Below are 55,998 nucleotides of genomic sequence, written 5' to 3'. Positions count from 1 at the left end.
ATCCAAAAGGGCGCCTGGCCATCTGTGGTGCCATGGGTAACTGCATCAGTACTGCGTGACCCCTTCGTGCGGCGAGTGTGGGGTCTGATGTGAGTGAGTAGTGCGCTTTCCGAATTGGTGGCTCCTGCCAGCGCTTTGGCGGGCTATACAATCCTTCCATACATAAAGCGAACCGGGGACTTGCGTGAGATCGATCTATGCAAACAGGAATTCCAAGGGCGATTTTCTGCTGAACGAGTTGGAGCGATGGGCAGATCGCGGTCTCTCCGTCTGCATTGCTTCTGCATTTTTCACGGATGCTGAAGTTGTCGAGAGGTTGTTGTACAAGGGTTGCAGCGTCTATATGGTCGTTCGACTCGGATTTCCTACAAGTCCTGATGCGATAGAGCGTGTGCGAAAGCACCCGAACATGAACTTGCGAGTCTATACAAGCAGAACATTCCATCCAAAGCTCTACATCCTAGGGGATGAGGAGGCCTTGGTCGGATCTGCGAATCTGACTCGATCTGCTCTGATGACGAACCAGGAGGTTGTGGTCCACATCGATCAGCATGACGGCTGCCTTCAGGATCTTGTATCGATATTTGATGACTATTGGGCCGGCGCTTCGGTGCCGACTGACTCAGAGCTGTCGACTTACAGAGGCCTCTATCGACAATTTTCCAAGCTCGACCATGAGGTTGGAGTGCTGGAGCAGAAGGTCCTTGGAGAGCTTGGTGAGACGTCACCTGCAAACATCGATCGCAGTGAGGCCAGGCAGGATAAGCGCTCTGCCTTCGTCGATGGGTTCAGGCGTAGTTATCAGGAAACCACTTCAGCCTTCAATGTCATCAGGCGGGTCTATGAGGCTAGTGGATATAGAAAAGTCTCTGAGGAGGAAATTCCTCTGCGCATTGAGATCGACTCGTTCCTTAGCTATGTGCGCGAGACTGTGGCGAGTGGCGACTCTTGGGCGAGTGCGCCGTTACGTTCAGAGACTGAGCAGCGGTCGATGCTTGAGCCGCTGATTGAAGCTTGGAGCCGAACCCCTTGGCCGCATTTTGAGGGGAGGATTGTCGTCGATAACTATCCTCGCTTGAGGTCTGTCTTCTCAACCGAAGATTCGATTAGTCAGGCCGGCGACTCGGAGTTGTTCGATGCCTTGGCAACGCTGCACTCATTCCATGATCGATTCAGGTTCTTTGAGGGAGGGCTGCCAACCTGGAAGAAGCAGTTTCCAGCCCTCAATGACCCGGCCAAGACGAGGAAGACCCTCGCATACATCGTACATGGCCGAGGAGACATCGTGGAGAGGATGGCGAACGCCATCTACTCGCCGAAGTTCAAGTTGAATGAGTTTGGGCGGGCGAACGTACAAGAACTGGTTGGCTGGACCAACCGCGAGGAGCTGCCAATCATCAATGGTAGAACGACAAAGGTCTTGCGGTACTTCGGCGCGAGAGTAAGTCAAGTAGGATGAGGTGGCTGTTTGGGCATTGCGGCGACAACGCGGCGTGCGAAGGCACTTTGGTGCCGTTCAAGCGCGAAAGGATCTGCAGAAAGAGCTACCTCACAATGGGTGCGGCACGGGCGGGTGCGCTTGACTAGATCGAGCGAACCCATCACTTAAGAATGAGGCGAAGGGTTGCCAGGCAGAATCAGGAGGTCGCAGCTCCTTTAGAGCCGTCCGTGAAGGGGGTATCCCTCTTTTGTCTGCGATTGCGGTGAGTTATCATCTGAATTGGTGAGGCGGCATGGACATGTTGTTGGCCGATGCATTCGTCGGCATTGAACGGACCTGTTGGTCCAAGAGCGTCCCCGCTGTCCCAATGTGGACTTTGCGCACTTAACGTTACATTACGCGGTAAGTTGATGCCCATGTCAGCCTCACCACCTCCTATCAAGAAGACATCACTGCTCTCGCCCAACGCGATCGCGTTTAGGTCCATCAAAAGCAGGAGTGAGCTTGCCAACTGGATTGGCATCAAAGAGTCCACGCTGATTTACATACTGTACCGACTGCCCACCAGCAAGAAGTACACGGACTTCCTGATTCCAAAGAGGAATGGGGGAGCTCGAATGATATCGGCGCCGCGTAAAGCGCTGAAGTATGCTCAGAAGCGAATTTCGAGCGTGCTTTATGATATCTCGCCTCCGCGCAACTTGTCGAAAGGCTATATTCCAGGTCGCGGCATTTTTGATCACGCATACAGACATAGGCGGCGCTCTACCGTCGTTACAGCTGATATTAAGGGATTCTTTCCCAGCATCAATTTTGGCAGAGTGCGAGGCATGTTCGCGGCGGCACCTTTTGGCCTGCCTTTGGACGTAGCAACAATGCTCGCCCAACTTTGCTGCAAGGACGGTGAGCTGCCGCAGGGGTCTCCTTCCTCTCCCGCCATATCAAACATCATCTGTCGCTCTCTTGATCTAGATCTCGCTGGATTTTCGCGCAAGCATCGAATCACGGTCACACGTTATGCTGATGACGTGTGCTTCTCTACCAATATGCGAAAGAACCTGTTCCCCCTGGTCGAGCGAAATGACTTGCTGGGAGAGGTGCCGGGAGGAGAGGTATCCCGGATTTTTGAAAAGAATGGATTTGAGTTGAATCTGAAGAAGTTCAATTTATCTAAGTCCAACTCTCGTCAAATGATCACAGGCTTAATCGTCAATTCGCACGTGAATGTTCCGAGGCAATGGAAGCGGCAGCTCCGCACCCTTCTGCATCTTCGCAGCAGGATGGAAGATGCGCAGGCTACTGAGATCGTCAATACGTGGGCACGCCCTCAGGCATCAAGGAAGGGCGTGACAGAGTCTATAGACCACCTGATCCGCGGAAAGGCCAGTTTCGCGGCGTACATTGATTCCCGCTCCGGCACCAGACATATTGCTTCACTGCATCGGGGATACCCCAAGCTGCGGCAGATGCTTCCTAGGATGAATCCTAGCTTTCCAGTCCGAATTATGGCGGAGGGTCCAACAGACTTGCTACATCTAGAGGCAGCATTGCGCCACTGTTCCGATCGGATCGACTTCTCCAATGTGGCACTAAGACTCCACAACTACCAAGGGGATGTCGGTGATACAGACATGATTAAGACGCTCCATCGGATCAACAAGGTTGACGTCGAAGAGCTGACCATTGGGATATTTGACCACGACAACCCGAGCTTCCTTAAGGAAATTTCACTGAACGAGGGTTCGCACGTTCGACTCGGAAGAATGGTTTTTGCTGCGTGCCTTTCTAGGCCAAAGTTCGTAACTGGGAATTACTGTATCGAATCACTCTACAGGAGAATTGATTCCTCCAGGGTTACATCAGAGGGCAGGCGCCTGTACTTCTCGGACGAATTTGATGCTGAGGGTCTTCACTCGCAAGGGGTTTTGAGGCGGCAGTACCCGAAGAAGACTGCTCTTGTGCTATCTGAGCGAGTGTTCGATCCCAAGGATCCCAACATCTCGTTGACACTATCGAAGACCGATTTTGCTGCGATGGTCAATGCTGGCGCGGCTCCGTTTAACGACATGGACTTCTCAGGTTTTCTACCCACGCTGGCGCACTTGAGAAAAATGATTGACGAGGCAATGTACTTTTCCGGAAATTCCTAGGGTTGTTTTGAACAAATATCAAGCTGGTAGAGGCTTAGATGGCGCTTACGGCCGTTCGGGTCGCTTCTGGTCAGTTTCAGGAACTGCTTCTTGGCAGTTGGAACTCAGATCCCGCACAGTGTGCCATTGGCGACGGTCCTTGCCGGTCCGCTCTGCGCGAGTAGTGCTTATCCTGTCTGTTGCTAGCCGCTTTGTTTGCTCGCGTGACTTATCGGTCGGGTTCGTAATGCGTAGGTCGCAGGTTCGACTCCTGTTTCCGGCACCAGTTGCATGAAAAGCCCCGGCCTTGGTCGGGGCTTTTTGTTTGGGCTGTGCTGGAACCTATTGATTGGCCAAGGATTCGTTGCGAGCTGATCATTGGGGCGGGCATCCATGTCGCTCGTTGCGGGTGGTTCGTGTCCGCGCGAATAGGGCGCGTTGGTCCTGATCACTTGGCTTCATTCAAGCTTACATGGAAGCGCCTAACCGCCTCACTGATCGAGCGTCCCCCGGTAGCTCGGCGAATTCGCATGGTAGTAGCAAGGTAGTCATTGATGAGGTACGTTCCGCTTTGGCAGTGAAGCCAGCACAGGGGGGATAGGATGCGCGTATCTCAGCAGTACAAGCTAAAACGAAAACAGGCAGAGCTCGATTTCGTTGACGTTCCTTTGGATACAGATCTTCCAGTTTTTGTGGAGCCCACGGCAATTCGGGCAATGGACACTCCGTGGTCTAGTGAGTGCGTGGCACTCCTTCAGAACTTCTTTAGCAATGTTCTTACTGCGGTGCAAAAGGGGGACAAGGCTAGGGCTGTCTCGCTACTTGGGTCGTTGAACGAAAGAAATGATTTTCATCTTGGTTATTCATCTGGTAAGTCGCGTGGCCACGCATTCGGCAAGGGATCTGCAGGGTCAGTGTGGGAGTCACTCCTGACAAGCAAAGCCGCGAAGTCTGGGGTGCTATCTGACTTGGAAGATACTGCCCTTCTCATCGAAGGCGTGGGTGCTGACATGATCTCTGATGCGGTCTGCAACATAATCCGAGCGCCGCTAATTGAGTACACTCAAGACATGTGCCGATACTACGGTATTCCTATGGTCGCAAATGTTTCATCAGGCCCATGCTGGGACATGCAAGCGCAGAACTGGGTGGCGAGGCATATAGAGCTTCCCATGCCGAAGGGCGAGAGTCTCGTGTTGGTCCCAAAGTCGATTGTTCGACTCGCGGGTGCTTATGACGCTGGGACCTACTATCGGCACTACTTGTTGCCGGAACTACAGAAACAACACTTGGCCAGTGGATCTGGCCTGGTAGAAGTGCTGAAGAGTAAGAAGCGAAGGGTCACGAAGACCGCTTTGATGAAACACTATGGCAAAGACAAAAATGCTGTAGCAAAATTGACGGAGGACAATCCTGATATCCTCGCCAAGTATAAAAAGGCGAAATCGGCAGATCCTTCGCCTCCGATCAGTAATAGTACGTTTGCGGAGATTGAGAACGTCGCGAACGTTCAATTGTACGATCTCTATAAGAAGGCGGTAGCTGTCCCTCCTGGAAGAGCCCACGCCCACGACTATGAGCGAGCTGTCGAAGGCCTCCTTTCGGCCTTACTTTACCCGTCTCTCATACACCCCGTGCGCCAAGCCCCAATCAATCAGGGGCGTAAGATTGTCGATCTCCGGTTTTCTAACTCAGCCACAGCTGGCTTCTTCAGTTGGCTTTCAAAGCACTATACCGCGCCTTACGTCTTCGTTGAGTTCAAGAATTACACAGAGGATGTTAAGAATCCGGAGCTTGACCAATTGTCTGGGCGGTTCTCAAAATCCGGAGGGCAAGTTGGTATTCTGATTTGCCGCGCGGTTAGTGATCGCAAGAAGATTGATGCTATGTGCCGAGATGCCGCAAAAGATGGGCGCGGCTATATGATCGTGCTTGACGATGCGGACTTGGAGACCCTGGTCAAGTCAACGACGGCGATGCATTACGATGCCTCGAGAACCATTTTGAACGAACGGTTTGATCGCCTTGTCCTTTAGGGCGCGTGCCTTGCCTATCGGCTAATTGAGACGCTGCGGAAACCCGCCGCAGCGTCTGTTTGGCTTGCTTTTACTCCTCGGAGTTGAGCTTCTTGAGAGTCGTGCTTGCCTTCTGTCCGTCAAAATTCTTGCCGAGGACGCAGCCTGCACCGTGCTGCGACTGCACTTCAGGCACAAACGCAACCCCGTCCCAACCTTCCTCCACAGCCTTTTGAGAGAACCAAGTCCTGACTGCCTTGGAGATCCTCTTTGCTTCTTTTCCGGAATCTTGGTTGTAGAGCTTGAGTACGCGTTCGCTGGTGCAGAGCACCACCGGTTTTGCCTCGGAGCGCTCAGCTGCTTTAGGAAATTTAACGCGGCGCGGTGCAGTTTTGGTTGTTGCCATGGCTTCTTCCAGTGAGAGTGGGTGCGGGTGCGGGTGCGGGTGCGGGTGCGGGTGCTTAGGATTGAGTCCGCGTGGTGGATTCTGGTTCAGTGAATTTGATGAGTCAAATATGGATTGATCAATGTGCTTCGCTTTAGCGTCGTAGCGGCTGCTTGGCAGTCCACGTGGTTTCATGTCTCTCCATACATCAATCGCCGCCAACTCACTCAGCAGGGTGTTCGGTGCACAATCTCATCATTGTGATTGAATGAAGTAGGTGTTGATCGAATGGCGTGCCTGTCCGCAATCCTTGGAGATTTGAGGGTGGTCGCATTCTTGACTTTCCTGGTGGCCAATCCTTGATGCCCATGGGTGGCATCATCCTTGTTGATTCCGGGGCATGTCCCCATGAATCGACCTATCGGCAGAATCTCAATTAACTTTAGTGAAGATGGTCGAGGCACGTAAATTGCTTCAAAGCACGAGGTGTACACGCTGCGGACGATCCGCATCCAAACATGGCCTTGCATCCTGTCCTAAGTTGGCTCTACCGCCACTTACGGACAGTTTGCGCAATGTCATCCGCCATCACCAAACGCATCGTCCTCACGTCAGAACCCCGGGATCGCCCCTATGAGCTCAGAGACGCTCAAGTTCGCGGGCTCATTCTTCGCGTGCAGCCATCAGGGCACAAGGCTTGGATCGTGACCTGGGCGCACGGTAAGCGTCGTACCTTGGGTTCGGTCGAACATCTGACACTTGATCAGGCCCGCGACCAAGCCCGGCAAGCGGTCGCTGAGTACGTTCAGTCCGGATTGCCGGCGCTCGCAAAGTCCAAGCCCAAGAGTTGCACGTGGGACTTACACCATACAGTTCAATCACAATGGCGATTTTGGATATGACGAGAACAAGAGAATCATCAGCATTGATGTCACCTCTGGACTTCGCATCAAATCCTCCGGGGAGATCCAGTCTCCTGCTCTGGGGGGCGGTCACGAGGTGAGCCATGCTGCCCAGCACGATCGGGTCGGATTGTCCGCTTTCCAGGCTTCGCTTGTTGCGCCACAGTCCAACTCGGAGAGCAACGGCGTGATGCAGATCCGAGTCGGCGTATCTTCGGAAGAGGCGCGGGCTACGGGGGGGGAGACCCGAGCCGCGCGTGAGCTGGGGGAACCTGCCCGAAAGAGCTACAGCGACACGAACGGCACGGTTGATGTCTGCTCCCCCACCAGCAATCGGAGTGTTGAATGAACCGCGTTCTGATGCTTGCGTTGGCCTTGTCCAGTGCCTCGTGTCGCGCCGGTGAGGAGCTCCCTGGGCCTTGCCAGGCGGCAAGCAGTCCGGTGGAGTCCATTGCGCCGATCGTTCCCGTCGCGACTGAGATGCAGGTGCGTGGCTCTGTCGTGGCGACCGTCGTCGTTGAAGAGGATGGGCGGGTGACAAATCTCGTCATCACGCGGTCACAGTTTGAAGGGCTGGACCGGGGGAGGGTCGACAATGCTGCTTATGAGCGCGCAGCCCTGGTTGCCGTGGCGAAGTGGCGTTTCCCGCCGGTCCCATCCCGCTGCACCAGGAAGGTCACATTCGACTTCCAGCGTCTGGATTGATTGAGCCCGGTCAGGCCATGGAAGGCGTTGGCAATCCCGCCATGGTGGCGAGGGGCAACGCGAGTGGGGAGAAGATCTGCCTCAATAAGCAAGATCGAAGTAGTAGACCTCCTTTGCTCCATCTGCCATCAACATAGCTGCCGCAGCCATTGGCCTTGTCCCCATCGTGGGTGATGGTGCTGGCGCGATGGCACGAGGAGTAGCGTCGGAAGCAAGGGTTCTTGGCGCCATCGGTGAAGTCAAGAGCACGGAAAGAGCGCTGACCTCACATGGCCGACAATTCCTGATTTCAAGAATTCTCGGCAGGTCGGCGAAATTAAGGATATAAAGCGACTGTCTGATTCATCGCAACTCAGAGCGCAACGGGAACATGCTCAGGCGACTGGGCGAGAGCATGTCGTCGTAACGGGGACGAATATTAAGGTAAGCTCTACGGTGGAGCGGCAGTCGACAATTGTTCGCCGAGATGACCTGGGACCTAAAAGATGACGCCTAAAGAAGAGGTCGAGAGAATACTCGGAGATATGCTGCAGTTCGCCAGAAAGATGATTGTCGAGCATGGGGAGTTTTACCCATTTGGAGTTTACCTTGCCTCCACTGGAGATATAGTGCATACGGGCGTCCAGATGGATGGTGGAGGTGCCGCAGATCGGATGAGGCTGCTTCAGTTAGCGCTGCAGGGGCGGAAGGACTGGGCGGTCGCTTGCGGTATAGCTTCCAATGTATGGTTGCCGCGTAGTGATGATGCTGGTCTCGATGCGGTTAGAGTTTTTTTGGAGCATCGGGATGGATATTGTGCGGAAGTGTTCTGTCCGTATGATCTTTCCAAGAGTGATCCGCTAATAGTTGCGGAAATTTTCGCTCAAGAAGGCGATTCAGTCTTTTTCTCCTGATCGCCCGCTGACGACGAGAGGTGCTGAACTTAGTCGCTAAATGCCTGCTGCCGCCGTTCGATAGGCGAGCCATTGTGGCGTAGGTCGCAGGTTCGACTCCTGTTTCCGGCACCAGCTGTAATGAAAAGCCCCGGCCTTGGTCGGGGCATTTGCATTTGCAGTAATCACAGGTCAACGGCTCTTCCAATGAAGTCATGACCTCATCGGTGCCGCACGATCACCGCATTCCGCGCCAGCCACCACGCGAGCTGCCGGAGATAACCACCCGCTGCTCCAGCCGATGCACCGATCAGCAGGCGTGCAAGCACTCTGGTCCCGCGGCTGGCCCGCTCGCGTACCCATGGCAGCACCGCCACCACCTGCGCACCGAGCAACAGCATCAGTACGTCCAGTCCCAACGCATCCACCAGCGGCAACAACGGCAGCAGATCCGGATTGCAGGCCAGCACTATCACCAGCGTAGCCCCAAGCACGGCCATCAGCCGGCGCCCGGCGGGCAGGGTGGTCCAGCGCAGCAGTCGTTCGATCATGCGCATGACGTTCCTGGGGTCATGAGCGAGAACCCTCGTCAGGCCCAACCGCCCGCACCGGCTGCCGCAGCACGGTCTTCAATCTCGCCGCGTCGGTCTTTCGCGGATCACTCAGGTAGATCTCATGGTGGGGGCCGGCAAAGGTGTAGCCCAGCGAAGGCATCAGCTCGTCGTGCAGACGGGCCAGGGTCGGGCCTTCGTCATCGTAGGCGCCCACATGCAGGGTCTGCAGGCAGAGGCCTTCCTCAAGCACCCGATGGCGAAGGCCAACCGGTGTCTCGCCTAGCTTCTTCGTCGCCTTGGCGATGGCGGTCTCCAGTTGCCCTGGGCTGATCCCATCCGGCGTACGGATCATCACCGTCCACGCCCACTCGTCCTTGCGGCGTGCCACAAAGCTCGCCGGGTCGTCGGCGGTCCAGAGCGCTTCCAGCGGCGGCACTACGTAGTCCCGGCCCTCGGCTTTCAGCGCGAACTTCAGTGCATAGCTCACTGCATACAGCCACTGCACCGACTGCAGGTAAGCCGGGGCGGTATTCGGGTCGCCACGGCCGTCCATCATCAGGTAGGGCAGCGGCGGCACCTCCACCTGGACGAACCGGCCCGCCGGGGGCTGGTACAGCGCCCGGTCGCGCTTCTTGAAGTCGATCTTGTCCATGGCGGTCCTCCTGCCTGGAGCATCCCACGTTCCTGTCTGTCCGCGCACCTGAACCTGTTCAGGCGACCTTGCCGAGCGCGGCGGATCGCTGGCCGATGCCATCGCGCCTGCGCGGTGCGACAACGTGTCGCAGCCAGAAACGGGTCTTTCCTGCGCTCGATCATTGTCAATGCCTTTCTTAAATGCTCGGTGACGGCCTAAAATTGAAAGGCTGACTCGCCCCCACCTCCCCGCCTGCCTCCGGACCGGCGGGACCGGCTTTGGCCGGAGCAGGCAGGACGGGGAACGGCATTCCCTCGCAATTGGATCGACCGATGATTCCGTTGAAAACCCTTGGGCGCTGGTTGCGCCCGGGCCTGTTGCTCGCATTGCTGGTGATGCTCACCGGATGCGATGCCGTGGCCATTCTCAGTCCGAAGGGCCAGATCGGCCACGATGAGAAGACCCTGCTGATCACGGCAACCGTGCTCATGCTGCTGGTCGTCATCCCGGTCATCATCATGACCCTGACGTTCGCGTGGAAGTATCGCGCCTCCAACACCAAGGCCCGTTACGAGCCGAAGTGGTCCCACTCGACGGCGATCGAGGTGGTGGTGTGGTCGATCCCCTGCATGATCGTGCTGGTGCTGGCGGTCCTGACGTGGCGTTCGTCGCATGCGCTTGACCCCTACAAGCCGTTGGAGTCGGACGTCAAGCCGGTCACCATCGAGGCGATCTCGCTGGACTGGAAGTGGCTGTTCATCTATCCGGAAGAGAAGGTGGCGGTCGTCAACGAAATCAAGTTCCCGGTCAACACTCCGTTGAACTTCAAGATCACGTCCGACACGGTGATGAATGCCTTCTTCATCCCGCACCTGGGTAGCATGATCTACTCGATGGCGGCGATGGAGACCAAGCTCCACCTGATTGCCAACGAGACCGGTGAGTTCCCGGGCATGTCCTCGCACTACAGCGGCGCGGGCTTCGCCAAGATGCACTTCACCGCCTACTCGGTTACCGATGCCGAATATCGCCAGTGGCTGGACCAGGTCCGCGCCGGTGAACAGACCCTGGACAAGGCTTCGTTCAAGGCGCTGGGCGAAGCGCGCAACGCCGAGTGGTATCCGGTCACCTACTTTGGCAAGACCGAAGAAGGCCTGTTCGACTGGGTCATCGCCAAGCACATGGGCGACAACCAGCATTACGGCATGAAGCACGCGCATGCCGGTGCCGCCGCTGCCGATGCCGCCACCCATGAAGCGCACGAGGGCCATGCTCCCAGTGACGCGCATGATTCCAAGGAATCGGGTGAAAACCTGGATGCCAACGAACACGAACACGCAGGCCATGCCGGCCACGCGGGTTCGGGAGAATGAACATGTTGGGAAAACTCTCTCTTGAGTCGATCCCCCACGATCCGATCGTGCTGACCACCCTGGTCGGCGCGGTGCTGGGTGGCCTGGGCGTCGTCGCCCTGGTCACCAAGTTCAAGCTGTGGGGCTATCTGTGGAAAGAGTGGTTCACCTCGGTGGACCACAAGAAGATCGGCGTGATGTACCTCATCGTCGCCTTCGTCATGCTGCTGCGCGGTTTCTCCGACGCCATCATGATGCGTACCCAGCAGGCCATCGCCGTTGGTGGCTCCGAGGGCTACCTGCCGCCGCACCACTACGACCAGATCTTCACCGCCCACGGCGTGATCATGATCTTCTTCGTGGCGATGCCGCTGATCACCGGCCTGATGAACCTGGCCGTGCCGCTGCAGATCGGTGCGCGCGACGTCGCGTTCCCGTTCGTCAACTCGCTCAGCTTCTGGCTGTTCGTGGCCGGTGCGGTGCTGATCATGCTGTCGCTGTGGATCGGTGAGTTCGCTGCCACCGGCTGGCTGGCGTTCCCGCCGCTGTCGGGCATCGAATACAGTCCAAGCGTCGGCATGGACTACTACATCTGGGGTCTACAGGTGGCGGGCCTGGGTACCACGCTCAGTGGTATCAACTTCTTCATCACCATCCTCAAGATGCGCACCCCGAGCATGAAGCTGATGCAGATGCCGGTGTTCACCTGGACCGCCCTGGTGACCAACGTGCTGATCGTCGCGGCCTTCCCGGTGCTGACCATCACCCTGGTGCTGCTGACCCTGGACCGTTACCTGGGTACGCACTTCTTCACCAATGACGGCGGCGGCAACGCCATGCTGTACATCAACCTGATCTGGATCTGGGGCCACCCGGAGGTGTACATCCTGGTCCTGCCGGCGTTCGGTGTGTTCTCCGAAGTCATCGCGACCTTCTCGCGCAAGGCGCTGTTCGGTTACAAGGGCATGGTCTACGCCACCGCCTGCATCGGCGTGCTGTCGTTCATCGTGTGGCTGCACCACTTCTTCACCATGGGCTCGGGTGCCAACGTCAATGCCTTCTTCGGCATCACGACGATGATCATTTCGATTCCGACCGGCGTGAAGATCTTCAACTGGCTGTTCACCATGTTCCGCGGTCGCGTGCACTTCACCACCCCGGTGCTGTGGACGATCGGCTTCATGGTCACCTTCGTCATCGGCGGCATGACCGGCGTGATGCTGGCGATCCCGGCCATCGACTTCGTGCTGCACAACAGCCTGTTCCTGATCGCCCACTTCCACAACGTCATCATCGGCGGCGTAGTGTTCGGCATGTTCGCCGGCATTACCTACTGGTGGCCGAAGATGTTCGGCTTCCGCCTCAATGAGTTCTGGGGCAAGTGCGCGTTCTGGTGCTGGTTCATCGGCTTCTATGTGACCTTCATGCCGATGTACGTGCTGGGCTTCATGGGCATGACCCGTCGCCTGCAGAGCACCGTCAACCCGGCTTACGAGCCGCTGCTGCTGGTTGCCGCCTGCGGTGCCTTCATCGTCGGCGCCGGCATCCTGTGCCAGATCATCCAGGTGGCCGTGTCGATCCGCGACCGCAAGAAGACCGTCGACCTGACCGGCGACCCGTGGGATGCCCGTACGCTGGAGTGGGAAACCTCTTCGCCGCCGGCCTTCTACAACTTCGCGACGCTGCCGGACGTCACCGAGCTGGACGATTTCTGGGAGCGCAAGCAGCGTGGTGAAGCCTGGCCGAAGCCGGCCAGGTACACCGACATCCACATGCCGCGCAACACCGGCACGGGCGTTGTCATCGGCGCCTTCAGCCTGGTGTTCGGCTTCGCGATGATCTGGCACATCTGGTGGCTGGCCATCGTCGGCTTCGTCGGCATGATCGCCACGTTCATCTACCGCACCTTCGACCAGGACGTGGACTACTGGGTCCCGGCCGCCGAGGTGGAACGCATCGAGAACGAACACCGCAAGCACCTGGAAGCCCAGGGCCTGGTGAAGTCGGAGCTGAAGGCATGAGCACCAATACCTCGACCCTGAGCCACGGGCACGCCGCGCACGCGGCGGCCCATGGCCATGACGACCACGAGCACCACGACACCGGCGGCAATACCGTCTTCGGTTTCTGGGTGTACCTGATGAGCGACTGCCTCATCTTCGCCTCGCTGTTCGCCACCTACGTGGTGCTGGCCGGCGGTACCGATGGCGGTCCCACCGCGAAGGACCTGTTCGAGCTGCCGTTCGTGGCGTGGGAAACCGCGCTGCTGCTGACCTCGTCGCTGACCTTCGGCCTGGGCATGATTGCCATGCACCGCAGGCAGATGGGCCAGATGTACCTGTGGCTGGCCATCACCTGGCTGTTGGGCTTCGGCTTCATGTGCATGGAAGTGTGGGAGTTCCAGCACCTGATCCACCAGGGCTACGGTCCGGACCGCAGTGCCTTCCTGTCGGCGTTCTTCGCCCTGGTCGGTACCCACGGCCTGCACGTCAGCGCTGGCCTGCTGTGGTTGCTGGTGATGTTCGTGCAGCTGAAGAAGTACGGCCTGACCCCGACCAACAAGACCCGCATGGCGTGCCTGAGCCTGTTCTGGCACTTCCTGGACCTGATCTGGATCGGCGTGTTCTCCGTCGTCTACCTCAATGGAGCGCTGTAATGGCACATGACAACCATGCACACGACCACGGCACCGGCGGCGAAAGCCACGGCAGCGTGAAGTCGTACCTGATCGGCTTCGTGCTGGCGGTGGTGCTGACCGTCATCCCCTTCTGGATGGTGATGTCGGGCGACTTCTCGCGCACCGTCAACGGTGTGGTGATCGCGGTCACCGCGGTGCTGCAGATGCTGGTCCACCTGGTGTTCTTCCTGCACCTGGACCGCTCGTCGGAAAGCCGCTGGAACGTCAACGCTGCGGCCTTCACCGTCGTGGTGATCGGCATCATCGTGGTCGGTACCCTGTGGGTCATGCACAACATGAACGTGCACATGATGCACTGACGTCCGCGCGACGTTGCCACGCAGAAAGGCCGCCCCCGGGCGGCCTTTCTGTTGGCGGGTGGATGGGGGCCGGCCCCGGTAGATCCACGCCCTGCGTGGATGGGGGTCAGAGCCCTTGGATGCGGCAAGGGATCCGACCCCGGAACCGCGGCCTCACCCCACCCGTCGCAGGAACTCTTCGGCCTCCATCGGCCGGCCCAGGTGATAGCCCTGCAGCTGGTCGCAGCCCAGCTCACTGAGGTACTCGCGCTGCGCCTGTGTCTCCACGCCCTCGGCAACTACCTGCAGCTGCAGGGTACGGCCCAGCGCGATGATCGACGACACGATGGCCGTATCCTCGTCGTTGCGTTCCAGGTCGTGCACGAACGCACGGTCGATCTTCAGCTCGGTGGCCGGCATGCGCTTGAGGTACAGCAGGCTGGAATAGCCGGTCCCGAAGTCGTCGATGGCGATGTGCACCCCCATCGCCGCCAGGTCGTTCAGGATCGCCAGGCTCGCGTCCACGTCCTTCATCGCAGTGCTCTCGGTGATTTCCAGAGTGAGCCGCGCCGGCTCGATACCGTGCCGCTCCAACGCGCCGCGCACACCGTCCAGCAGGGCAGGCGAGGCGAACTGCAACGGTGACAGGTTCACCGCCATCGACCATTCGGCATGCCCCGCTTCGTGCCAGGCCCGCAGCTGCGCGCAGGCGCGGTCCAGCACCCAGTCACCGATCGGCAGGATCAGGCCGCTGCGCTCGGCGATGGCGATGAACACATCCGGCGCCAGCAGGCCCAGTTCGGGGTGCTGCCAGCGCAGCAGCGCCTCGGCGCCGCTGGCCGGAGCGCCCGCAGCCGGGAACTTGGGCTGATAGTGCAGCACCAGTTGGTCGCGGGCGATGGCCTTGCGCAGGTCCTGCAGCAGGCGCAGCTGGCGATTGGCGCTGAGCTGCATCGACGGGGTGAAGAAGGTGTAGCCGTTCCGGCCGGTTTCCTTGGTGTGGTACATCGCCGCGTCGGCATGCGCCATCAGTTCGCGCTCATTGCTGGCATCGTCCGGGTACAGCGCGATACCGAGGCTGGCGCTGACCTGCAGTTCGGCCGCGTCCAGGGTGAACGGCTCGCCGGCGGCGGCGATGATGCGTTCGGCCACCAGCATCGCGTCGTCCGGGGTGTCGATGGCCAGCACGATCACGAACTCGTCACCGCCCAGCCGCGCGAAGGTGTCCTGCGGGCGCAGCAGGCCGCCGATGCGCTCTGCCACCGCCACCAGCAGGCGGTCTCCCAACTGGTGGCCATACGCATCGTTGACCGCCTTGAAGCCATCCAGGTCGCAGAACATCACCGCCACCGCGCGGTTACGGCGGCGCGCCTTCTCGATGGCCTGCTCGATGCGATCCTGCAGCAGCATGCGGTTGGGCAGCTGTGTCAGTGGATCGTGCAGCGCGGCCTGGATCAGTTTGTCGTTGGCATGGGCCAGCGAATCGGCCAGCACGCCGGTGCGCAGATGCATCTGGCGGTCGAACAGCGAGGCGACCAGGGCGATGCCCAGCGTCGCCACGGTGGTGATGATCACCAGCACCGCCAGCCAGCGAGCGTCGATACCGCCGTTTCCGACCGCACCGCAGACGCTGCCTGCCGGGAAGCGCGCCGCGGCCATGCCGGTGTAATGCATGCCGACGATGGCCAGGCCCATCACCAGCGAGGCCAGCGCGCGCAGGCGGAGGGTGTTGCGCTGCTCGGTCCGCAGGCGGAATGCGATCCACAGCGCCGCGCCGGCCGCGCCGATGGCCACCATGATCGAAGCCGTCAACCAGCCAGGGTGGTAATCGATGCCCGGCTGCATGCGCATCGCGGCCATCCCGAGGTAATGCATGGCCGCGATGCCGAGCCCCATCAGTACCGCCCCGGCCAGCAACCGCCGCCATGGCAGGCTGGGGCGGGACACCAGCCACAATGCATAGGCCGAAGCGCCGACTGACACCGCCAACGAATACAGGGTGATACCCAGGTCGTAGCCGACCGGTATCGGCAGATCGAAGGCCAGCATGCCGATGAAGTGCATCGACCAGATGCCCAGCCCCATCGCCGCCGCGCCACCGGCCAGCCACCAGCGGGCAACACGGCCTTCGGCCGTGGCCAGGCGGCCGGCCATGTCCAGCGCCGTGTACGAAGCAAGGATGGCCACCAACAGGGAGATGATGACCAGGCTCTGACTGTAGCTGCCAGCCATGTTGAATCCAGTGGGAAAAAGGAGAGGGGGCAAGGCGCACGCCCGCGACCCCTATCGGCGCGGGGCGGTGGGACTTGAGCGGTCGCACCACCTGCGACCCGGCTCGGCTATCCTGCCACGCCTGTTCCCGCTGCTGGAAATCATCCGATGGCAAAAGCCCGCACCGCCTACGTCTGCAATGAATGCGGCGCCGAATTCAGCAAGTGGCAGGGCCAGTGCACCGAGTGCAACGCCTGGAATTCGCTGTCGGAAATCGTGCTGGAGAGCGCGGCGGCAAGCAAGGCGCCAGCCTCGCGCCGGGCCGGCTGGGCCGGCAAGATCGACCCACCGAAGATCACCGCGCTGAAGGACGTGGAGCAGACCGAGCACCGCCGGGTTTCAACCGGCATCGGCGAGTTCGACCGCGTGCTGGGTGGCGGCCTGGTCGAAGGCGCGGTGGTGCTGGTGGGCGGCGACCCGGGCATCGGCAAGTCGACCCTGCTGCTGCAGGCGGTGGCGAAGATGGCGGCCGAACTGCCGGTGCTGTACGTCACCGGCGAGGAATCGCTGGCGCAGGTGGCCGGTCGCGCGCACCGCCTGGAGCTGCCGCTGGATGGGGTCAATGCACTGGCCGAGACCGGGGTCGAGTCGATCCTGCAGCATGCCTCCAAGGCCGGCCCGCGCCTGATCGTGGCCGATTCGGTGCAGACCCTGTGGACCGAGAGCCTGACCGCCGCGCCGGGCTCGGTCAGCCAGGTGCGCGAGAGCGCCGCGCGGCTGGTACGTTTCGCCAAGGAAACCGGCACCGCCGTGTTCCTGGTCGGCCACGTGACCAAGGAAGGCGGCATCGCCGGCCCGCGCGTGCTCGAGCACATGGTCGATGCAGTGCTGTATTTCGAGGGCGAGAGCGGCAGCCGCTTCCGCCTGCTGCGTGCGTTCAAGAACCGCTTTGGGGCCGTCAATGAACTCGGCGTGTTCGCGATGGGCGACAAAGGCCTGAAGGAGGTCTCCAACCCGTCGGCGATCTTCCTGTCCGGTGGCAGCACCCATCAGCCGGGCAGCTGCGTGATGGTCACCCGCGAGGGCACCCGGCCGCTGCTGGTGGAAGTGCAGGCGCTGGTCGACGCGTCGCCGTTGTCAAACCCGCGCCGAGTCGCGGTCGGCCTGGAGCAGAACCGCCTGGCCATGCTGCTGGCGGTGCTGCATCGCCACGGAGGCGTGCTGGTCGGCGATCAGGACGTGTTCGTCAATGTGGTGGGGGGCATCCGCGTGCAGGAGACGGCCGCCGATCTGCCGGTACTGCTGGCGGTGCTGTCCTCGCTGCAGGACCGGCCGCTGGCGGAGAAGACGATTGCCTTCGGCGAGGTCGGCCTGTCCGGCGAGATCCGACCGGTGCCCAATGGCGAGGACCGCCTGCGCGAGGCCGCCACCCACGGGTTCAAGCGCGCCATCGTGCCCAGGGCCAACGCGCCCAAGGGTGGTTCGGTGAAGGGCATGGAAGTGATCGCGGTGGAACGCCTGTCAGAGGCCATCGACGCGGCGTGATGGCCGTACGGCAGAGCCGAGCGCGGGCGCGGCTCTATAAACGTCATATACGGCAACGGTCAGGATGGCTGTGCTAGCTTTTCCGGCTCGACGAAGACGCCCCCTGGCGTCTTTCCGTGCCCAGGAGTAAACGATTACATGCAGGACACCGCGCTCATTGCCCCCAACGCCGAGATCCGTCGCGCCGGGGTCGATCTCAATGGACTGATGACGGTGCTGGGCAAGCACCTGTATTCCACCCCGGTGGTGGCGCTGCGCGAACTGGTGCAGAACGCGCACGACTCGATCATCCGCCGCCGCATCGAACAGCCCGGCGTCGAAGTGCCGTCGCGCATTTCGGTGCAGGTCGATGCCGGTGCCGGCGTGCTGCGCATCACCGATACCGGTGCAGGCCTGACGCGCCAGGAGATCCACGATTACCTGGCCACCGTCGGCGTCGGCTATACCCGTGGCCTGCGCCAGGGCGGTGAGGACGATGAGGGCCTGATCGGCATGTTCGGCCTCGGGTTCCTGTCGGCCTTCGTGCTGGCGCGCCGGGTCAGCGTGCGTACCACCTCGTACCAGACCCCGGATCTGGGCCATCTGTACGTGTCCAGCAACGCCGAGCAGTACACCGTCAGCGAAGTGCCGGCACGTGCGGTCGGCACCGAGGTGGAGCTGGAGCTGCATCCGGATTTCCTGCCGCTGGCCAACGAGGCGCGCCTGCACGAGGTGCTGGGCCGCTACTGTGCGCTGCTGTCCGAGCCGATCTTCATTGGTGCGGCGACCGAGGCGATCAACCCCGAGCCGCCGCCGTGGCGCGGCCAGGGCGATGTCGCCGTGCACCCGGTACAGGCGCGCCGCCAGGCGCTGCAGTTCGCGGCGCGCTTCGAGCACGATTTCGAGCCGATCGTCACCGTGCCGCTGCGTGCCGACGGCAGCAGTGACGCCACCGGCCTGCTGTGGGTGCAGGACGGTGCCACCTACGGCACCAGTGACAACCGCAACCTGTCGGTGTTCGTGCGCGGCATGCTGCTGGACGACGATGCACGCGACCTGCTGCCGCCGTGGGCCGGTTTCATCGGCGGGGTGATCGAATCCTCGCGGTTGACGCCTACCGCCAGCCGCGAAGACCTGCAGCGTGACGATCAATACCGCGCCGTGCAGCATGCATTGCTGGAAGCGCTGGTTGATGGCCTGGCCGAGGTCGCGCGGCAGCAGCCGGAAGCCTGGCGGCGGGTGTTGACGCGCCACAACGAGGCCCTGCTGGGTGCATCGCTGTGCGATGAGCGCCTGTTCGAGCTGCTGATGGAACATGTGCGGGTGCCGACCTCGCAGGGCGACCTGCCGGCCAGCGCGCTGCCGGCGCGCGGCGCCGTGCACGTCATCCTCGACAACGGCGGTGGCTTCGAAGAAATGCTGTTCCGCGCGATGGGGGTCCCGGTCGCGCATGGCCATCGCTATGCGGTGGTGCCGTTCCTGCGGCGCTGGGCCCAGGCCAAGGGCCTGCGCCTGGTCGAGCTCGGCACCGAGCAGGGCAACCGTGCGCTGTTCCGCAGCGATGACAGCCTCGACGAGGCGCAGCTGGCCTGGCTGCGCGAGCAGCTGGGTGACGGCGAGCAACTGCTGCCGGCGCGCTTCAGCCCGGAGGCGTTGCCAGTGGTGGTGGTGCCCGACCGCGAGGCCGAGCTGAAGCAGCGCCTGGAAGACGATGAGAACGACAAGCGCGTATCGATGGCCGCGCTGCGCCTGGCACGCCAGTTCACCGCGCGCATCGAGTCGCGAGCGCCGTCGCGGCTGTACCTCAACCTCGACAACCCGGCGGTGCAGGCGCTGTTGCGTGCCCAGCGCGAGGGTCATCCACAGGCCGAAGCCGCGGCGCGCCTGCTGCGCTCGCTGAAGATCATTGTCTCCGCGCAGGGCCGGCCACTGGCCCGCGCGACCGCCACGCCAGGCCCGGACCTCAACGGTGCTTTCACCGATATCGCCGGTGCCCTGCAGCAGATGCTGCGCTGAGCACCGCTCCCTCTCATCCAGCCTTCGCTAGACAGGAAAACTTATCCCATGGACATCTGGAACTGGGTCGAAAAACTGCAGGGTGACCTGCGCCAGGCAGGCCAGGCGCAGAACGCGCACCTGCTGAATCGCCTCGCCGACGAGGTGAGCGAACTGCAGATTGACCGCGTCGATGCACTGCTGCCTGAAGCGCGCGCGCTGGGCAAGGCGCTGGACAATCCCTGGGTCGACGTCTACGTCGGCCATTGGGCGCTGCGCAATCGTGTCGGCAACCGCGTCGAAGGCGAGAGCGCACTGGGCGAAGCCGTATCGCTGTTCGAGCGTGCGCACCGCGAGGACACCCTGGAGTGCCCGCAGTCGATCTGCGTGACCCAGGACCTGGCTGCCTGCTACGGCAACATCGATGGCCCGGGCTGGGTGCCCGAGCGCATCGAAGTGTGCGACGAAACCCTTGCGCGCATCGATCCGAGCTGGGCCTGTTTCCAGTGCCTGAGCTGCGAGAAGGCCGATGCGCTGCTCGACGATGGCCGTGGCCAGGACGCGCTGGATTACCTGCAGGCGCAGGCTGATGCCGTGGAAGCGTGCGGCAAGGAAGTGTTCGACAGCTTCCCGGAAATGCAGATCAAGATCCTGCTCGCCGTCGGCCGGGCTGAAGAGGCGCTGGCGCTGATCGAGAAACGCGAGGCCGAAGTGGCGGCTTCCGGTGAGTACGAGCCGGCCAACTGCACGGTGCCGCGCCGCCTGTCCAAGGCCTGGGCGCTGGCCCAGCTGGGCCGCGACGAAGAGGCGCTGCAGCAGCTGGTGCCGTGGAGCGAGCTGACCCCGAACTACTGGCGCCTGTGGGCGAATACCGCCGCCGCGCTGTGCCAGCGTGATCCTGCGCGCAATACCTGGGACCTGGGCACGCGCTTCAATACGATCATCGAGCACTTCGCCCGCGTCGGTTCGCATCGCCTGCTGATCGAAGTGGCCGCGCTGAGCCTGGAGCTGGCGCTGCAGCGGGGGGCGCGCTGGGTGGCGCAGCGCCAGCTGGAACTGGCCCGCACGCACCTGGCGCAGCTGCGCCAGGATCGTGGTGCTGCGGCGCTGGTGGCAGGCCTGGCGGCACGCATCGACGCGTTGCCGGATGTCGCGCCGCTGCCGGTGCCGGCGGGTGAGCTGCTGGCCTGGCTGGACGCTCAGGTCGAACAGAACCAGGCCCGCGATCCGGAACGCGAGGCGCAGTGGCTGCTGCAGGCGCATGCACAGCTGCCGGATGACGAGGCGCTGGCCGAGACGGCCGCCTCGGCACTGAACGCCTGCGGCGCACGGGCCGAAGCCCGTGACCTGCTGTGGGACTTCGTGCGCGCGCACGCGCACGAAGACGGTCCCGCAGCCTACACGCTGATGCGCTGGCTGGCCGAGCAGGGCGATGACGAAGGACTGCGCCGGCTGGCAGACATCTATCGCGCCGGGGTGCCGGTGTTCGCGCACTGGTGCGAGGTGCAGCGTGCCCGGCGCGTGTCCGACTGGCCGGCGCTGGAGCAGGCGGCAAAGGCCCTCCTGGAGCTGTCCCCGGGCTCGCATGGTGCGCGCGGCACGCTGGCGCGCATGTACATGGAAACCGGCCGCTTCAGTGAGGCGCAGGCCTGCTATGCGCACCTGGCGGAGGTGCTGGAGGAACCGGGTGCTGCGCATTGGGACCACATGAGCGCCGCCAGTGCGGCGCGCGACTGGGACGCCGTCCGCCGCTCGGCGGCAGCGATCGGCATGGAGCTGTCCAGCCACGAGGGCGTGGTCGAGGAACCATGGGGCTGGGTGATCATCCGCAGCGAAGAGAACGGCGAACCGATGGAGTACTACGCACGCCGCAGCGGACCGGTGACTGCGCGCATCGTCGAGAATGCGCCGTCCAACCGCGCCCAGCAGGTGGGCGACTGGGTGGTGTTCGATGCCGCGCTGGTACACCCGGCGCCTGAGGACGAGGAAGCACGCGAGCATTTCATCCCGACCTATGCGCAGGTGCATGTGCTGGAGCGCGGCGGCTTCGCCCGCAGCTGGATGATCGATGGCGCGCACCCGGGCGAAGAGGCCTGGAACGTCTTCGTCGAGGCGGCCGAAGCACAGGGCTGGAAGGTGTGGTCGCACAGCCGCCCGGACTACACCGTGACCGACCCGGACGTGGAGGAGGGGCGGCTGCCGGGCCTCCTGTTCACTGTGGCCCAGCCGCAGGACCATGCACCGCTGGCGCTGCACCGCTTCCTGCAGCAGGAAACCGCGACGTGGCCGCATCCGCACTGCTGGCTGCGCCTGGCCGAGGCCTGCGACCAGGACCGCCAGCCACACCTGGACGTAATCGAACGTTACGGGCTGTAAGCCCGCGCAACTGTAGAGCCGAGCCTGCGCTCGGCTCACGCGGAAAGCAGCCGAGCATGGGCTCGGCTCTACAACGGACCATCATCACCACCCAGAAATGGGTGCGGACGATCCTGGCGCAGCCGCTGCCTTGACCTTCTGCGGCATCCACGCAGGGTGCGGCCCTGTTGCCGGCCAGCAGCCGGCACTACCGCGGTGGGTGCCGACCGTGGGTCGGCACGGCTTTATCGCGTATGCCCGAATACCAGTTCGATGACGAACTGGCTGCCGAAGAACGCCAGCAGCAGCAATACCATCGCCGTCAGCGTCCAGTGCACCGCTTTCACCCCGCGCCAGCCATAGCGGCGGCGGCCGAACAACAGCACGCCGAACACGATCCACGACAGCACGCTCAGCACGGTCTTGTGCACCAGCTTCTGCGCCAGCAGGTTGTCGACGAACAGCACGCCGGTGACCAGGGTCAGGGTCAGCAGCGCGAAGCCAACGGCGATCACCCGGAACAGCAGCGCTTCCAGGTCGGCCAGCGGCGGCAGTGCACGCAGCCACGGCCGGAACTCGCGGCGGCGCAGGGCGCGTTCCTGCAGCCACAGCATGATCGCCAGCAGCGCGGCGATGCTCAGCGTGGCGTAGGCCAGCAGCGCCAGCCAGGCGTGGCTGGCCAGGCGCCAGCCCAGCACCTTGCTCGGCTCGTGGCCGTAGCCGTGATAGGCCAGCAGCAGCACCGCGGCCAGCGGGAACACCACCACGCCCAACGCCGACATGCGTCCGCGCGCGCCGACCAGCGAGGTCAGCCAGGCCATGCCCAGGCCGACCAGCGACAGCGCAGCGAAGAAGTGCATGTCCGGCCCGCCGCTGGTACGCATTGCCACCATCACGTGGTAGCCGCCATGCAGCAGCATCGCCGGCAGGGCCGGCCACAGCCAGGTGGCCGGCCCGGCGGCTTGATCGCGGCCGAGCGCGCGCACCAGCAGGACACTGGCGGCCAGATAGAGCAGGGCGGCGATGAGAACGATTGTCATCGTTGAAGTTTCGCATACCCCCGCGGCGGTGGCGACGGCTGCGGCGTCGCAGTCCGGGGAGGCGAGCGGACCCGCTATACTGTGTGCCTTATTGTCCCCCGTTTGCAGACAGGTCGTACCGCATGTTCGAGTCCCTGACCCAGCGCCTTTCCGGCACCATCGAGCGCCTGCGCGGCCGCGGCCGCCTGACCGAGGAGAACATCCGCGAGGCGACCCGCGAAGTGCGTATCGCGCTGCTCGAAGCCGACGTCGCGCTGCCGGTGGTGCAGGCCCTGATCGAGCGCATCAAGGTGCGTGCGGTCGGCCAGGAAGTGCTGAAGTCGCTGACCCCGGGCCAGGCGCTGATCAAGGTCGTGCGTGACGAGCTGACCGCGGTGATGGGCGCCGAAGCCAGCGACCTGAACCTCAATGTGCCCGCGCCGGCCATCATCCTGATGGCGGGCCTGCAGGGCGCCGGCAAGACCACCACCGTGGGCAAGCTGGCCAAGCACCTGAAGGAAAAGCGCAAGAAGAAGGTGATGGTGGTCTCGGCCGACGTCTACCGTCCGGCCGCGATCGAGCAGCTGAAGACCCTGGCCGAGCAGGTCGGCGTGCTGTTCTTCCCGTCCAGCGCCGACCAGAAGCCGGAAGCCATCGTCCGCGCCGCCATCGACGACGCGCGCAAGTCCTTCGTCGACGTGCTGCTGGTCGATACCGCCGGCCGCCTGGCCATCGATGAAGCGATGATGGCCGAGATCAAGGCCCTGCACGCCGCGGTGAATCCGGCCGAAACCCTGTTCGTGGTCGACGCCATGACCGGCCAGGACGCGGCCAACACCGCCAAGGCCTTCGGCGATGCGCTGCCGCTGACCGGCGTGGTGCTGACCAAGACCGACGGTGACGCCCGTGGCGGTGCCGCGCTGAGCGTGCGCTACATCACCGGCAAGCCGATCAAGTTCGTCGGCGTCAGCGAGAAGCCGGACGGCCTGGACGTGTTCCACCCGGACCGGATCGCCAGCCGCATCCTCGACATGGGCGACGTGCTGTCGCTGGTCGAGCAGGTCGAGCAGCAGGTCGACAAGGACAAGGCGGCCAAGCTGGCCGAGAAGGTCGCCAAGGGCAAGAAGTTCGACCTGAACGACATGCGTGACCAGCTGGAGCAGATGCAGAACATGGGCGGCATTGGCGGCCTGATGGACAAGCTGCCGGGCCTGGGCAACATCCCCGACCACCTGAAGCAGCAGGTCAGCCAGGGCAGGGAAGTGCCGCGCATGATCGCCATCATCAGCTCGATGACCAAGAAGGAACGGCGCAATCCGAACCTGCTCAACGGCTCGCGCCGCGCGCGCATCGCCAGGGGCTCGGGCGTGACCCCCGCCGACGTCAACAAGCTGATGAAGCAGTACATGCAGATGGAAAAGATGATGAGCAAGATGGCCGGCGGCGGCATGAAGGGCATGTTGCGCAGCATGAAGGGCATGATGGGCGCCATGGGCGGCCGCGGCATGCCGTTCCGTTGATGAAGGCCCCGGTCGCAGTGTGATGTAGCGCCCGAGCCCACGCTCGGGCGGCGGCGCAAGCGCCGCAGCAGGCGGTCGGGCAACGGGCTCGACGCCACCCCCCTGCTGCGCGCACCATGGGGGCCTGTCCGAAACGATGGGCCGTCATGCAGAGTTCCGCTGTAGCTTCCCGCGTCCAGGCGTTCTGCCGGCGCTTTGACGTTTCCGTTCCGATCCTGCTGGCACCGATGGCCGGTGCCTGTCCGGTCTCCTTGTCGGCCGCCCTGGCCAACGCCGGCAGCATGGGGGCGATGGGCGCGGTGCTGTCCTCGTCGGCCGATATAGGCCGCTGGATGGATGATTTCCGCGCGGCCTCCCGCGGCCCGGCGCAGGTGAACCTGTGGCTGCCGGATCCGGCGCCGGCGCGGGATGTCGCCGCCGAGGCCGCCAGCCGCACCTTCCTCGCGCAGTGGGGCCCGGAGGTGCCGGCCAGCGCGGCCGATGCCACGCCCGCCGATTTCGAGGAACAGTTCGCCGCACTCCTGGCGGCACGCCCGGCGGTGGCCTCGACGATCATGGGCGTGCTGCTGCCGCGCCACGTGCAGCAGTTGAAGGATGCCGGCATTGCCTGGATCGCCTGTGCCACCACCTTGTCCGAAGCGCGCGCGGCACAGGACGCCGGTGCCGATGCGGTAGTGGCGCAGGGCGCCGAGGCCGGCGGCCATCGCGGCGCGTTCGATCCGGCGCTGGCCGAGCGCCAGCTGGTCGGCCTGTTCGCCCTGCTGCCGCGCCTGGCCGATCACCTGCAGATCCCGGTGATTGCCGCGGGCGGCATCGCCGATGGCCGTGGCATCGCTGCCGCACTCACGCTGGGGGCCAGCGCCGTGCAGATCGGCACCGCGTTCCTGCGTACGCCGGAAGCGGCGATCGCCTCGGCATGGGCCGATGGGCTGGCCGCCAGCGAGCCGGAAGATGCCTGGCCAACCCGCGCCTTCAGTGGTCGCCTCGGCCGCGGCCTGGCGACCCCCTATGTGCGCGCCGCCGCTGCGGAAGGCGCCCCCGCGCCGCGTCCGTACCCGGTGCAGCGCGGCCTGACGGCGCCGATGCGCAGGCAGGCTGCGCAGGAAAATCGTCTCGCGGCGATGCAGGCCTGGGCCGGGCAGTCGGCGTGGATGGCGCCGGCACAGCCGGCCGCCGACGTGCTGCGCGGCATGTGGGAACAGGCGCAGACACTGCTGCCATGACGCTGAGCTGCAACGGCCGGCCGGCGCAGGTGGAGGACCTGCTGCCGGCACTGGTGAACTACGGCCACTTCACCTCGCTGCAGGTGCGCGGCGGCGCAGTGCAGGGACTGGACCTGCACCTGGCGCGGTTGTCGCAGGCGACGCATGCGCTGTTCGGCAGCGAACTGGACACGGTGCAGGTACGAGGCTGGATGGCACAGGCGCTGCAGCAGGCCGGCCTGGCCGATGCCTCGCTGCGGGTGACGGTGTACTCGCGCCGCTTCGATTTCCGCAACCCGCTGGCGGCGGTGCCGGTGGACGTGCTGGTATCGGTGTCCGCGCCGGTAACGTTGACCGCCTCCAAGCGTGTGCGCAGCGTGGCCTGGCAGCGTGAACTGCCGCAGATCAAGCATGTGGGCACCTTCGGCCTGTTCGCCGAGCGTCGCGCGGCGATGGCGGACGGATTTGACGATGTGCTGTTCGTGACCGCCGATGGCGAAGTGAGTGAAGGCGGCACCTGGAACCTGGCCCTGCACGATGGTGAACGGCTGCTCTGGCCGCAGGCGCCGGCCCTGCGCGGGACCGCCGAAGCGCTGTTGAAGCAGCATTGGCCCGGCCCGCAGCTGACACGGCCGCTGGCGCTGGCGGAGCTGGCCCACGTGAAGGCCGCTTTTGCCTGCAACGCCAGCGGACTGTGGGCGCTGGAAGCCATCGACGGGCACGTGCTGCCCGGCTCGCAGGCGCTGGCTGAACAGGGCAGGGCGGTGCTGGCAGCGGTGCCTTGGGACAGATTGGGGTCAGACCCTTTTGCAGCGCAAAAGGGATCTGACCCCAGGTGAGCCCCGGCGGGGTTGGCTCGGCCGGGCTCTGCCGCTATAATCGTCCGCTTACCTCGCCATCCTGGCGACTGGGCAATAGGAAAAACACCATGGTCAAGATCCGACTGACCCGCGGCGGCGCCAAGAAGCGTCCGTTCTACCACATCATCGTCACCGACGTGCGCAGCGCGCGCGACGGCCGCAACATCGAGCGCGTTGGCTTCTACAACCCGGTCGCCCAGGGCGCCGAGAAGCGCATCGAGCTGGACCTGGCCCGCGTTGACCATTGGGTCAAGAACGGCGCCCAGCCGACCGACAAGGTCCGCAACCTGATCAAGGAAGCGACCAAGTCCCAGGCCGCTGCGGCCTGATCCTGACGGGCCACGCTTCGGCGTGGCCCTCTTGGTTGAAGCAGATGAAAGATATCGAGCGCCGCATCCTGCTGGGCAGGGTAGTCGGCGCTTTTGGTGTGCGCGGCGAGATCAAGCTCGAGTCCTGGACCGAGCCACGCTCCGCCATTTTCCGTTACCAGCCGTGGATCGTGCGCAGCCCGTCCGGCGTGGAAACGACGATTGAAGGCGTGCGTGGCCGCGACAGTGGCAAGCACCTGGTCGCCCGTTTCCCCGGCGTCGAGGATCGCGACGTGGTCGAAGCGATGCGCGGCACCGAGATCTACGTGGCCCGCAGCGCCTTGCCGCCGCCGAAACCCGACGAGTACTACTGGGTGGACCTGGAAGGCCTGGACGTGAAGACCACTGAGGGTGTCGCCCTGGGCCAGGTCTCGCACCTGTTCAGCACCGGCGCCAACGACGTGGTGGTGGTCCGCGGTGACCGCGAGCGGATGATTCCGTTCGTGCAGCCGGACTTCGTCAGATCGGTCGACTTCGAGGCCAACCTGATCGTGGTCGACTGGGACCCCGAGTTCTGAGCAAGCGCATGCGTTTCGACGTCATCACCCTGTTCCCCGAGTTCATCGCCCAGTCCGCTGGGCTGGGCGTGGTCGGGCGTGCGCAGGAGAAGGGCCTGTTCAGCCTGCATGGCTGGAATCCCCGTGATTACGCCGAAGGCAACTACCGCCGGGTGGACGACCGACCGTTCGGTGGTGGCCCGGGCATGGTGATGCTGATCGAGCCGCTGCAGGCCTGCCTGCAGGCGATCCGCGACGCCGATCCGACCCCGGCGCGGGTGATCTACCTGAGCCCGCAGGGCGCGCCGTTGACCCAGGCCAAGGTGCGCGAACTGGCGGCGCTGCCACGCATGGTCCTGCTGTGCGGCCGCTATGAGGGTATCGACGAGCGTTTTCTGGACGCGAACGTCGACGAGGAAATTTCCCTTGGCGACTACGTGCTGTCCGGTGGCGAGCTGGGCGCCGCAGTGATCATCGACGCCGTGGCGCGCCTGCAGGAGGGCGCCCTGAACGATGCTGAATCTGCGGCGCAGGACAGCTTCGAGGGCGATCTTGGCCTGCTCGACTGCCCGCATTACAGCCAGCCGGCCCAGCATCCGCTGGGTGACGTGCCGGAGGTGCTGCGTTCAGGCAACCATGCGGCCATCGCGGCCTGGCGCCGCCAGCAGTCGCTGCTGCGTACCGCCCAGCGGCGTCCCGACCTGCTGGATGAACAGGCGCTGGGCAAGGCCGACCGCAAATTGCTGGAACAGGGCCGCCAGGCCCAGAAACAGAAGGCTGGCCCCTAGCGCAGGGCCTGCCATCTGGGCTATCATGGCCAATTACCGCCAGCCTCGGCCGGCGCGCGCAGTACCCACAACAAACGTGCAGCACAGTCCGGTGACTGCATGAGCCCACGTTGTCGAAACGACACGCCCACCCGAACACAGAATCGGTGCAACCCATGAGCAAGCTGAACAAGTCCATCGTCGCGGAATTCGAATCCGCCCAGATCACCCGCGAACTGCCGAAGTTCAGCCAGGGCGACACCGTTGTCGTCAACGTGAAGGTGAAGGAAGGCAACCGTGAGCGCGTGCAGGCCTACGAAGGCGTTGTGATCGCGACCAAGAACGCCGGCCTGAACTCGTCGTTCACCGTCCGCAAGATCTCGCACGGCTACGGCGTCGAGCGCGTCTTCCAGACCCACAGCGCCATCATCGACTCGGTCGAAGTGAAGCGCCGCGGCAAGGTCCGCGCCGGCAAGCTGTACTACCTGCGTGGCCTGGAAGGCAAGGCTGCCCGCATCAAGGAAGACCTGGCTGCCGCCGCGCAGGCCAAGGCTGCCCGTCTGGCCGAAAAGGCCTGATAAACAACTCCGGTTGTTGCCGCGACGGCCACCTTCGGGTGGCCGTTTGCGTTTCCGGCATTGCATCGGCCACGATCGGGTGATGAATGACGTCAATCCGCACTATCCCGTCGTGATCCAATCGGCGCTGCGCTTTCTTGATGACAAGGGGCTGGCACGCGCGCAGTCGGCCCCCCTGCTGCATCGCCTGCTGTGGCGTCTGCGCATCGCGCTCCCTCCGCCGATCCTGGCCGGATTTGGCACCAATGCGCTGGTCCAGGGCTCGCTGTTCGGGCTGTTCTGGACCAGCCTGATGTGGCTGCTGCTCTGGCAGGGCAGCGAACGCCCGCTCGCGCTGCTGCTGGCGATGGGGCTGCTGGCCGGGGCCCTGTTCGGCATCGTGATGGCAGCGTTGATGCGGTCGCTGCGCCGCCAGCGCAGGCTGCCGGACTGGCGGCAGTTCCGTGCCCGGCAGGAAGGCTGAGCCGATGGCGCACCGCGCCGTGACCCACAGGCACGGGCCGCGCTAGGCTTCAACGTCATCCCGATGGACCTGCCGTGCGATGCCAGCCAAGCGAACCGCACCCCCTGCCGCGCCCAAGCTGCTGTCCGGCGGCAATCCCCAGATCGCCAAGGGCGAGGGCGATGCTCCGGTGCAGGCCTATATCGCTGCGATGCCGGACTGGAAACGGCCGATCGGCACGCGGCTGGATGCGCTGATCGAGCAGGCCGTGCCTGGCGTGCACAAGGCGGTCAGGTGGAACTCGCCGATGTACGCGGCTGCCCCGGGCGAAGGCTGGTTCCTCAGCTTCCATTGCTTCACCCGCTACATCAAGGTGGCGTTCTTCCGCGGTGCTGCACTGGTGCCCATGCCGCCCGAGCCATCCAGAAGCGCCGATACGCGCTACCTGCATATCCAGCAGGACGACGTGCTCGATGAAGCACGATTCCTCGACTGGGTGCGCCAGGCCGCCGCGCTGCCCGGCGAGCGCATGTAAGCCCCCGTTCCGAATTTCCCGCTGACGAGAGCATCCAGATGACCACCCACTCGCCGAACCCTGCCGATGCCGGAACCCCGGCGGCCGAACTGATCGATGCGCGCATCGCCGAACTGGGCGACTGGCGTGGTGAAACACTGGCGCGCGTGCGCGCGTTGATCCATGAAGCGCTGCCCGATGTGCAGGAAAGCTGGAAGTGGCGCGGCACCCCGGTGTGGGAGCACAACGGAATCCTGTGTACCGGCGAAACCTACCGGCAGGCGGTGAAGCTGACCTTCGCCCATGGTGCCGCGTTGGCGGATCCGAAAGGCCTGTTCAACGCCAGCCTGGACGGCAACACGCGGCGCGCGATCGACATCCATGAAGGTGCGATGCCCAATGCCACGGCATTGAAGGCGCTGATGCGCGCAGCGGCGGCGTTCAACGCTGCGAAAAAGAAGAAGCGCTGACCGTCTTCTGTAGAGCCGAGCCCATGCTCGGCTGACAGGCCTGTGCGGACCAACGGTCCGCACCCACCTCACCGTGGCGGTGCCGCATCCGGGTCGGCCACCGGCGAGGGCGGGCAGGCCGGGACTTCCGAAGGCGTGGCCAGTTCCTCAGCATGCGATGACGCGCCGAGCATCCTTGCCCTGCGCCAGCCACCCCAGCGGTAATAGGCCAGTGACAGCAGCATCGACACCAGCGAGCTGACCGGGAAGCTCCACCAGATCGCGTCTGCGCCCCAGTAGGGTTGCAGGAATTCGGCGAACGGCACGCGCACGCCCCACAGCGAGCCGGCCAGGATCAGCAGCGGTGGAATCACCGCACCGGTCGAGCGCACCACGCCGGAAATGACGAAGCTGACGCCGAAGAACAGGAATGAGCCGATCACCACGTGGTTGAGGTGGCGGGCAATCTGCAGCGACTCGCTGCCCTGGGGCAGGAACAAGGCCAACGAGAACTGATCCAGCAGGACCAGGGGCAGGATCAGTGAACCGGTCAGCAGGAAATTGAACAGCACGCCCTTGCGCGCGGTGCCGCGCACGCGGTCCCAGCGCTGTGCGCCGACGTTCTGCGCGGCCATCGATGAACATGCGGCCCCGATCGCCATTGCCGGCATCTGCACGTAGTTCCACAGCTGCAGCGAAGCACCGTAGGCCGCCGCAGTGTCGGTGCCGTACTGGTTGACCATGGTCATCAGCAGGATCACCGACAGGGAGATCAGCACCATCTGCAGGCCCATCGGCACGCCCTTCACCACCAGCGCCCTGAGGATGGCCAGGTCGAGCCTGAACAGGTGCATGTCGGCACGGCCCAGCCACAGCGTGTGCCGCTTGTGGCGCATGTACAGCAGCAGGCCGGCCAGCGACAGGCTCTGCGACACCAGCGTCGCCCAGGCCGAGCCGGCAATGCCCAGGCGCGGCAAGGGGCCGATGCCAAAGATCAGCAGCGGATTCAATGCGATGTCCAGCACCACTGAAACCAGCAGGAAGCGGAACGGCGTGCGCGAATCGCCGGCGCCGCGCAGGGCTGCACTGAGGAACGCGAACGCATACAGCGTTGGCATGGCCAGGAAGATGATGCGCAGGTAGGCCTCGGCCAGCGGCAGCGACGCGGCCGGTGTGCCCATCGCTGCCAGCAGCGGGTGGGCCATGAACCAGCCGGCGATGGCGATGATCACGGAAAGTCCGATGAAGAAGGTGGCGCTGGTGCCAACCACGCGCCGCGCCTGGGCGATGTCGCGCGCGCCGATGGCCTGGCCGATCAGGATGGTCGAGGCCATGCCGAAGCCGAACACCGAGCCGATCAGGAAGAACATGATGTTGTTGGCGTTCGCGGTCGCGGTCAGTGCCGCCTCGCCGAGGAAGCGCCCTACCCACACCGCGTTCACCGAACCATTCAGCGACTGCGCGATGTTGCCCGCCAGGATCGGCAGGGAGAACAGCAGGAGATTGCGCCCGATCGGGCCGGAGGTCAGGTCAAGCGGCGCTTTGGCCATCGAGTGGTGATCCATTCCCGGGAGGCGCACACTAGCATCAAGCCGGTTTGCAGGGTGTGGCAATGCATCGACGACAGCAGGTGAAACGGACGCTGGTGCTGGGCTTGATCGGCGCTGCGCTGGCCGCATGTTCGACAGGTGACCGGCTGGGTGACAGCCAGGTGCGGCCCACCGACCGCCCGGAGTGCCTGGTCGGCAGCCAGCGCCAGGACCTGTCCGCTGGCGTGCCGGCGCTGATCGGGGGCAGCGGCTGCCGCACCGACCCCGACAACCCACGTCCCCTGAACAAGCGAACGGAGTAGTGCACACCGATGACTGAGCTTTCCCCGCTGTCGCCCAGCGTCCGCCTGGATGTATGGCTGTGGGCGGCCCGATTCTTCAAGACCCGCAGCCTGGCCAAGCAGGCCATCGAAACCGGAAAGGTCAGCGTGGCCGGGCAACGTCCCAAGTCGTCGCGCGCGGTGCGCGTGGGCGAGCAACTGCAGGTCGACCGGGGCGAGGAGCATTTCGAGATCCAGGTGCTGCGCCTGAGTGACCAGCGTGGGCCGGCGCCGGTCGCGCAGCAGCTGTATGTGGAAAGCGAGGCCTCCAGGGCACGGCGCGCCGAGCAGCGTGCGCTGCGCATCGCGGCACGCGACGGCTACCAGGCGCCGGAGCACAAGCCGGACAAGCGGGCGCGACGCCTGATCCGTGCGTTGGGGGATATCGACGCGCTCTGACCGCAGCGGATGATCCGGCCTTGCGCTTGCACGTGGCCCCGCGCCGTCCTGACGCCGGGGCCGGCATTGTGCCGGCCCCGTTGACTGCGTCGCTCAACCGTGCAGGTCGTAGCGGTCCAGTTCCATCACCCGGGTCCAGGCCGCAATGAAATCCTGCACGAACTTCTTGCCGCCATCGGCGCTGGCATAGACCTCGGCCAGCGCACGCAGCACCGCGTTGGAGCCGAACACCAGATCGGCACGGGTGCCGGTCCAGCGCGCTGCGCCCGTACGCCGGTCACTGCCTTCGTAGGTCTCGCGGGCGGTGGGCTTCCATTGCGTGCCCATGTCCAGCAGGTTGACGAAGAAGTCGTTGCTCAGCACGCCCGGCCGCTCGGTGAACACGCCGTGCCGGCTGCCGTCTACGTTGGCGCCCAGCACCCGCAGTCCACCCACCAGCACGGTCATCTCCGGTGCGGTCAGGGTCAGCAGCTGTGCCTTGTCCACCAGCAACGCTTCGCCCGGCACGCTGTACGCGCCCTTGAGGTAATTGCGGAAACCATCGGCAACGGGTTCCAGCACCGCAAACGCGTCGACATCGGTCTGTTCCTGGCTGGCATCGGTGCGGCCCGGAGTGAACGGCACACTGACCTGATGGCCGCCGGCCCTGGCGGCCTGTTCGATACCCACGCCACCGGCCAGCACGATCAGGTCGGCCAGCGAGACCTGCCTGCCGCCGGCGCCGTTGAATTCGGCCTGCACCTTCTCCAGTTCGGCCAGCACCCTGGCCAACTGCTGTGGCTGGTTGACGGCCCAGTCCTTCTGCGGTGCCAGCCGCACGCGTGCACCGTTGGCACCACCGCGCTTGTCCGAGCCGCGGAAGGTCGAGGCCGAGGCCCACGCGGTGGACACCAGTTCCGACACGCCCAGGCCGGTCGCCGCGATCTTCTGCTTCAGCGTGGCAATGTCGCGGGCGTCGATCAGCGGATGCTTCGCGGCCGGCAGCGGGTCCTGCCAGATGAATTCCTCGGCCGGTACTTCCGGGCCCAGGTAGCGGCTGCGCGGGCCCATGTCGCGATGGGTCAGCTTGAACCAGGCACGGGCGAAGGCGTCGGCAAAGGCCTGTGGATCGGCGAGGAACTTCCGCGAGATCTTCTCGTAGGCCGGGTCCATCCGCAGCGACAGGTCGGTGGTGAGCATGGTCGGGCGGCGCTTCTTCGACGGGTCATGCGCGTCGGGAATCACCGCGTCCGCGTTCTTGGCGACCCACTGGTGGGCACCGGCCGGGCTTCGGGTCAGTTCCCATTCGTTGCCGAACAGGATCTCGAAGAAGTCGTGGCTCCATTGTGCGGGCGTGCGTGTCCAGGTCACTTCCAGGCCGCTGGTGATGGTGTCGGCTCCCTTGCCGCTGCCGAAGCTGTTGGCCCAGCCCAGGCCCTGGCTCTCCAGTCCGGCGGCCTCCGGCTCCTTGCCGACGTTGTCGGCCGGTCCGGCGCCGTGGGTCTTGCCGAAACTGTGGCCACCGGCGATCAGGGCGACGGTTTCCTCATCGTCCATCGCCATGCGCCCGAAGGTATCGCGGATATCGTGCGCGGCCAGCACCGGATCGGGATTGCCGTCCGGGCCCTCGGGGTTCACGTAGATCAGGCCCATCTGCACCGCAGCCAGCGGATTCTCCAGCTTGCGCGAATGCACGTCGCCATCGGCGTCGTCATCGGATACCAGCACGCCGTGGCCGTCGACGCCTTCGGAGCCATGCCTGTAGCGCACATCGCCCCCCAGCCAGGTAGTCTCGCGGCCCCAGTACACGTCCTGGTCGGGTTCCCAGGTGTCCGGACGGCCGCCGGCGAAGCCCAGCGTCTTGAAGCCCATCGACTCCAGGGCGACGTTGCCGGTCAGGATCAGCAGGTCGGCCCAGGAGATGGCCTGGCCATATTTCTGCTTGATCGGCCACAGCAGGCGCCGTGCCTTGTCCAGGCTGACGTTGTCCGGCCAGCTGTTGAGCGGGGCGAAGCGTTGCTGGCCCCGGCCACCGCCACCGCGGCCATCGCCGATGCGGTAGGTGCCCGCACTGTGCCAGGCCATGCGGATGAAGAGGCCGCCGTAGTGGCCGAAATCGGCCGGCCACCAGTCCTGGGAGTCGGTCATCAACGCTTTCAGGTCGGCCTTCAGCGCGTTGTAGTCCAGGGCGCCGAAGGCCTTGGCGTAATCGAACCCGCTGTCGAGCGGATTGGAGCGCGAGGAGTGCTGGTTGAGCAGGTCCACGCGCAACTGGTTCGGCCACCAGTCGCGGTTGGTCGTCGCATCACCGACGACGGCATGGTTGAAGGGGCACTTCGCTTCGCTTTTCATGGGTCTCTACCTGTGGACTGGCGAACGTTTGAATCGGGATCGCTTCCACCATAGGCATGGCCTGGTGGCGGGTAAATTCGATTGATTCAACGGATGCGATAGTGACTGCCTATCAATGACAGGGCTTGGACTGTTGTGCGCGATCAGCGCTTGAGCAGTCCGGCGCCGAGCTTGAGCAGGTCGCTGGCGCCGAACTGGCCGTCGCCATCCTGGTCGAGTGCGCCGCCCAGCACGCTGCCGAGGCCGCCGGACGCCTGTGCTTCCTGGCCCAGGGCCTGGCTGAGCTGGCCGGCGTTGCCGCTCTGGGCGAAGCGCTGGGCCAGGAACGACATGACGATGGGGGCGAGGATCGCCAGCAGCTTGCTGGATGTGCCACTGTCCAGGCCGGTTTTCTCGCCGAGTACCTGAGCGGCCTGCGGTTGCTGGCTGCCGAAGACGTGTCCGAGGATCCCGGCACCGTCGGTGGCGCCGCTGCCGCCGCCGCCCATCACCGCGCCAAGGAGGCTGCCCAGATCGAAACCACCACCGCCGCCGCCGCCGCCGAGATGGTCACGCTGCAGTGCGTTCAGCAACGACTGTGCGCCCTCCGGCTTGCTGGCGTTCTGGCCCATTGCGCCGAGCAGCAGGGGAAGTGCGCTACCCACAGCCTGGCTGGCCTGGGTGCTGTCCAGGCCCAGCTGCTGGGATACCTGCTGCAGGCCCTGGCCTTGCTGCAGTTGCTGGAAGAGGGATGCAGCAAGGGACTGGGTATTCATGGCGATCTCCGGCGGGTGAAGGTAGGTCCGCCCGAGCATAACGCCGCGTGCACGACGGGAATGCGAAGGCCTCATGACGGGGCCATCCGACGGCAGGCTCGGCCTTGCCGGGCATGGGCCACGCTCTACAGGGGCGTTGGCTGTAGAGCCGGACCCATGCCCGGCTGCACCAGGCCGGACCTGCATCGATTACAGCAGCGCCTTCAGCCGGTACAGCGCTTCCAGCGCCTGCTTCGGGGTCAACTCGTCCGGGTCGATCGCGGCCAGCGCTTCCTGGGCCTTGCTCGGCGGCGTACTGAACAGGCCGAACTGCTGCGGGGCATCCAGTGCCTGCGGTGCCAGTTCGGCCGCATGGCTTTCGCCTCCTCGCTGTTCCAGCTCGGCCAGCCTGCGCCGCGCCTGCGCCACGGTGGCCCGCGGCAGGCCGGCCAGCGCCGCCACCTGCAGGCCGAAACTGCGGTTGGCCGGGCCGTCCTTCACTGCATGCATGAACACCAGCGCCTCGCCGTGCTCGACCGCATCCAGGTGCACGTTGGCGATGCCGCTGCGGCCGCCTTCATGCTGCTCGTCGGCCAGCGTGGTCAGTTCGAAGTAGTGGGTGGCGAACAGCGTGTAGCAGCGGTTCTGGTACGCGAGGTGGCGAGCCACCGCGTCGGCCAGCGCCAGGCCATCGTAGGTGGAGGTGCCGCGGCCGATCTCGTCCATCAGTACCAGCGAATGAGCAGTGGCGTGGTGCAGGATGTAGCTGGTCTCGGCCATCTCGACCATGAAGGTCGACTGCCCGCGGGCGAGGTCGTCGCCGGCACCGATGCGGGTCAGGATACGGTCGATCGGGCCGATCACCGCTCGGCTGGCCGGCACGAAGCTGCCGATATGGGCCAGCAGCACGATCAGCGCGTTCTGCCGCATGTAGGTCGATTTACCGCCCATGTTCGGGCCGGTGATGACCAGCATGCGACGGTCCGGATGCAGGTCCAGGTCGTTCGGCTCGAAGGGCTGCTCGCGCACCGCTTCGACCACCGGGTGGCGGCCGCGTTCGATCTTCAGGCACGGCTCGGCCTGCAGCTCCGGGCGCGCCCAGTCCAGCGCCTGCGCGCGTTCGGCGAAGGCGGCGAGCACGTCCAGCTCGCTCAACGCCGCAGCACATTGCTTCAGGGGTTCCAGGCATTCACCGAGGATGTCCAGCAGCTGCTCGTACAGGTACTTCTCGCGCGCCAGCGAACGGTCGCGCGCGGACAGCACCTTGTCCTCGAATGCCTTCAGTTCTTCAGTGATGTAGCGTTCGGCGTTGGCCAGCGTCTGGCGGCGGGTGTAATGCACGGGCGCGCGGTCGGACTGGCCCTTGCTGATCTCGATGTAGTAGCCATGCACGCGGTTGTAGCCCACCTTCAGGGTGGGGATGCCGCTGCTCTCGCGTTCGCGCAGTTCCAGGTCGACCAGGAACTGGTCGGCGTGGGTGGACAGGCGGCGCAGTTCGTCCAGCTCTCCATCGAAGCCATCGGCCAGCACACCGCCATCACTCAGTTTCAGCGGCGGCATCTCGGCGATGGCGCGGGCCAGCAGCTGCGCGCACTCATCGTGTTCGCCAAGCGCGGCATGCAGGGCCTGCAGGCGCGGCGAGTCCAGCGGTGCCAGCACCTCGCGCACGGCCGGCAGCAGGCCCAGGCCATCACGCAGCGTGGAGAAATCGCGCGGGCGCGCCGAGCGCAGCGCGACGCGGGTGAGAATGCGTTCCAGGTCGCCGAGGCGGCGGAACTGCTCGCGGATGTCGGCGTCCGCACCGCGATCGATCAGTGTTTCCACCGCATGATGGCGCTGTACCAGCACCTCGCGCAGGCGCAGCGGGCGATGCAGCCAGCGGCGCAGCAGGCGGCCGCCCATCGGCGTGACCGTGCTGTCGAGTACGCCCAGCAGGGTGTTGCGGGTATCACCGTCGACCCGCGTGTCCAGCTCCAGGTGGCGGCGGGTGGCGGCGTTCATCGCGATCGCCTCGCCGGCGGTCTCCATCGCGATCGAGGTCAGGTGCGGCAGGCGCTGCTTCTGGGTTTCCTCGACATAGCCGAGCAGCGCGCCGGCTGCGGCGGTGGCGCGCGGCTTGTCGTCGATACCGAAGCCGCTGAGGTCATGCAGCTTGAAGAAATTCAGCAACTGGCGGCGGCCGCTGTCGGCGTCGAACAGCCAGGGCGCACGGCGGCGTACGCCGCTGCGCTGGCGCAGGAACTCCGGCCAGTTCTCCTCGTCGGGCACCAGCAGCTCGGCCGGCTCGAGCCGTGCCAGTTCGGCTTCCAGTGCGTCGTCGGTATCCACTTCGTTGACCAGGAAGCGGCCACCGGCCAGGTCGGCCCAGGCCAGGCCATAGCCCTGCCTGCTGCGCGAGAGCGCCATCAGCAGGGTGTCGCGGCGTTCGTCCAGCAGTGCTTCGTCGGTGACGGTACCGGGGGTGACGATGCGCACCACCTTGCGTTCGACCAGGCCCTTGGCCAGCGCAGGGTCACCGATCTGCTCGCAGATCGCCACCGACTCGCCCAACGCCACCAGGCGTGCCAGGTAACCTTCGTAGGCATGCACCGGTACGCCGGCCATCGGGATCGGCGCGCCGCCGGAGCTGCCTCGCTGGGTCAGGGTGATGTCGAGCAGGCGCGCGGCCTTGCGCGCGTCGTCATAGAACAGCTCGTAGAAGTCGCCCATGCGGAAGAACAGCAGCAGATCCGGGTACTCGGACTTGGCTGCGAAGAACTGCTTCATCAGCGGGGTGTGTTCGGCGGACTTGTCTTTGGACATGGGACTCGTGGATCAGGGCGTCCGCGCGCGCGCCGGAGGCTGCGCGGCGGACCAGGTATGGGGCGTCCATGGTAACGGGTAGCGCAGCTCACGCGTGGCGTGCCCGCTGCCAGTGGCTGGCAACCGCGGGCTGCCACAACCGGTGCCCCGGATGCAGGCCCAGCTCTGCGGCCAGGCCGGCCACACGCCAGCCAAGGCAGGAATGTTGACGCAGCAACCCGGACCCGATGAAAGCCAGCAGGCCAGGGCGCCGCTGGAGCGCGGCCCGGCGACGCCCATCACGGGGCGTGATGTTGGAGACAAAGATCCTGGAACGGGTGGACATGAAAAGGCCTGGTTCGTTCGAACTCCTCGCGGCAGGGGATGTCCTTCGTGGCGTCGTATTGCGCATACCTGCTGTACTGCGCGAGCCGCCGAACCGCCGCTTCCCTTCATGGGTACGCTGATCCGGCCTGGTGTCGGTGCACGGCCGACAGTGCCCGTCCTGAGGATGCGAAGGTTGATGCCTGCGCCGGTGTTTCCATCTGAACGCGCGATGGCCGGTGAGGCTGTGGATACGTGCATTTCACTTCTGGTTGCCAACCCCGGGGGGACACTTGCGCCATACCGCAACTCAGGAGATGGCCATGAAGACCTCGACCCGACTGTTTGTACTGAGCACCCTGCTGGCGGCAACGTCGGTGGCCAGTGCGCAGAGCTATGGGCCGCGAGACGAGGGACGCCGCTTCAACGACGGCAGTCGCGTGGTCTGCAAGAACGTGGAAATGCAGCGCAACTCGCGCGATCCCAACCGTATCGCCGGTACTGCCACAGGCGCAGTGATCGGTGGCCTGCTGGGCAACCAGGTGGGCGGCGGCAATGGCAAGAAGCTGGCCACCGTGGCAGGCGCTGTCGCCGGTGGTGCGGCGGGCCGGCAGATACAGGGCAACCACCAGCAGAAGACCGGCGACCGCGTGGTTGAACGCCGCTGCGAACGGGTCTACCGCTGATGCGGCCTGCCTGACGCGATTCCCTGCCAGCAGCGCAGTACCCGAACGCCGGCCCCGTGCCGGCGTTCGTCGTTCCGGACCCGTATCGCAGGCTCGGGCACCGTGCCTATACTGCGCCGACTCCAAGGGATGAACGTCCAGTGAACGAACCGGCCCCGGCCCCTACACCGGCACCGCTCACCGGGCATGACCCGGTGCCGGAAGCGGCGATACGATCAGGTCGCCTGCGCGAGCGCACCGATGAACTCGAACTGTTCATTTCGGGCCTGCTGGCATTCGCGCTGCTGGCAGTGCCGGGCTATCTGTTCGATGCCTGGGCACGCAGCAGCCTGCACACCGAAGGCATGTACTTCCAGATGCTCTGGTTCGGTTTCAGTATCAGTGTCGGCATGTGCTATGTGCTGGCGGTGGCATTGATCATCCACCTCACGGTACGTGGCTACTGGATTGGCCTGATCGGCCTCAGGTCGCACTTCCCCGGCGGCATCGACTGGGACCGCTCGCCGAGGATGGGGGCGGTCACGCGCGCTTTCCTGCAGGCCCGGGATGGTGGCCTCGACGGCAGCATCGAACGCGCCGACCGCCTGGCAACGATGTTGTTCTCGACCACCCTGCTCGCGGTGCAGACACTGGCGGGCACCCTGGTGCTGGCCGTCCTCACGCTTGGCCTGGCGATGGTGATCGGCGCACTGTCCGGCGGCTCGCACGACATCGCCATGCTTGTCCTGTGCACCGTGCTGGCCGCAATGCTGGCGCTGGCCATCATTCCCGGCATGCTGGAAAAGGCGATCGCACGTCGGCGGGTACGCGGGCAGCCTCATGAGCGCCCCCAGCGGCTGCTGCAGGGCCTGCTGGCGGCGCTGCAACGGGTTCCGCTGCTGCGCCTGATGCAGACCATGCAGCTGACCATGCAGAGCAACCTGCGCTCGCGTTCGTTCATGGCCGCCTATCTGTTCGCGGTGCTGGTGGCGATGCTGCTGGCGGCCGTGCAGGTGATGGGCTCGTTGAAGTTCTCGTTGTTCAACCGTTACCAGGTGGTCACCGAAGCAGCGGTCGAGCACGGCATGCTGAGTGCACATTACGAATCGATGCGCTCGCCGCACGATCTGTTGCTGCCGTATCCGATGATCCCGTCGGACACGATCAGCGGTTCGCGCCTCCGCGTGTTCATTCCCCATCGCCCGCAGCGCGACAACCCGCTGGCTCGCCGCCATTGCACGGCATTGCCTGAGGCGCGCAACGAGGCAACCGGGCAGCAGGCCGCCGATGCGGCGGTGGAGTGCCTGTCCAGGCTCTGGCAGGTGGAGCTGGATGGTGCCCCGGTCGATCTGCATGACTTCGTGCCCATGGAGCGGCGCGACCTCGACATGCGCGGCCTGGTGGGCTACCTGCCCACAGCGGGCCTGGCGCCCGGCCGCCACGATCTGGATCTGGTCTGGAATGCCACGGGAGGCGAGCGGGGCGCGGGGCGGCGTCGTGCGTTCCGTATCCCGTTCTGGTATGCCCCGGACCCGTAAAGATCGGACCGAGGGACGCAAGTGGCAATCCTCCCTTGGCGTTTGCGACTTAATCCCCTCCGTCCCCTTTTGGGGTGAGAAGGCGCCGGGTGGCGAGGCCGCCGTAGAGCAGCAACAGGATGGCCAGGGTGATCAGTTCGTGGCTGACGTCGGCCAGGCGGGCGTCCATCTGGTTCAGGCGCACCATCAGGTTGATGCCCGAGGTGGTCGGCAGCAGCTGCGCGAGCCACACCAGCGGTTGTGGCGTCATCACCGCTGGCCACGACAGGTTGGCCAGGAAGAACAGCGGGATCGAGGTGGCGATGATGTACTGGAATGCCCGTTCGCGGGTGCGGAAGAAGCTGCCGATGAACAGGCCGAAGGCCACCGTGGCGGCAATGAACAATGTGCCGCCGAGCAGCTGGCCCAGTGGATTGCCGCCGCGAGGATAGTCCTGCACCCAGGCGGTGAAACCGGCATACCAGAACAGGCCGAACAGGCCGATCAGGCAGAAGCCCAGTGCCATGCCGGTCAACGTCGGCAGGTCGAAGCGCAGGCGCCGGCCGAGTGCGAGGCGCCGGCCGCCGAGCAGGACGCCGATACCCATCAGCAGGGTCTGGTGCACGATCAGCTCGGCCACGCCGGGCACGATGGCGCTGCCATAGCCCTCCTGCGTGTTGTACAGCGGGCGCTGCACCAGCGTGACCGGTGGTGCCTGCGGGGCGCCCATGAAGGCGGCCTGGCCGACCACAGCGTCACGCCCGAACGCGCCCAGTGCATCGGCCACGCTGCCCAGCACCCAGCTGGCGCGGCCCAGGTATGCGCCGTTGCCAAGCAGTACCAGCCTGGCCGGTTGGCCGCGCAGGATGTCGCGCTCCAGGTTGGCCGGAATCAGCACGATGCCTTCGGCCTGGCCGGCCTCCAGCTGCTGGCGTGCGCTGTCGATGTGCGCCGGTTGCCCGACCACGCGTGCAACGCGCAGCGCGTCGAGTTTGCGTAGCAGCTCACGGCTGGTTGCGCTGTGGTCTTCGTCCACCACCAGCACCGGCAGGTTGCCGGCCACCTGGTGGCGGTACGCGGCCGGGTAGAAGAACGAGTACAGGATCACCGCGCCGACCATGACGACGATGGCGTAGCGGTCGCACAGCACCGCCATCAGGGTCTGCCGCAGGCTGCGCCAGAGCGCTCTCATGCGTCAGCCCCTGCGGGTTGTGCGGGGGCAGGTGTGCGCGCAAATGCAATCAGGCGCAGGCCGCCGATGCCACCGGCCACCACCGTCATCAACAACAGCGTGGCCAGCGGCCATACCGAAACCTGCAGCGGCGAACCGATGAACTGCTGCTGGGTCTGCAGCTTGATGTAGGCGCTGAGCGGCAGCAGTTGATGCCAGATGCGGGTGAACAGAGGGCCGTCCAGCACCGGGAAGGTGGCGCTGGAGAACGCCAATGCGGTGCCGATGCTGAGGCCGACTGCGGACAGCGCGGTGCCCATGTCGCGGGTGACGCCGACGAAGAACAGGGCATAGGCGGCCGTGGCCAGGTAGAACAGTGGCTGTGCGAGCAGCAGCAGGAGCACGCTGCCCGCCACACCATCGCCGCGCAGCCAGGCCAGGTAACCGATGCTGAGCGCGCCATACAGCGAGAACAGCAGGAGGTACGGCGCGACCTTGCCGGCAATCGCCGACCACCGCGTGCGACCCAGCCAGGCGGGCAGGGTGCCGTCGCGGATCTCGCGGCCGAGGCTGCCGGCCACCGCAAGTGCCAGTACCAGCGACAGCACGGCCGGGAAGATCAGTGGCAGCAGGAACAATTCGTAGCTGCGCGCCGGGTTGTACAGGATGTCCGACTGCACCGCGATCGGCGCCGCACGCAGCTTGCCCGGGCCGACCTGCAGGCCGATGCGCTCGCGCAGCAGGCGTGCATTCCATGCGGAAACCGCGTCGCCGATGTCGCGCGACGCCGACTGGCCGGTGGTCATGTAGGTGGCGTTGTAATAGGAAAACACCGTGCCCTGGCGCCCACGCAACGCCTGCCGGGTGACGTCGCGCGGCACCAGCACGATCGCGAACACGTCCAGCCTGCGCAGCTGCGAACGTGCCTCTTCGAGGTCGATCGGCTGGCTGGCGACGCGCACGCCGGGGCTGGCGTCGAGCATGCGCAGCAGCAGGCGGCTGTCACTGCTGTGGTCAAGGTCGACCACGGCGATCGGGATGTCGCGCATCACCGAGGGCGTGAACATCCACGCCATCACCGCCAGCATCAGCAGGGGCAGCACGGTGACCAGCATCAGGTCGGCGCGGTTGCCGCGCAGTACGCGCAGCTCGCGCCGCCAGGAGGCGGCAAAGCCACCGCGGCCGGGGTTCAGTGCTGGGGCCATGCGAACAGCACGCTCATGCCGGGGCGGAAGCCCTCGATGCGGCGTACCGGGCGCACCCGCACCTCGAAGCTGCGGACGTCATAGCCGGACGACTGGCGGGTGGTCCGCCAGGTCGCATAGTCACCGGCCGGGTTGATGAAGTAGACCTCGAACTCGCCGTCCTGGCCGAGCGCCGGCACGCTGCCGCGCAGCTTGCTGCCGACTTTCAGGCCCTGCATCTGCGATTCGCGCAGGTTCATTGCCACCCACATGCGATCGATGTCGACCAGGGTGAACACCGGATAGCCGGCCGGTACCAGTTCGCCCGGATCGGCCATGCGCTTGTTGATTTCACCTGCCATCGGCGCACGCCCTTCGACTTCGGCACGCGCGGCGTTGACCTCGGCCACCGCGCCCTGCGCCTGCTGCACCTGGCCCTGGGCGGCGCGCTTGTCCTGCTCGCGCGCGCCGGCCAGCGCCATGTCGTACTGCGCGCGGGCGGCACGGGCCAGTTCGCGCGAGCTGGTGGCCTGGGCGTGCGCTTCATCGCGCTTCTGCCGGGTCATCACTCCTTCGTTGAACAGGTTCTGCACGCGCCGGTAGGTGGCTTCGGCCAGCGTCGCCCCCGCTTCGGCGCGCCTCCAGTTCGCCTCGGCGGCACGGATATCCTCGCTGCGCGCGCCTTCGTCGGCCTTGTCGGCCACCGCCTGCGCGGCGGCCAATGCGCCGTGTGCCTGCTGCTCCTTGGCGGCCACTTCCGGGCTGTCGAGCAGGAACAGCATCTGCCCGGGCTGCACGCGGTCACCCTCGCGCACCTTCAGTTCGGCCACGCGCGCGGTGATCTTGGCGGCCACGTTGATCGTGTCCGCATCGGCCATGCCCTGGATCTGCTCGCCCGGGCTGCGCCAGGCCAGCCACAGCCCCAGCGCCACCGCGAGCAGCAGCACTGCGATCAGGATCGGTCCCAACCGGCGCTTGCCCGGGGGTGTGGTCGCTTCGTCGTGCAGCACGTCACTCATGGTCGATCACCTCGTCCGCACGCCGCCGGAATTCTTCGAAACGGTCCATCTGTCCACTGACCTCCAGCAACTGCGCCAGGGCAATATCGTATTGGTAGGCGGCCTGCGCGCGCTCGACGCGGGCTCCGCCGAGGCCGAGCCGTGCATCGATCACGTCCAGCGAGGTGGCCTGGCCTTCGCGGAAGGCCAGCTCCTGCAGGCGCAGGTTTTCCTGGGCCTGGGCAATGCTGCTGTCGAGCAGCACGAACTGCTGGCGCGCCGTTTCCAGTTCGTTCCAGGCCTTGCGGACGCCCAGCGCGACCTGGTTCTCGGCCTCGCGCAGCCCGGCTTCGGCCTGGTCCTGCTGCGCACGCGCGGCGCTGATCTGCGCCGGCCGCGAGCTCGGCGACAGGAAGGTGTACTTCAGGCCGATGCCGAACGCCCAGTCCGGATCGGTCAGCATCTCGTCGCGACGGTGGAAGTCGTACTGGCCGAAGGCGAAGATCTGTGGCTTCAGCTTGGCCTGCTGCACGCGCACGCCCTGTTCGGCCTGCGCCACCATCGCCCGCAGGCGTGCGATCTGCGGCTGCCGTGCCTGCGCGGTGCGCTCGAAGCTGGCCACCGGTTCCAGCGGCGCACGCTGCACGAACAGCGGCGACACCGGCTGCACTTCGCCGCCACTGCGCAGCAGTGTGGCCAGCGCGGCCTTCAGCGTGGCCAGGTCGTTCACCGTCTTCTGGTACTCGCGCTCGGCCTTGTCACGGGCGACGGTGGCCTGCAGGCGCTGGGCGCGGGTGGCGAAGCCCTCGCGTTCCAGCTTCTCCGCGTCGGACAGGTGGCGGTTGAGGCCATCGCGCACGTCACGGCGCACGTCCACCGCCTGTTCGGCCAGTCGCTGCCCGAAGTAGGCCTGGGCCAGTTGCACGGTCAACGACTGGCGCTGTGCTTCGCGCTCGGCACTGGCCTGGTCGTGCGCGGCGCTGGCGGCACGTTGCGCCGCCGGAATGACGCCGCCGGTGTACAGCGGCAGCACTGCGGTCACCACCGGGCGCGTGCGCCAGTCGCGCTCGGTGAACGACAGCGGGGAATCGATGCCATAGGCCTCGGCCACCGGCGCCAGCGAACCCAGCGGCAGGGTCAGGGTCTTCTGGAACTGCAGGCGGCGCACTTCGCCGGTGATTTCCGGCAGGCGCAGCAGGCGCGTAGCCTCCTGGAGGTCCTGTTTGTTGCGTACGGCGGCGTCGGCCGCAGCGAGTGCATCGGAAACCTGTTCCAGCCGCTGCCGTGCCTGCTCCCAGTCCAATGCAGGTGCATCGGTGGTGGCCTGCGCTGGCGCAGCGAGTGGCAGGCAGGTAACCAGCGCCAGCGCCAGCGCGGCCCCCGCGCGGTGCGTCCCTGTACGTCGGCCGATCACGCTCATGCCGTCCCAGTAGTAAAGAAGTGCGCAAACGGTAGTGCGCTTGGCGTGAAGCCCGGGTCTGCGGTCACCGTCCCGTCCTCAGCGCAGGGTGCCGCTGGCCGCAGTGCGCAGCGCGTGGGTGATGTGCTGCAGCGTGCTTGAGCGCACCGCGGCGTGCTGCCAGTACAACGGCACATCGAGCCAGCGGCGGGGCTCCAGTACCACCACCCGGCCGGCGCGCACGGCGGGCGCGACCAGGGTTTCCGGGGCCATGCCCCAGCCGAGTCCGCACGAAGCGGCTTCGACGAATCCGGTGGAGGAGGGCAGGTAGTGCAGCGGCGGCTGCAGGCGTGCGCGGGTCAGCCGCCGCACGAAGCGCCACTGCAGCTCATCCTTGCGGTTGAACACCAGCATCGGTGCGCCGGCCAGGGCCGCGGCCTGCATGCCTTCGCTGAAGTACTGGCGGGCGAAGCCCGGCGAGGCGATGGCGTGGTAGCGCATGGCGCCAAGCGGATGCACGTTGCAGCCCTTCACCGGTTGCCCTTCCGCAGTGACCGCGCCGAGCACGCTGCCATCGCGCAGCATCTGCAGGGTGTGGTCCTGGTCGTCCATGCGCAGGTCGAACAGGTAGCCATGGCGCCGGTGCAGGTCGGCAATGGCCGGCACGAACCAGGTATCGAGGGAGTCGTCGTTGACCGCCAGCGGGATCGGCGTTCGTCCGGCCTCGCGGCCGCGCTCGGGCAGCAGTTCGGCCAGTGCCTCGGCTTCAAGAGCCTGCATCGGCCGTACCCGGCGCAGCAGTGCCTGGCCGGCGGCGGTCGGGCGGCACGGCGCCTGGCGGACCAGCAGCACCTGGCCAAGCCGGTCCTCCAGTGCCTTGATCCGTTGCGACAGTGCCGACGGGCTGATCGACAGGCGGCGTGCGGCGGCCTCGAAGCTGCCTTCCTCCAGCACTGCGGCAAACGCGGCCAGTTGCGGATGTACCAGGTCCATGCAGGTGGCTCTTCAGATTTTCTGCACAGGATAAAGAAAAATCAGATTGTCTTAACGTGGCCGTTGGCCGCACCCTGCGCATCCGCTCGCTGCCTGGCCTGTCCTGATGTGGATTTCCGCTGCTGCCGCCGGCCTGATCGCAGGTGCCGGCCTGATCATCGCCATCGGAGCGCAGAACGCGTTCGTGCTGCGCCAGGGACTGCAGGGTCGCCATGTGGGAACGGTGGTGCTGGCCTGCGCCGGCGCGGACATCGTGCTGATCCTGGCCGGCGTGGGCGGCATGGGCGCGCTGGTGCTGCGCTGGCCGCTGCTGCTGCAGGTGCTGCGCTTCGGCGGTGCAGCGTTCCTGCTGTGGTATGGCCTGCAGGCCGGGCTGCGGGCCTGGCGCGGTGGCGGCGTCCTGGACCCGGTCACCTCGCGGACCGGGAGCCGACGGCAGGCGCTGCTGTCCTGCCTGGCCTTCACCCTGCTCAATCCGCATGTCTACCTGGATACGGTGGTCCTGCTCGGGAGCCTGTCCACGCGCTACCCGGGCGCTCTGCGCTGGGCCTTCGCCGCGGGGGCGTGCACGGCGAGCGTCGCCTGGTTCTGCACCCTGGGTTATGGCGCGCGCCTGCTGCAGCCGGTCTTCCGCAGGCCCGGCGCCTGGCGGGTGCTGGATACCAGCGTGGCGGTCTTCATGGTGGGCCTTGCCACGCTGCTGTTGCTGCGCCCGCTCTAGGCCGCGTCCACCGCGCACAACGGCACCTCGCCCGGGCGCAGGGTCAATACGCGCACGCCGCTGCGGGTGACCGCCACGGTGTGCTCGAACTGCGCCGACAACTTGCCGTCGCGGGTGTAGACCGGCCATTGGTCCGGTTGCTGGCGGATGGCCGGCTTGCCTTGGTTGAGCATCGGTTCGATGGTGAACACCATGCCTTCTTCCAGCACCATGCCGGTGTTGGGATGGCCGTAGTGCAGGATCTGTGGTTCCTCGTGCATTTCCTGGCCGATGCCATGGCCGCAGTATTCCTTCACCACGCTGTAGCCGTGGCTGCGCGCGTGGCGGGCGATGGCGTGGCCGATGTCGCCCAGGCGGGCGCCGGGGCGCACCGCGGCGATGCCTTTCCACATTGCCTGGTAGGTGGCCTGCACCAGCCTGCGCGCGGCGTAGTCGACCTCCCCGACCAGGTAGGTAGTGCTGGAGTCGGCGATGTAGCCGTTCTTTTCCAGGGTGATGTCGAGGTTGACGATCTGGCCGTTGCGCAGCACGTCGGTGGCGCTGGGCACGCCGTGGCAGATCACGTTGTCGATCGAGGTGTTGAGTACGTACGGGAAGCCGTACTGGCCCTTGCTGGCCGGCCGTGCCTGCAGCTCATCGACGATCATGCGCTCGACGAAGTCATTGAGCTCCATCGTGCTGCGGCCCTGCAGCGGCAGCCGATCGAGCGTGGCGAACACCTGCGCCAGCAGGCGCCCGGATTCGGCCATCCGCTCGATTTCGTCCGGCCGCTTGATCATCGCCATGTCAGGCCCGCCCGGGGGCCAGTGGCTGTGGCTGGACGCCGGCCGCGCGCAGTTCGCTGGCGACGATGTCCTGGAAGCTCAGCGCGGGGTTCATCTCGCACAGCATGCCGACCCGGATCCAGAAGTTGGCCTGGGCGTTGATCGAGCGGCTGGAAACGGTGCAGGCGCGGCGCAGCTGGTCGTGCAGGGTGTCATCGATGTTGACGATGCCCATGAGTGATCCTGGCATGGAGGAATATACGAATCATATATGCTTCGTATATGCCACTCAAGGACGCACGGTTCAGCTGGGCTGGCTGGCGAAGCGCAGGCGATTGCCGTCGGGGTCGCGAAGCAGCATCTCGCGGCTGCCCCATTCGGTGTCATGCGGGGGCTGCTCGATCGGCACGTCGGCAGCGCTGAAGGCGCGGTGCAGGGCATCGACATCCTCGACGATGAAGTACACCGCACCTCCGGCTTCGCAGTCGCCGCTGTGCTCGGTGAGGAAGATCGTCTGGCCGTCACGGGTGAGCTGGGCGAACAGCGGAAGGCCCGGTTCGAAGCGGTGTTCCCAGTCGACCACGAATCCCAACCCCTGCACGTAGAACGGCAGGGTGGTATCGGCATGGTGCATGCGCAGCTGCGGGATGACGGTCTGTGGCATGACGGGCGCTCCTCGGGCGGGAACCCAGTGTAGTGCCGGGGCGCTGTTGATCGGACCGGATGCAGCCGAGCGTGGGTTGGACTCTACGGGCCGGACCCACCGGGCGCGCTCAGCCAGCGCATCGCGCGCTTCGGCAGACCGGCACCGGCGTCGAGCCCAACGCGCCATCGCACGCGCACCGTAGCCTCGCTGCGCTGTTGCTTCATTCAGTCCTGCAGTCCAGGCGCGCCCTGCGCCAGTGGCACCCGCGATCCGTCCAGCAGGCCGCGACTGAGCGCCCCGTTGTCGATGAACAGCAGCTCGCCGTTCTCGCCATGCTTGATGCTGCTGTCGATGGCGATCACGCGGTCACCATGGAAGCTGCTGACGTGGGGCATGGAGGTATGGCCGACCACGATGCGCTTGAGCTGCAGGCGATCGAGCAGGGCCTGTACGCCCAGGCTGTCGAGGCGCCCATCGAAGTAGCCGCGGTACCAGATCGGGCTGGTCCTGCCGTCGTACAGCGCTGCGGTTGCCAAGTCCGCCTTTACATCGGCCTTGGGCCGGCCCAGCGATGCCTGGTAGGCCGCATTGGTGCGCGCCGGGTCCAGCGCAAGTTCCACCGCCTCCGGCGAGATGCCGCCGTGCAGGAACAGGGTGTCGCCGATCTTCAGCAGCACCGGGCGGGTGCGCAGCCACTGCCCGATCACCGAGTCGGCGCCATACAGCTGCGGATAGCTGCGGCCGAGCAGTTGGGCGCTGCGCAGGTACTTCGGATTGACGTAGCGCAGGTCGTCGTACAGCACCATGGTCTCGTGGTTGCCGAGCACGAAGTGCACCGCGCCGCCGGCGGCAGTGGCCTGCTGCTGCAGGCTGTACAGCAGCCAGAAGGCTTCGGTCACCTGCGGGCCGCGGTCGAACACATCGCCGGCGACGACCAGGGTGTCCTTGCCCAGTGCCCAGCGGTCCTGTGCGTCGATCACGTGGTGGGCGCGCAGCAGGCGCACCAGCAGCCCGTACTGGCCGTGGATGTCGGACAGCGCGACGATGCGCGGCACGGCCGGCAGCACGGAGATCGAGGGCGCATTGGGTGCGGCCACGTGCACGCTGTGTTCGTAGCCGCAGCGCGGCGCGATATCGGTGCCTGCAGCGCCCACGGCCACTGTGTGCGACTCGACCTTGTCGGCACAGATCCACTTGGCCTGCAGCTGGTCGCCTTGGCGGAACACATACGGGCCATCGGCCTGCACGTGCTCGACCGGCGCGGCAACCTCGCGGGCCTGCGTGGTGATGGCGGCGCAGGCCAGCACCGGCAGCAGCAGGGCGCCCAGCAGGGAAGAGTGACAGTGCAGCATCGGCGGCATCCAGCGGCGGAAACAGCAGATGCTAACCGCCACTGCCGGGCGGCGGTGTGCGTGAATGGGTAGGTCAGGCACCGCGCCCGTCCTCCTCCAGCTTGCGCACGCGGGTAGCGGCGGCCTGCAGAGGCTGGCCGTCGCGCCCGCGCGGCTGCATGTACGGCAACGGTCGTCGCGTGCTCGATTCGATCAGCTGCGAATGCGCTTCGCCCGGGCCGAAGCGATGGCGCTCACCCCATTGGCGCAACGCGACCAGCACCGGGAACAGCGCTTGGCCAGCAGCGGTCAGTACGTATTCCTGGTAGGCCGAGCCGTCGGAGGCGGGCTGCAGCTGCAGGATGTCGGCCTCGACCAGCCGGCGCAGCCGGTCGCTGAGGATGTTGCGCGCAGCGCCGAGGCTGCGCTGGAAATCGCCGAAACGGGTGATGCCGTCGAAGGCATCGCGGATGACCAGCAGGGCCCAGCGGTCCCCGAGCAGGTCGGCGCTGCGGGCGACGGGGCAGGGGCTGTCAGCGTGCATGGTGGCCTCCGGTCAATGTGGTTGCAGTTTAAAACCAATGAGATTAGCCTGCATCAAGTTTCAATTTGCAACCACAACATGAACGCCCCGCCGATCCGCCGTTCACTGCTGATCCTTCTCGCGTTTGCCGCCGGCGCCAGCGTCGCCAACGTCTACTACGCGCAGCCGCTGCTGGATCAGCTGGCGCAGGCGTTCACGCTGGAGCGGGCGGCAGCCGGGGCCGTGCTCGCCGCGACGCAGGCCGGCAGCGTGCTGGCACTGCTTGGCCTGCTGCCGCTGGCCGATCGTGGTGACCGGCGCCGCCTGCTTCGGCTGCAACTGATGGCGCTGGTGGTCGCGCTGCTGTGGCTGGCGGCCGCCCGGACAGCGGCCTGGCTGCTGTCCGGCATGCTGCTGGCCGGCCTGCTCGGAACGGCGCTGACCCAGGGGCTGATCGCGTATACGGCCGCATTGGCACCGCCCGGGCAGCGCGGCCGCGTGGTGGGGGTGGTGCAGGGCGGGGTGTTCATCGGGCTGCTGCTGGCCCGGGTGCTGTCCGGCACTGTGGCGGCCATTGCTGGCTGGCAGGCGGTCTATCTGCTGTCTGCAGCGGTGATGGCGGCCCTGTCCATGCTGCTGTGGCGACGCCTGCCGGCGGTACCGATACCCGCGGCGCCGCCGCGTTGGCGCGAACTGCTGGGCTCGATGCTGGGCATGCTGCGCGAGGATCGAACGCTGCGCGAGCGCGGACCGCTGGCATTGCTGCTGTTTGCCGGGCTCAATGTGTTCTGGGCCGCCGCTCCGTTGCCGCTGTCGGCACCGCCGTTGCGCTGGTCGACGGCGGCCATCGGTGCACTTGGCCTCGCCGGCGTGGTCGGTGCGTTGATGGCGGCGCGGGTCGGGCACTGGATGGACCGCGGTTTCGCCGATCGGGTCAGTCTTGGTGCATTGCTGCTGATGCTGGTCGCCTGGTGGCCGCTGCTGGGCCTGCCGCAGTCGCTGTCGTTGCTGCTGCTGGGGGTGATCGTGCTCGACCTCGGTGGGCAGGCACTGCATGTATCGAACCAGGCGTTGCTGCTGCGTGCACCGGGTGGGCAGCATGGACGCCTGGTGGCGTTGTACATGTTGTTCTATGCAGTGGGCAGCGGCGCCGGTGCGGCTGCGGGGCCCTGGGTGCAGGCCCGGCATGGCTGGCCGGCGGTGTGCCTGCTGGGCGCCGGCATCGCGTTGTTGGGCCTGTTGTGGTGGGCGGCGTGGTGGGTGGCACGTCGCATCCAAACCTAGCGGTGCACGCGTCCGGCGCTGCTGATCACCGTTGCGACGTGCGCCGCCCCGGCGCTTCCTGCAGTGCGTCGCTGGCCACCACCACGCGGTTGCGGCCGCTGCGCTTGGCCTCGTACATCGCGGCGTCGGCACGTGCCATCAGCCGCTCGTAGTCCGGATGGCCATCGTGGCCGGCCACGCCGATGCTGGCGGTCAGCGCCAGCACCTGGCCGCTTGCGAGTGCCACCGGCGTCTGCGCGATCTGCCTGCGCAGGCTCTCGGCGATCACCGTCGCCTGCGATTCGCTGGCGGCCACCAGCACCACCACGAATTCTTCGCCACCATAGCGGAACAGGTAGTCGCTGCCGCGCGTGAGCTGGCCGAGCAGGCCCGCCACATGCTGCAACGCGCGGTCGCCGGCATCGTGGCCGTGACCATCATTGATCGACTTGAAGTGATCCAGGTCCAACAGCAGCAACGAGAATGGAGTGCGGTTGCGGGTCGCCAGCTCGATCTCCCGGCGCAGCACCGTGGGCAGGAAGCGGCGGTTGAGCAGGTTGGTCAGTGCGTCGCTGCCGGCGTCGAGTTCGCCGATCCGCTCGAACAGCAAAGTCATCAGGGTGCGGATGGTGGCCAGGTCCTCGCGGATGGCGGGCAGCACTGCCAGGCGCTGCTCCGGGGCATCGCTGCCTGCGTGCCGCAGGTGGTCATCAATGCGGGCCATCAACTGGCCTACCTGCTGCGTTTCGCCGCTTTCACCGAAGCTGGGAATGCCCTTGTGGGTGAACCACAGTCCGAACTCGGAGGTGGCGAGGCTGGCGCTCTCGCCGGCCTGCACGTGGCCGGCCAGCGTGTAGAGCAGGGCATTCTCCCAGTCCAGCAGCAGTGCGCGCTGGCGCTCGCGCTCGGTGCTGACGTTCTGCACCAGCGAGAACAGCCGGTAGGCCGCGTCGGCGCGGGTGGAGCGTTCGCGCGCATGGGTGTAGGCCAGGGTCATGCCCTCCATGGCGATGTCCATGATCGCGCTGAGGCAGTCGATGGCGGCGAATGCGGTTGCACTGTCGGGAGCGTCGTTGCGCAGCCGTACGAACAGTTCGTGCTTGAGCACGCGCGCGCCGCGGGTGACCAGGTCGACCGGGATGCCGACCCGGGCATGTGCATCGCCGATCACCCGCTGCGAGGCGACGGCGGCGGCGATGCCACCGGCATCGGTGGTCAGCAGTTGCACCAGCCAGCGCTGCATGGCGGGCTGCAGGCGCTGCTTGACCTGTTCGTGGGACAGGAAGCGGCGTGCCCGTGCATCCTGCAACAGCACTTCATAGAAGCGCCGGGCCAGCGCCGGTGGTGCATCCGTGGCGACGGCGTGCAGCAGCGCAGTGGCGGCGGGGCCGGCCTGCAGCAGGCAGTGCTGCCAGGCCTCGGTCAGCGGCTGGCTGGCATCGTGTTTCCACGTCGATCTCTGACTGCGCACGACAAGCCACGGGTATCGGCCGCGGTGGCGTGCGGTTGATGGCGGGTGAGCCGGCCAGTTTAAGCGCGATGCAGGGTTGTCCGGCACGCAGGGCACATCACGACAGCTGTAGCAATGAGCGAACGCATTTGAGAATCACTTGCATTGATGTGAGAATATGCGCACGGATCGGGCCGCAGTCGACTGCGGCAACGCTCTGCCTCCCCTCGTCGTTGCCTCAAGCCCTTTGCCAGAGGCCCCGTTGCCCTGCCAGAAGGTCCAGATCATGTTTCCTGCCGTTGTCCTTTCGCCGCGCCCGCTGGCGCTCGCCGTTGCTGCCCTGATGGCGGGCAGCGCCCTGGCCGCCCACGCCGAGACCGACGCCACCGATATCGACACGGTGCACGTCACCGCCTCGCAGATCGCGCGCCAGGCCCTGGGTACCTCGACCATCACCGCCGAGGACATCGCCCGGCGCCCGCCGGCCAATGACATCGCCGAACTGCTGCGCACCATGCCGGGCGTCAACCTGACCGGCAACAGCGCCTCGGGCCAGTACGGCAACAACCGCCAGATCGACCTGCGCGGCATGGGACCGGAAAACACCCTGATCCTGGTCGACGGCAAGCGCGTCGGTGCGCGTGATGCGGTGCGCATGGGCCGCAGCGGCGAGCGCAACACGCGCGGCGACACCAACTGGGTGCCGGCGGAGATGATCGAACGCATCGAAGTGCTGCGCGGCCCTGCCGCGGCGCGCTATGGCTCGGGTGCCTCTGGTGGCGTGGTCAACATCATCACCAAGCGCCCGACCGGCGACCTGGCCGGTGCAGTGGACCTGTATGGACTGGTGCCCGAGCACAGCGCCGAAGGCGGCAGCGAGCGCGTCGGACTGCAGTTGAGCGGGCCGGTGACCGACACCGTGTCGTTCCGCCTGTACGGCAACCTCAACAGGACAGACGCCGACTCGCTGGACCTCAACCGCCAGTACGCCACCCACCCGAACGCAGTACCGCCGGCTGGCCGCGAGGGCGTCAAGAACCGCGACGTCAACGCGCTGCTGCGCTGGGACGTGACCGCCAACCAGGTGGTGGAGTTCGAAGCCGGCACCAGCCGCCAGGGCAACATCTACGCCGGTGACCGCGCGGTCAGCACCACCGGTACCTCGACCGGCGTTGACCTGGCGGCACTGGCCGAGGGCGAAGCGGAAACCAACCGCATGTACCGCAACAGCGGTGCGATCACCCATCGCGGCCGTTGGGGCGATGTCACCTCGCGGGTGACGGCTGCGGTGGAGGCGGTGAACAACTCGCGCATCAACGAAGGCCTGGCCGGTGGCCCGGAAGGCAGCTTCAACGGCACCGACTGGTCCACCTCGCGCCTGCGCAACTACCAGCTGGATGGCGAAGTGAGCTTCCCGGCGACGCTGGGCGGCGCCGAGAACATCTGGACGCTGGGCTTTGAATACCTGGACAGCCGCCTGACCGATCCCTACTCGATGAGCCAGTCCAGCAGCAGCGGTGGCGGCATCCCGGGCCTGTCGGCCGACCGCGCGCGGGGCAAGGCCGACGCGCAGACCACTGCCGTATTCGTGGAAGACAACATCTACCTCGGCGAGCGTTGGATCGTCACCCCGGGCCTGCGCTTCGACCACCACAGCCAGTTCGGCAACACCACCAGCCCCAGCCTCAATGCGCAGTTCCGCATCAACAGCGACTGGGTGGTGAAGGGCGGTGTCGCACGCGCGTTCAAGGCGCCCAACCTGTACCAGTCCAACCCGGACTACCTGTACTACACCCGAGGCAATGGTTGCCCGAACGCGCTGCCGAGCCTGGGCGCCGGCTGCTACATGCGGGGCAATGCGGACCTGAAGGCGGAAACCAGCCTGAACAAGGAGCTGGGCATCGAGTGGGCACCGCAGAGCGGCTGGCAGGCGTCGTTGACCTACTTCCACAACGACTACAAGGACAAGATCCAGGCCGGCTACACCCAGATCGGCCTGACCGCCGATAGCCGCGGCCGCATCTTCCGCTGGGAGAACGCTCCGAAGGCGATCGTGCAGGGACTTGAAGGCAACCTGGTGGTTCCGCTGCTGGGCGAGCAGGGCAGCCGCCTGAAGTGGAGCAACAACTTCACCTACATGGTGGAGAACGAGAACAAGACCACGCACCAGCCGCTGTCGGTGATTCCGAAGTACACGATCAACACCATGCTGGACTGGCAGGCCACCGACAAGCTGTCGCTGCTGCTGACCGGCACGTTCTACGGCAGGCAGGAACCGGCCACCGCCAACATCAACAACGATCCGCGCTGCACCGGCACCTGCGATCCGTCGATCGCACTGCAGGACCGTGGCGCCTACAGCATCTGGGGTGTGAGCGCGCGTTACAAGGTGACCGGGACGGTCAGCTTCGGCTTCGGCGTCAACAACCTGGCCGACAAGCGCCTGTTCCGCGAGGCCAACAGCAGCGATGCTGGCGCGGCGACCTACAACGAGCCGGGCCGCGCGTACTGGGCCAGCCTGCGATTCGGCTTCTGACCGCGCGCGGCGGCTGCTCCGCTGCGCTCATCCGGCCGGGCCTGGCGCTACCCGTCAGCGCTGGGCCATCCCGATGTCTTCGGTCGGCCTCGTCCAGCGATCCGCACGCGGGTAGCCCCGGGCCATGCCCGG

Annotated in this window: 50 protein-coding genes and 2 pseudogenes; 32 read left to right on the top strand and 20 right to left on the bottom strand. The window is 65.5% G+C overall.

All coding sequences use genetic code 11. The features are described 5' to 3' along the window. The first annotated feature begins 184 nt into the window (after positions 1–184). The 4 genes and pseudogenes from A9K58_RS03335 to A9K58_RS19390 all read left to right on the top strand — a co-directional run bounded on the left by A9K58_RS03335 (position 185) and on the right by A9K58_RS19390 (position 5,606). On the top strand, positions 185–1,459 hold the full coding sequence (locus tag A9K58_RS03335; RefSeq protein WP_065197982.1) for a phospholipase D-like domain-containing protein: 1,275 nt from the start codon (positions 185–187) through the stop codon (positions 1,457–1,459). A gap of 11 nt (positions 1,460–1,470) precedes the next feature. Next, positions 1,471–1,707 (top strand): annotated as a pseudogene (locus tag A9K58_RS18925) (hypothetical protein); the annotation flags it as partial. Positions 1,708–1,857: 150 nt separating this feature from the next. Then, positions 1,858–3,591 (top strand): reverse transcriptase domain-containing protein, encoded by a 1,734-nt coding sequence (locus A9K58_RS03330; RefSeq protein WP_196769148.1) that lies wholly within the window; start codon positions 1,858–1,860, stop codon positions 3,589–3,591. Positions 3,592–4,172: 581 nt separating this feature from the next. Further along, a complete protein-coding gene (locus A9K58_RS19390) occupies positions 4,173–5,606 on the top strand; it encodes a hypothetical protein (protein ID WP_065197981.1) in 1,434 nt (477 codons plus the stop codon). 70 nt (positions 5,607–5,676) lie between these two features. Here A9K58_RS19390 and A9K58_RS19385 read toward each other — a convergent pair whose 3' ends face one another. Then, a complete protein-coding gene (locus A9K58_RS19385) occupies positions 5,677–6,165 on the bottom strand; it encodes a hypothetical protein (RefSeq protein WP_155760417.1) in 489 nt (162 codons plus the stop codon). Positions 6,166–6,488: 323 nt separating this feature from the next. On the opposite strand from A9K58_RS19385, the gene A9K58_RS20160 reads away from it, so the two are divergent. From A9K58_RS20160 to A9K58_RS19380, 4 genes are all read left to right on the top strand, one after another. Continuing rightward, a complete protein-coding gene (locus A9K58_RS20160; protein ID WP_081283961.1) occupies positions 6,489–6,872 on the top strand; it encodes an Arm DNA-binding domain-containing protein in 384 nt (127 codons plus the stop codon). A gap of 345 nt (positions 6,873–7,217) precedes the next feature. Further along, positions 7,218–7,577: a TonB family protein gene (locus tag A9K58_RS03315; protein WP_081283960.1), complete on the top strand. Its 360-nt coding sequence runs from the start codon at positions 7,218–7,220 to the stop codon at positions 7,575–7,577. Between the two features lie 279 nt (positions 7,578–7,856). Continuing rightward, positions 7,857–8,066 (top strand): putative toxin, encoded by a 210-nt coding sequence (locus A9K58_RS20155; protein ID WP_081283967.1) that lies wholly within the window; start codon positions 7,857–7,859, stop codon positions 8,064–8,066. Beyond that, positions 8,063–8,470, top strand: a complete 408-nt coding sequence (locus tag A9K58_RS19380; protein ID WP_155760416.1) for a hypothetical protein — start codon at positions 8,063–8,065, stop codon at positions 8,468–8,470. The genes A9K58_RS20155 and A9K58_RS19380 overlap by 4 nt, the downstream gene beginning before the upstream one ends. Before the next feature lie 200 nt (positions 8,471–8,670). On the opposite strand, the gene A9K58_RS03310 is transcribed toward A9K58_RS19380, so the two are convergent. Then, positions 8,671–9,006 (bottom strand): hypothetical protein, encoded by a 336-nt coding sequence (locus tag A9K58_RS03310; protein ID WP_065197978.1) that lies wholly within the window; start codon positions 9,004–9,006, stop codon positions 8,671–8,673. Positions 9,007–9,019: 13 nt separating this feature from the next. Beyond that, positions 9,020–9,655, bottom strand: a complete 636-nt coding sequence (locus tag A9K58_RS03305; RefSeq protein ID WP_065197977.1) for a GyrI-like domain-containing protein — start codon at positions 9,653–9,655, stop codon at positions 9,020–9,022. A 314-nt stretch (positions 9,656–9,969) separates the two neighbouring features. Between A9K58_RS03305 and cyoA the strand changes: the two genes are divergently transcribed. The 4 genes from cyoA to cyoD are packed head-to-tail and all read left to right on the top strand — an operon-like array spanning position 9,970 to position 13,986. Further along, complete coding sequence (gene cyoA, locus A9K58_RS03300) at positions 9,970–11,010, top strand: ubiquinol oxidase subunit II (RefSeq protein ID WP_065197976.1); 1,041 nt, start codon at positions 9,970–9,972, stop codon at positions 11,008–11,010. 2 nt (positions 11,011–11,012) lie between these two features. Further along, complete coding sequence (gene cyoB, locus A9K58_RS03295; protein ID WP_065197975.1) at positions 11,013–13,010, top strand: cytochrome o ubiquinol oxidase subunit I; 1,998 nt, start codon at positions 11,013–11,015, stop codon at positions 13,008–13,010. After that, positions 13,007–13,645 (top strand): cytochrome o ubiquinol oxidase subunit III, encoded by a 639-nt coding sequence (cyoC, locus tag A9K58_RS03290; protein ID WP_065197974.1) that lies wholly within the window; start codon positions 13,007–13,009, stop codon positions 13,643–13,645. Before cyoB ends, cyoC begins: the two co-directional genes overlap by 4 nt. Beyond that, positions 13,645–13,986, top strand: coding sequence for a cytochrome o ubiquinol oxidase subunit IV (gene cyoD, locus A9K58_RS03285; RefSeq protein WP_065197973.1), 342 nt, complete (start codon positions 13,645–13,647; stop codon positions 13,984–13,986). Before cyoC ends, cyoD begins: the two co-directional genes overlap by 1 nt. A 153-nt stretch (positions 13,987–14,139) precedes the next feature. Here the strand turns inward: cyoD and A9K58_RS03280 are convergent, their stop codons facing one another. Beyond that, positions 14,140–16,197, bottom strand: a complete 2,058-nt coding sequence (locus A9K58_RS03280; RefSeq protein WP_065197972.1) for a putative bifunctional diguanylate cyclase/phosphodiesterase — start codon at positions 16,195–16,197, stop codon at positions 14,140–14,142. A 147-nt stretch (positions 16,198–16,344) separates the two neighbouring features. Here A9K58_RS03280 and radA point away from each other — a divergent pair, with 147 nt between their 5' ends. The 3 genes from radA (at position 16,345) to A9K58_RS03265 (ending at position 22,071) form a co-directional block, all read left to right on the top strand. Next, positions 16,345–17,721 (top strand): DNA repair protein RadA, encoded by a 1,377-nt coding sequence (gene radA, locus A9K58_RS03275; protein WP_065197971.1) that lies wholly within the window; start codon positions 16,345–16,347, stop codon positions 17,719–17,721. Positions 17,722–17,859: 138 nt separating this feature from the next. After that, positions 17,860–19,716, top strand: coding sequence for an ATP-binding protein (locus A9K58_RS03270; RefSeq protein WP_065197970.1), 1,857 nt, complete (start codon positions 17,860–17,862; stop codon positions 19,714–19,716). A 48-nt stretch (positions 19,717–19,764) separates the two neighbouring features. After that, positions 19,765–22,071, top strand: coding sequence for a tetratricopeptide repeat protein (locus A9K58_RS03265; protein ID WP_065197969.1), 2,307 nt, complete (start codon positions 19,765–19,767; stop codon positions 22,069–22,071). 224 nt (positions 22,072–22,295) lie between these two features. Here the strand turns inward: A9K58_RS03265 and A9K58_RS03260 are convergent, their stop codons facing one another. Beyond that, the gene (locus tag A9K58_RS03260) at positions 22,296–23,090 is read right to left on the bottom strand and encodes a cytochrome C assembly family protein (protein WP_065197968.1); all 795 of its coding nucleotides are present in this window, start codon (positions 23,088–23,090) and stop codon (positions 22,296–22,298) included. Positions 23,091–23,212: 122 nt separating this feature from the next. Between A9K58_RS03260 and ffh the strand changes: the two genes are divergently transcribed. From ffh to A9K58_RS03210, 10 genes are all read left to right on the top strand, one after another. Further along, complete coding sequence (gene ffh, locus A9K58_RS03255) at positions 23,213–24,589, top strand: signal recognition particle protein (protein WP_065197967.1); 1,377 nt, start codon at positions 23,213–23,215, stop codon at positions 24,587–24,589. A 146-nt stretch (positions 24,590–24,735) separates the two neighbouring features. Next, positions 24,736–25,812, top strand: coding sequence for an NAD(P)H-dependent flavin oxidoreductase (locus A9K58_RS03250; RefSeq protein ID WP_065197966.1), 1,077 nt, complete (start codon positions 24,736–24,738; stop codon positions 25,810–25,812). Beyond that, on the top strand, positions 25,809–26,630 hold the full coding sequence (locus tag A9K58_RS03245; RefSeq protein WP_065197965.1) for an aminotransferase class IV family protein: 822 nt from the start codon (positions 25,809–25,811) through the stop codon (positions 26,628–26,630). The genes A9K58_RS03250 and A9K58_RS03245 overlap by 4 nt, the downstream gene beginning before the upstream one ends. Before the next feature lie 89 nt (positions 26,631–26,719). After that, positions 26,720–26,980 carry a 30S ribosomal protein S16 gene (gene rpsP / locus A9K58_RS03240; protein WP_005415733.1) on the top strand — a complete coding sequence of 87 codons (261 nt, stop codon included), beginning with the start codon at positions 26,720–26,722 and terminating at the stop codon, positions 26,978–26,980. 44 nt (positions 26,981–27,024) lie between these two features. Continuing rightward, positions 27,025–27,537, top strand: coding sequence for a ribosome maturation factor RimM (gene rimM / locus A9K58_RS03235; protein ID WP_065197964.1), 513 nt, complete (start codon positions 27,025–27,027; stop codon positions 27,535–27,537). 8 nt (positions 27,538–27,545) lie between these two features. After that, entirely contained in the window at positions 27,546–28,304 is a 759-nt protein-coding gene (gene trmD, locus A9K58_RS03230; protein ID WP_065197963.1) for a tRNA (guanosine(37)-N1)-methyltransferase TrmD, read from the top strand. Positions 28,305–28,459: 155 nt separating this feature from the next. Continuing rightward, on the top strand, positions 28,460–28,861 hold the full coding sequence (gene rplS, locus A9K58_RS03225) for a 50S ribosomal protein L19 (protein ID WP_065197962.1): 402 nt from the start codon (positions 28,460–28,462) through the stop codon (positions 28,859–28,861). 82 nt (positions 28,862–28,943) lie between these two features. Then, positions 28,944–29,324 (top strand): DUF6404 family protein, encoded by a 381-nt coding sequence (locus A9K58_RS03220; RefSeq protein ID WP_065197961.1) that lies wholly within the window; start codon positions 28,944–28,946, stop codon positions 29,322–29,324. 79 nt (positions 29,325–29,403) lie between these two features. Further along, positions 29,404–29,838: a DUF1801 domain-containing protein gene (locus A9K58_RS03215; RefSeq protein ID WP_065197960.1), complete on the top strand. Its 435-nt coding sequence runs from the start codon at positions 29,404–29,406 to the stop codon at positions 29,836–29,838. Between the two features lie 38 nt (positions 29,839–29,876). After that, a complete protein-coding gene (locus tag A9K58_RS03210; RefSeq protein ID WP_065197959.1) occupies positions 29,877–30,287 on the top strand; it encodes a DUF1801 domain-containing protein in 411 nt (136 codons plus the stop codon). 68 nt (positions 30,288–30,355) lie between these two features. On the opposite strand, the gene A9K58_RS03205 is transcribed toward A9K58_RS03210, so the two are convergent. Further along, positions 30,356–31,816 (bottom strand): MATE family efflux transporter, encoded by a 1,461-nt coding sequence (locus A9K58_RS03205; protein ID WP_065197958.1) that lies wholly within the window; start codon positions 31,814–31,816, stop codon positions 30,356–30,358. Positions 31,817–31,878: 62 nt separating this feature from the next. On the opposite strand from A9K58_RS03205, the gene A9K58_RS03200 reads away from it, so the two are divergent. Together A9K58_RS03200 and A9K58_RS03195 are read left to right on the top strand one after the other, a co-directional pair. Next, a complete protein-coding gene (locus A9K58_RS03200; protein ID WP_065197957.1) occupies positions 31,879–32,118 on the top strand; it encodes a hypothetical protein in 240 nt (79 codons plus the stop codon). Between the two features lie 9 nt (positions 32,119–32,127). Then, positions 32,128–32,535, top strand: coding sequence for an RNA-binding S4 domain-containing protein (locus tag A9K58_RS03195; RefSeq protein WP_065197956.1), 408 nt, complete (start codon positions 32,128–32,130; stop codon positions 32,533–32,535). A 93-nt stretch (positions 32,536–32,628) separates the two neighbouring features. Here the strand turns inward: A9K58_RS03195 and katG are convergent, their stop codons facing one another. The 3 genes from katG to mutS all read right to left on the bottom strand — a co-directional run bounded on the left by katG (position 32,629) and on the right by mutS (position 38,402). After that, a complete protein-coding gene (gene katG, locus A9K58_RS03190) occupies positions 32,629–34,866 on the bottom strand; it encodes a catalase/peroxidase HPI (RefSeq protein WP_065197955.1) in 2,238 nt (745 codons plus the stop codon). Positions 34,867–35,009: 143 nt separating this feature from the next. After that, positions 35,010–35,621 carry a DUF937 domain-containing protein gene (locus A9K58_RS03185; protein ID WP_065197954.1) on the bottom strand — a complete coding sequence of 204 codons (612 nt, stop codon included), beginning with the start codon at positions 35,619–35,621 and terminating at the stop codon, positions 35,010–35,012. A gap of 189 nt (positions 35,622–35,810) precedes the next feature. Continuing rightward, entirely contained in the window at positions 35,811–38,402 is a 2,592-nt protein-coding gene (mutS, locus tag A9K58_RS03180; protein WP_155760415.1) for a DNA mismatch repair protein MutS, read from the bottom strand. 620 nt (positions 38,403–39,022) lie between these two features. Here mutS and A9K58_RS03175 point away from each other — a divergent pair. Further along, positions 39,023–39,391 (top strand): glycine zipper 2TM domain-containing protein, encoded by a 369-nt coding sequence (locus tag A9K58_RS03175; RefSeq protein WP_065197953.1) that lies wholly within the window; start codon positions 39,023–39,025, stop codon positions 39,389–39,391. Between the two features lie 140 nt (positions 39,392–39,531). Continuing rightward, positions 39,532–40,908, top strand: a complete 1,377-nt coding sequence (locus tag A9K58_RS03170; RefSeq protein ID WP_065197952.1) for a hypothetical protein — start codon at positions 39,532–39,534, stop codon at positions 40,906–40,908. 45 nt (positions 40,909–40,953) lie between these two features. Here the strand turns inward: A9K58_RS03170 and A9K58_RS03165 are convergent. The 5 genes and pseudogenes from A9K58_RS03165 to A9K58_RS03145 all read right to left on the bottom strand — a co-directional run. Next, positions 40,954–42,079: pseudogene (locus A9K58_RS03165) on the bottom strand (ABC transporter permease); the annotation flags it as partial. After that, positions 42,076–43,263 (bottom strand): ABC transporter permease, encoded by a 1,188-nt coding sequence (locus A9K58_RS03160; protein WP_065197950.1) that lies wholly within the window; start codon positions 43,261–43,263, stop codon positions 42,076–42,078. The gene A9K58_RS03160 and the pseudogene A9K58_RS03165, both read right to left, overlap by 4 nt. After that, positions 43,248–44,261, bottom strand: a complete 1,014-nt coding sequence (locus A9K58_RS03155; protein WP_065197949.1) for an HlyD family secretion protein — start codon at positions 44,259–44,261, stop codon at positions 43,248–43,250. Before A9K58_RS03155 ends, A9K58_RS03160 begins: the two co-directional genes overlap by 16 nt. Continuing rightward, the gene (locus tag A9K58_RS03150; RefSeq protein WP_065197948.1) at positions 44,254–45,660 is read right to left on the bottom strand and encodes a TolC family protein; all 1,407 of its coding nucleotides are present in this window, start codon (positions 45,658–45,660) and stop codon (positions 44,254–44,256) included. Before A9K58_RS03150 ends, A9K58_RS03155 begins: the two co-directional genes overlap by 8 nt. A gap of 78 nt (positions 45,661–45,738) precedes the next feature. Beyond that, on the bottom strand, positions 45,739–46,632 hold the full coding sequence (locus A9K58_RS03145) for a LysR family transcriptional regulator ArgP (RefSeq protein WP_065197947.1): 894 nt from the start codon (positions 46,630–46,632) through the stop codon (positions 45,739–45,741). 106 nt (positions 46,633–46,738) lie between these two features. On the opposite strand from A9K58_RS03145, the gene A9K58_RS03140 reads away from it, so the two are divergent. Continuing rightward, complete coding sequence (locus tag A9K58_RS03140) at positions 46,739–47,353, top strand: LysE/ArgO family amino acid transporter (protein WP_065197946.1); 615 nt, start codon at positions 46,739–46,741, stop codon at positions 47,351–47,353. On the opposite strand, the gene map is transcribed toward A9K58_RS03140, so the two are convergent. From map to A9K58_RS03115, 5 genes are all read right to left on the bottom strand, one after another. Further along, on the bottom strand, positions 47,350–48,132 hold the full coding sequence (map, locus tag A9K58_RS03135) for a type I methionyl aminopeptidase (RefSeq protein WP_065198139.1): 783 nt from the start codon (positions 48,130–48,132) through the stop codon (positions 47,350–47,352). The genes A9K58_RS03140 and map overlap by 4 nt on opposite strands. A gap of 7 nt (positions 48,133–48,139) precedes the next feature. Then, positions 48,140–48,352: a ParD-like family protein gene (locus A9K58_RS03130; RefSeq protein WP_065197945.1), complete on the bottom strand. Its 213-nt coding sequence runs from the start codon at positions 48,350–48,352 to the stop codon at positions 48,140–48,142. Between the two features lie 69 nt (positions 48,353–48,421). Next, a complete protein-coding gene (locus A9K58_RS03125; protein WP_065197944.1) occupies positions 48,422–48,781 on the bottom strand; it encodes a bleomycin resistance protein in 360 nt (119 codons plus the stop codon). Positions 48,782–48,987: 206 nt separating this feature from the next. Then, positions 48,988–50,115, bottom strand: a complete 1,128-nt coding sequence (locus A9K58_RS03120; RefSeq protein ID WP_065197943.1) for a metallophosphoesterase — start codon at positions 50,113–50,115, stop codon at positions 48,988–48,990. A 73-nt stretch (positions 50,116–50,188) separates the two neighbouring features. After that, the gene (locus A9K58_RS03115; protein ID WP_065197942.1) at positions 50,189–50,638 is read right to left on the bottom strand and encodes a winged helix-turn-helix transcriptional regulator; all 450 of its coding nucleotides are present in this window, start codon (positions 50,636–50,638) and stop codon (positions 50,189–50,191) included. Between the two features lie 78 nt (positions 50,639–50,716). Here A9K58_RS03115 and A9K58_RS03110 point away from each other — a divergent pair, with 78 nt between their 5' ends. Beyond that, positions 50,717–51,901, top strand: coding sequence for an MFS transporter (locus A9K58_RS03110; RefSeq protein WP_065197941.1), 1,185 nt, complete (start codon positions 50,717–50,719; stop codon positions 51,899–51,901). Between the two features lie 25 nt (positions 51,902–51,926). Here A9K58_RS03110 and A9K58_RS03105 read toward each other — a convergent pair whose 3' ends face one another. Next, the gene (locus tag A9K58_RS03105; RefSeq protein ID WP_231109241.1) at positions 51,927–53,351 is read right to left on the bottom strand and encodes a GGDEF domain-containing protein; all 1,425 of its coding nucleotides are present in this window, start codon (positions 53,349–53,351) and stop codon (positions 51,927–51,929) included. A gap of 265 nt (positions 53,352–53,616) precedes the next feature. Between A9K58_RS03105 and A9K58_RS03100 the strand changes: the two genes are divergently transcribed. Next, a complete protein-coding gene (locus A9K58_RS03100) occupies positions 53,617–55,866 on the top strand; it encodes a TonB-dependent siderophore receptor (RefSeq protein WP_065198137.1) in 2,250 nt (749 codons plus the stop codon). The last annotated feature ends 132 nt before the right edge of the window (positions 55,867–55,998 follow it).

Origin of the sequence: Stenotrophomonas maltophilia (assembly GCF_001676385.1) — a bacterium.
GTDB lineage: Bacteria > Pseudomonadota > Gammaproteobacteria > Xanthomonadales > Xanthomonadaceae > Stenotrophomonas > Stenotrophomonas maltophilia_J.
Note: the sequence above shows the minus strand (reverse complement) of the source record. Positions and strands in the feature narration are given on the sequence as shown.

What these genes read in the sequence shown, in the direction of transcription:
- A9K58_RS03330 (WP_196769148.1), top strand. Translation starts at nt 1,858, where the DNA reads ATGTCAGCCTCACCACCTCCTATCAAGAAGACATCACTGCTCTCGCCC.
- A9K58_RS19390 (WP_065197981.1), top strand. Translation starts at nt 4,173, where the DNA reads ATGCGCGTATCTCAGCAGTACAAGCTAAAACGAAAACAGGCAGAGCTC.
- A9K58_RS19385 (WP_155760417.1), bottom strand. Translation starts at nt 6,165, where the DNA reads ATGAAACCACGTGGACTGCCAAGCAGCCGCTACGACGCTAAAGCGAAG.
- A9K58_RS20160 (WP_081283961.1), top strand. Translation starts at nt 6,489, where the DNA reads ATGGCCTTGCATCCTGTCCTAAGTTGGCTCTACCGCCACTTACGGACA.
- A9K58_RS03315 (WP_081283960.1), top strand. Translation starts at nt 7,218, where the DNA reads ATGAACCGCGTTCTGATGCTTGCGTTGGCCTTGTCCAGTGCCTCGTGT.
- A9K58_RS19380 (WP_155760416.1), top strand. Translation starts at nt 8,063, where the DNA reads ATGACGCCTAAAGAAGAGGTCGAGAGAATACTCGGAGATATGCTGCAG.
- A9K58_RS03310 (WP_065197978.1), bottom strand. Translation starts at nt 9,006, where the DNA reads ATGCGCATGATCGAACGACTGCTGCGCTGGACCACCCTGCCCGCCGGG.
- A9K58_RS03305 (WP_065197977.1), bottom strand. Translation starts at nt 9,655, where the DNA reads ATGGACAAGATCGACTTCAAGAAGCGCGACCGGGCGCTGTACCAGCCC.
- cyoA (WP_065197976.1), top strand. Translation starts at nt 9,970, where the DNA reads ATGATTCCGTTGAAAACCCTTGGGCGCTGGTTGCGCCCGGGCCTGTTG.
- cyoB (WP_065197975.1), top strand. Translation starts at nt 11,013, where the DNA reads ATGTTGGGAAAACTCTCTCTTGAGTCGATCCCCCACGATCCGATCGTG.
- cyoC (WP_065197974.1), top strand. Translation starts at nt 13,007, where the DNA reads ATGAGCACCAATACCTCGACCCTGAGCCACGGGCACGCCGCGCACGCG.
- cyoD (WP_065197973.1), top strand. Translation starts at nt 13,645, where the DNA reads ATGGCACATGACAACCATGCACACGACCACGGCACCGGCGGCGAAAGC.
- A9K58_RS03280 (WP_065197972.1), bottom strand. Translation starts at nt 16,197, where the DNA reads ATGGCTGGCAGCTACAGTCAGAGCCTGGTCATCATCTCCCTGTTGGTG.
- radA (WP_065197971.1), top strand. Translation starts at nt 16,345, where the DNA reads ATGGCAAAAGCCCGCACCGCCTACGTCTGCAATGAATGCGGCGCCGAA.
- A9K58_RS03270 (WP_065197970.1), top strand. Translation starts at nt 17,860, where the DNA reads ATGCAGGACACCGCGCTCATTGCCCCCAACGCCGAGATCCGTCGCGCC.
- A9K58_RS03265 (WP_065197969.1), top strand. Translation starts at nt 19,765, where the DNA reads ATGGACATCTGGAACTGGGTCGAAAAACTGCAGGGTGACCTGCGCCAG.
- A9K58_RS03260 (WP_065197968.1), bottom strand. Translation starts at nt 23,090, where the DNA reads ATGACAATCGTTCTCATCGCCGCCCTGCTCTATCTGGCCGCCAGTGTC.
- ffh (WP_065197967.1), top strand. Translation starts at nt 23,213, where the DNA reads ATGTTCGAGTCCCTGACCCAGCGCCTTTCCGGCACCATCGAGCGCCTG.
- A9K58_RS03250 (WP_065197966.1), top strand. Translation starts at nt 24,736, where the DNA reads ATGCAGAGTTCCGCTGTAGCTTCCCGCGTCCAGGCGTTCTGCCGGCGC.
- A9K58_RS03245 (WP_065197965.1), top strand. Translation starts at nt 25,809, where the DNA reads ATGACGCTGAGCTGCAACGGCCGGCCGGCGCAGGTGGAGGACCTGCTG.
- rpsP (WP_005415733.1), top strand. Translation starts at nt 26,720, where the DNA reads ATGGTCAAGATCCGACTGACCCGCGGCGGCGCCAAGAAGCGTCCGTTC.
- rimM (WP_065197964.1), top strand. Translation starts at nt 27,025, where the DNA reads ATGAAAGATATCGAGCGCCGCATCCTGCTGGGCAGGGTAGTCGGCGCT.
- trmD (WP_065197963.1), top strand. Translation starts at nt 27,546, where the DNA reads ATGCGTTTCGACGTCATCACCCTGTTCCCCGAGTTCATCGCCCAGTCC.
- rplS (WP_065197962.1), top strand. Translation starts at nt 28,460, where the DNA reads ATGAGCAAGCTGAACAAGTCCATCGTCGCGGAATTCGAATCCGCCCAG.
- A9K58_RS03220 (WP_065197961.1), top strand. Translation starts at nt 28,944, where the DNA reads ATGAATGACGTCAATCCGCACTATCCCGTCGTGATCCAATCGGCGCTG.
- A9K58_RS03215 (WP_065197960.1), top strand. Translation starts at nt 29,404, where the DNA reads ATGCCAGCCAAGCGAACCGCACCCCCTGCCGCGCCCAAGCTGCTGTCC.
- A9K58_RS03210 (WP_065197959.1), top strand. Translation starts at nt 29,877, where the DNA reads ATGACCACCCACTCGCCGAACCCTGCCGATGCCGGAACCCCGGCGGCC.
- A9K58_RS03205 (WP_065197958.1), bottom strand. Translation starts at nt 31,816, where the DNA reads ATGGCCAAAGCGCCGCTTGACCTGACCTCCGGCCCGATCGGGCGCAAT.
- A9K58_RS03200 (WP_065197957.1), top strand. Translation starts at nt 31,879, where the DNA reads ATGCATCGACGACAGCAGGTGAAACGGACGCTGGTGCTGGGCTTGATC.
- A9K58_RS03195 (WP_065197956.1), top strand. Translation starts at nt 32,128, where the DNA reads ATGACTGAGCTTTCCCCGCTGTCGCCCAGCGTCCGCCTGGATGTATGG.
- katG (WP_065197955.1), bottom strand. Translation starts at nt 34,866, where the DNA reads ATGAAAAGCGAAGCGAAGTGCCCCTTCAACCATGCCGTCGTCGGTGAT.
- A9K58_RS03185 (WP_065197954.1), bottom strand. Translation starts at nt 35,621, where the DNA reads ATGAATACCCAGTCCCTTGCTGCATCCCTCTTCCAGCAACTGCAGCAA.
- mutS (WP_155760415.1), bottom strand. Translation starts at nt 38,402, where the DNA reads ATGTCCAAAGACAAGTCCGCCGAACACACCCCGCTGATGAAGCAGTTC.
- A9K58_RS03175 (WP_065197953.1), top strand. Translation starts at nt 39,023, where the DNA reads ATGGCCATGAAGACCTCGACCCGACTGTTTGTACTGAGCACCCTGCTG.
- A9K58_RS03160 (WP_065197950.1), bottom strand. Translation starts at nt 43,263, where the DNA reads ATGGCCCCAGCACTGAACCCCGGCCGCGGTGGCTTTGCCGCCTCCTGG.
- A9K58_RS03155 (WP_065197949.1), bottom strand. Translation starts at nt 44,261, where the DNA reads ATGAGTGACGTGCTGCACGACGAAGCGACCACACCCCCGGGCAAGCGC.
- A9K58_RS03150 (WP_065197948.1), bottom strand. Translation starts at nt 45,660, where the DNA reads ATGAGCGTGATCGGCCGACGTACAGGGACGCACCGCGCGGGGGCCGCG.
- A9K58_RS03145 (WP_065197947.1), bottom strand. Translation starts at nt 46,632, where the DNA reads ATGGACCTGGTACATCCGCAACTGGCCGCGTTTGCCGCAGTGCTGGAG.
- A9K58_RS03140 (WP_065197946.1), top strand. Translation starts at nt 46,739, where the DNA reads ATGTGGATTTCCGCTGCTGCCGCCGGCCTGATCGCAGGTGCCGGCCTG.
- map (WP_065198139.1), bottom strand. Translation starts at nt 48,132, where the DNA reads ATGATCAAGCGGCCGGACGAAATCGAGCGGATGGCCGAATCCGGGCGC.
- A9K58_RS03130 (WP_065197945.1), bottom strand. Translation starts at nt 48,352, where the DNA reads ATGGGCATCGTCAACATCGATGACACCCTGCACGACCAGCTGCGCCGC.
- A9K58_RS03125 (WP_065197944.1), bottom strand. Translation starts at nt 48,781, where the DNA reads ATGCCACAGACCGTCATCCCGCAGCTGCGCATGCACCATGCCGATACC.
- A9K58_RS03120 (WP_065197943.1), bottom strand. Translation starts at nt 50,115, where the DNA reads ATGCTGCACTGTCACTCTTCCCTGCTGGGCGCCCTGCTGCTGCCGGTG.
- A9K58_RS03115 (WP_065197942.1), bottom strand. Translation starts at nt 50,638, where the DNA reads ATGCACGCTGACAGCCCCTGCCCCGTCGCCCGCAGCGCCGACCTGCTC.
- A9K58_RS03110 (WP_065197941.1), top strand. Translation starts at nt 50,717, where the DNA reads ATGAACGCCCCGCCGATCCGCCGTTCACTGCTGATCCTTCTCGCGTTT.
- A9K58_RS03100 (WP_065198137.1), top strand. Translation starts at nt 53,617, where the DNA reads ATGTTTCCTGCCGTTGTCCTTTCGCCGCGCCCGCTGGCGCTCGCCGTT.